At 37.0% G+C, this 57,671-nt stretch carries 48 protein-coding genes and 3 tRNA genes (2 of these 51 running past the window's edge); 26 read left to right on the forward strand and 25 right to left on the reverse strand.

Annotation, left to right across the window (positions count from 1 at the left end):
- Positions 1 to 919: the 5' portion of a lipoyl synthase gene (gene lipA / locus EV201_RS09075; RefSeq protein WP_242610469.1), read on the reverse strand. Its footprint begins 80 nt before the window's first position; only the first 919 of its 999 coding nucleotides appear in the window; it begins with the start codon at positions 917 to 919; the stop codon falls past the left edge of the window.
- A 256-nt stretch (positions 920 to 1,175) separates the two neighbouring features.
- On the opposite strand from lipA, the gene lysS reads away from it, so the two are divergent.
- From lysS to EV201_RS09090, 3 genes are all read left to right on the forward strand, one after another.
- Complete coding sequence (gene lysS, locus EV201_RS09080) at positions 1,176 to 2,897, forward strand: lysine--tRNA ligase (RefSeq protein ID WP_130307264.1); 1,722 nt, start codon at positions 1,176 to 1,178, stop codon at positions 2,895 to 2,897.
- Positions 2,898 to 3,122: 225 nt separating this feature from the next.
- Positions 3,123 to 4,118 carry an NAD(P)H-dependent glycerol-3-phosphate dehydrogenase gene (locus EV201_RS09085; protein ID WP_130307265.1) on the forward strand — a complete coding sequence of 332 codons (996 nt, stop codon included), beginning with the start codon at positions 3,123 to 3,125 and terminating at the stop codon, positions 4,116 to 4,118.
- A gap of 88 nt (positions 4,119 to 4,206) precedes the next feature.
- Entirely contained in the window at positions 4,207 to 5,547 is a 1,341-nt protein-coding gene (locus EV201_RS09090; RefSeq protein ID WP_130307266.1) for a glucose-6-phosphate isomerase, read from the forward strand.
- 59 nt (positions 5,548 to 5,606) lie between these two features.
- Here the strand turns inward: EV201_RS09090 and EV201_RS09095 are convergent, their stop codons facing one another.
- On the reverse strand, positions 5,607 to 5,879 hold the full coding sequence (locus EV201_RS09095) for a hypothetical protein (RefSeq protein WP_207224424.1): 273 nt from the start codon (positions 5,877 to 5,879) through the stop codon (positions 5,607 to 5,609).
- Positions 5,880 to 6,056: 177 nt separating this feature from the next.
- Here EV201_RS09095 and EV201_RS09100 point away from each other — a divergent pair, with 177 nt between their 5' ends.
- On the forward strand, positions 6,057 to 6,959 hold the full coding sequence (locus EV201_RS09100; protein ID WP_130307267.1) for a DMT family transporter: 903 nt from the start codon (positions 6,057 to 6,059) through the stop codon (positions 6,957 to 6,959).
- Here EV201_RS09100 and EV201_RS09105 read toward each other — a convergent pair.
- Positions 6,956 to 7,651, reverse strand: a complete 696-nt coding sequence (locus tag EV201_RS09105) for a Crp/Fnr family transcriptional regulator (protein WP_130307268.1) — start codon at positions 7,649 to 7,651, stop codon at positions 6,956 to 6,958. The two genes, EV201_RS09100 and EV201_RS09105, sit on opposite strands and share 4 nt — an antisense overlap.
- A gap of 186 nt (positions 7,652 to 7,837) precedes the next feature.
- Here EV201_RS09105 and EV201_RS09110 point away from each other — a divergent pair, with 186 nt between their 5' ends.
- The 7 genes from EV201_RS09110 (at position 7,838) to EV201_RS09140 (ending at position 14,034) form a co-directional block, all read left to right on the forward strand.
- The gene (locus tag EV201_RS09110; protein ID WP_130307269.1) at positions 7,838 to 8,896 is read left to right on the forward strand and encodes a hypothetical protein; all 1,059 of its coding nucleotides are present in this window, start codon (positions 7,838 to 7,840) and stop codon (positions 8,894 to 8,896) included.
- 209 nt (positions 8,897 to 9,105) lie between these two features.
- Positions 9,106 to 9,468 carry a hypothetical protein gene (locus tag EV201_RS09115; protein ID WP_130307270.1) on the forward strand — a complete coding sequence of 121 codons (363 nt, stop codon included), beginning with the start codon at positions 9,106 to 9,108 and terminating at the stop codon, positions 9,466 to 9,468.
- Positions 9,469 to 9,484: 16 nt separating this feature from the next.
- Positions 9,485 to 10,360, forward strand: coding sequence for a DUF5777 family beta-barrel protein (locus EV201_RS09120; RefSeq protein WP_130307271.1), 876 nt, complete (start codon positions 9,485 to 9,487; stop codon positions 10,358 to 10,360).
- A 19-nt stretch (positions 10,361 to 10,379) separates the two neighbouring features.
- A complete protein-coding gene (locus EV201_RS09125) occupies positions 10,380 to 10,799 on the forward strand; it encodes a c-type cytochrome (RefSeq protein WP_207224425.1) in 420 nt (139 codons plus the stop codon).
- A 64-nt stretch (positions 10,800 to 10,863) separates the two neighbouring features.
- Entirely contained in the window at positions 10,864 to 11,784 is a 921-nt protein-coding gene (locus EV201_RS09130; protein ID WP_130307272.1) for a cytochrome c3 family protein, read from the forward strand.
- A 5-nt stretch (positions 11,785 to 11,789) separates the two neighbouring features.
- Complete coding sequence (locus EV201_RS09135) at positions 11,790 to 12,404, forward strand: cytochrome b/b6 domain-containing protein (protein WP_130307273.1); 615 nt, start codon at positions 11,790 to 11,792, stop codon at positions 12,402 to 12,404.
- 127 nt (positions 12,405 to 12,531) lie between these two features.
- Positions 12,532 to 14,034, forward strand: coding sequence for a cytochrome c3 family protein (locus EV201_RS09140; protein WP_130307274.1), 1,503 nt, complete (start codon positions 12,532 to 12,534; stop codon positions 14,032 to 14,034).
- A 65-nt stretch (positions 14,035 to 14,099) separates the two neighbouring features.
- Here the strand turns inward: EV201_RS09140 and EV201_RS09145 are convergent, their stop codons facing one another.
- From EV201_RS09145 to EV201_RS09155, 3 genes are all read right to left on the reverse strand, one after another.
- Positions 14,100 to 14,720: an SPOR domain-containing protein gene (locus EV201_RS09145; RefSeq protein WP_130307275.1), complete on the reverse strand. Its 621-nt coding sequence runs from the start codon at positions 14,718 to 14,720 to the stop codon at positions 14,100 to 14,102.
- 196 nt (positions 14,721 to 14,916) lie between these two features.
- Positions 14,917 to 15,588, reverse strand: coding sequence for an inorganic pyrophosphatase (locus EV201_RS09150; RefSeq protein ID WP_130307276.1), 672 nt, complete (start codon positions 15,586 to 15,588; stop codon positions 14,917 to 14,919).
- Between the two features lie 269 nt (positions 15,589 to 15,857).
- On the reverse strand, positions 15,858 to 17,396 hold the full coding sequence (locus EV201_RS09155; protein ID WP_130307277.1) for a YifB family Mg chelatase-like AAA ATPase: 1,539 nt from the start codon (positions 17,394 to 17,396) through the stop codon (positions 15,858 to 15,860).
- A 249-nt stretch (positions 17,397 to 17,645) separates the two neighbouring features.
- Between EV201_RS09155 and EV201_RS09160 the strand changes: the two genes are divergently transcribed.
- Positions 17,646 to 18,440, forward strand: coding sequence for a thymidylate synthase (locus tag EV201_RS09160; protein WP_130307278.1), 795 nt, complete (start codon positions 17,646 to 17,648; stop codon positions 18,438 to 18,440).
- A gap of 47 nt (positions 18,441 to 18,487) precedes the next feature.
- Positions 18,488 to 18,973 carry a dihydrofolate reductase gene (locus EV201_RS09165; protein WP_130307279.1) on the forward strand — a complete coding sequence of 162 codons (486 nt, stop codon included), beginning with the start codon at positions 18,488 to 18,490 and terminating at the stop codon, positions 18,971 to 18,973.
- A gap of 70 nt (positions 18,974 to 19,043) precedes the next feature.
- Here the strand turns inward: EV201_RS09165 and clpX are convergent, their stop codons facing one another.
- The 8 genes from clpX to EV201_RS09205 form a co-directional block, all read right to left on the reverse strand.
- Positions 19,044 to 20,258 (reverse strand): ATP-dependent Clp protease ATP-binding subunit ClpX, encoded by a 1,215-nt coding sequence (gene clpX / locus EV201_RS09170; protein ID WP_130307280.1) that lies wholly within the window; start codon positions 20,256 to 20,258, stop codon positions 19,044 to 19,046.
- A 179-nt stretch (positions 20,259 to 20,437) separates the two neighbouring features.
- On the reverse strand, positions 20,438 to 21,118 hold the full coding sequence (gene clpP / locus EV201_RS09175; protein WP_130307281.1) for an ATP-dependent Clp endopeptidase proteolytic subunit ClpP: 681 nt from the start codon (positions 21,116 to 21,118) through the stop codon (positions 20,438 to 20,440).
- Positions 21,119 to 21,318: 200 nt separating this feature from the next.
- Positions 21,319 to 22,668, reverse strand: coding sequence for a trigger factor (gene tig / locus EV201_RS09180; RefSeq protein ID WP_130307282.1), 1,350 nt, complete (start codon positions 22,666 to 22,668; stop codon positions 21,319 to 21,321).
- A 104-nt stretch (positions 22,669 to 22,772) separates the two neighbouring features.
- A tRNA-Leu gene (locus tag EV201_RS09185) sits at positions 22,773 to 22,854 on the reverse strand.
- A 151-nt stretch (positions 22,855 to 23,005) separates the two neighbouring features.
- On the reverse strand, positions 23,006 to 23,737 hold the full coding sequence (gene lptB, locus EV201_RS09190; RefSeq protein ID WP_130307283.1) for an LPS export ABC transporter ATP-binding protein: 732 nt from the start codon (positions 23,735 to 23,737) through the stop codon (positions 23,006 to 23,008).
- Between the two features lie 126 nt (positions 23,738 to 23,863).
- The gene (locus tag EV201_RS09195; protein ID WP_130307284.1) at positions 23,864 to 26,374 is read right to left on the reverse strand and encodes a DUF5686 and carboxypeptidase-like regulatory domain-containing protein; all 2,511 of its coding nucleotides are present in this window, start codon (positions 26,372 to 26,374) and stop codon (positions 23,864 to 23,866) included.
- A gap of 138 nt (positions 26,375 to 26,512) precedes the next feature.
- Positions 26,513 to 27,325: a twin-arginine translocase subunit TatC gene (gene tatC, locus EV201_RS09200; protein WP_130307285.1), complete on the reverse strand. Its 813-nt coding sequence runs from the start codon at positions 27,323 to 27,325 to the stop codon at positions 26,513 to 26,515.
- Positions 27,326 to 27,411: 86 nt separating this feature from the next.
- Entirely contained in the window at positions 27,412 to 28,380 is a 969-nt protein-coding gene (locus EV201_RS09205) for a KpsF/GutQ family sugar-phosphate isomerase (protein WP_130307286.1), read from the reverse strand.
- Positions 28,381 to 28,738: 358 nt separating this feature from the next.
- On the opposite strand from EV201_RS09205, the gene recQ reads away from it, so the two are divergent.
- Positions 28,739 to 30,916, forward strand: coding sequence for a DNA helicase RecQ (gene recQ, locus EV201_RS09210; protein WP_130307287.1), 2,178 nt, complete (start codon positions 28,739 to 28,741; stop codon positions 30,914 to 30,916).
- 68 nt (positions 30,917 to 30,984) lie between these two features.
- On the opposite strand, the gene EV201_RS09215 is transcribed toward recQ, so the two are convergent.
- Positions 30,985 to 32,166, reverse strand: a complete 1,182-nt coding sequence (locus EV201_RS09215; protein ID WP_130307288.1) for a hypothetical protein — start codon at positions 32,164 to 32,166, stop codon at positions 30,985 to 30,987.
- A gap of 24 nt (positions 32,167 to 32,190) precedes the next feature.
- Positions 32,191 to 33,189, reverse strand: a complete 999-nt coding sequence (locus EV201_RS09220; protein ID WP_242610470.1) for a lysylphosphatidylglycerol synthase transmembrane domain-containing protein — start codon at positions 33,187 to 33,189, stop codon at positions 32,191 to 32,193.
- A 323-nt stretch (positions 33,190 to 33,512) separates the two neighbouring features.
- Here EV201_RS09220 and rsmA point away from each other — a divergent pair, with 323 nt between their 5' ends.
- The 8 genes from rsmA (at position 33,513) to rodA (ending at position 43,702) form a co-directional block, all read left to right on the forward strand.
- On the forward strand, positions 33,513 to 34,292 hold the full coding sequence (rsmA, locus tag EV201_RS09225; RefSeq protein WP_130307290.1) for a 16S rRNA (adenine(1518)-N(6)/adenine(1519)-N(6))-dimethyltransferase RsmA: 780 nt from the start codon (positions 33,513 to 33,515) through the stop codon (positions 34,290 to 34,292).
- Positions 34,293 to 34,542: 250 nt separating this feature from the next.
- Complete coding sequence (gene mgtE / locus EV201_RS09230) at positions 34,543 to 35,901, forward strand: magnesium transporter (protein WP_130307291.1); 1,359 nt, start codon at positions 34,543 to 34,545, stop codon at positions 35,899 to 35,901.
- 372 nt (positions 35,902 to 36,273) lie between these two features.
- Positions 36,274 to 37,806, forward strand: a complete 1,533-nt coding sequence (purH, locus tag EV201_RS09235) for a bifunctional phosphoribosylaminoimidazolecarboxamide formyltransferase/IMP cyclohydrolase (RefSeq protein ID WP_130307292.1) — start codon at positions 36,274 to 36,276, stop codon at positions 37,804 to 37,806.
- Between the two features lie 128 nt (positions 37,807 to 37,934).
- Positions 37,935 to 38,957 (forward strand): rod shape-determining protein, encoded by a 1,023-nt coding sequence (locus EV201_RS09240; protein WP_129255464.1) that lies wholly within the window; start codon positions 37,935 to 37,937, stop codon positions 38,955 to 38,957.
- A gap of 110 nt (positions 38,958 to 39,067) precedes the next feature.
- Complete coding sequence (gene mreC / locus EV201_RS09245) at positions 39,068 to 39,895, forward strand: rod shape-determining protein MreC (RefSeq protein ID WP_130307293.1); 828 nt, start codon at positions 39,068 to 39,070, stop codon at positions 39,893 to 39,895.
- The gene (gene mreD, locus EV201_RS09250; protein ID WP_130307294.1) at positions 39,892 to 40,395 is read left to right on the forward strand and encodes a rod shape-determining protein MreD; all 504 of its coding nucleotides are present in this window, start codon (positions 39,892 to 39,894) and stop codon (positions 40,393 to 40,395) included. The genes mreC and mreD overlap by 4 nt, the downstream gene beginning before the upstream one ends.
- Before the next feature lie 15 nt (positions 40,396 to 40,410).
- Positions 40,411 to 42,285, forward strand: coding sequence for a penicillin-binding protein 2 (gene mrdA, locus EV201_RS09255; RefSeq protein ID WP_130307295.1), 1,875 nt, complete (start codon positions 40,411 to 40,413; stop codon positions 42,283 to 42,285).
- Positions 42,278 to 43,702 carry a rod shape-determining protein RodA gene (gene rodA, locus EV201_RS09260; protein WP_130307296.1) on the forward strand — a complete coding sequence of 475 codons (1,425 nt, stop codon included), beginning with the start codon at positions 42,278 to 42,280 and terminating at the stop codon, positions 43,700 to 43,702. Before mrdA ends, rodA begins: the two co-directional genes overlap by 8 nt.
- A gap of 396 nt (positions 43,703 to 44,098) precedes the next feature.
- Here rodA and rpsT read toward each other — a convergent pair whose 3' ends face one another.
- The 4 genes from rpsT to EV201_RS09280 form a co-directional block, all read right to left on the reverse strand.
- The gene (rpsT, locus tag EV201_RS09265; protein ID WP_129255469.1) at positions 44,099 to 44,350 is read right to left on the reverse strand and encodes a 30S ribosomal protein S20; all 252 of its coding nucleotides are present in this window, start codon (positions 44,348 to 44,350) and stop codon (positions 44,099 to 44,101) included.
- Between the two features lie 30 nt (positions 44,351 to 44,380).
- A tRNA-Glu gene (locus tag EV201_RS09270) sits at positions 44,381 to 44,452 on the reverse strand.
- Between the two features lie 43 nt (positions 44,453 to 44,495).
- Positions 44,496 to 44,567 (reverse strand) — tRNA-Glu (locus tag EV201_RS09275).
- A gap of 220 nt (positions 44,568 to 44,787) precedes the next feature.
- A complete protein-coding gene (locus EV201_RS09280) occupies positions 44,788 to 45,729 on the reverse strand; it encodes a hydrogen peroxide-inducible genes activator (protein ID WP_130307297.1) in 942 nt (313 codons plus the stop codon).
- A 498-nt stretch (positions 45,730 to 46,227) separates the two neighbouring features.
- On the opposite strand from EV201_RS09280, the gene EV201_RS09285 reads away from it, so the two are divergent.
- The gene (locus EV201_RS09285; RefSeq protein WP_130307298.1) at positions 46,228 to 47,544 is read left to right on the forward strand and encodes an acetyl-CoA hydrolase/transferase family protein; all 1,317 of its coding nucleotides are present in this window, start codon (positions 46,228 to 46,230) and stop codon (positions 47,542 to 47,544) included.
- A 76-nt stretch (positions 47,545 to 47,620) separates the two neighbouring features.
- Here EV201_RS09285 and EV201_RS09290 read toward each other — a convergent pair whose 3' ends face one another.
- Complete coding sequence (locus tag EV201_RS09290) at positions 47,621 to 48,421, reverse strand: BtpA/SgcQ family protein (RefSeq protein ID WP_130307299.1); 801 nt, start codon at positions 48,419 to 48,421, stop codon at positions 47,621 to 47,623.
- An 18-nt stretch (positions 48,422 to 48,439) separates the two neighbouring features.
- Positions 48,440 to 49,444 carry an OmpA family protein gene (locus EV201_RS09295; protein WP_130307300.1) on the reverse strand — a complete coding sequence of 335 codons (1,005 nt, stop codon included), beginning with the start codon at positions 49,442 to 49,444 and terminating at the stop codon, positions 48,440 to 48,442.
- A 292-nt stretch (positions 49,445 to 49,736) separates the two neighbouring features.
- Here EV201_RS09295 and dxs point away from each other — a divergent pair, with 292 nt between their 5' ends.
- The gene (gene dxs, locus EV201_RS09300) at positions 49,737 to 51,641 is read left to right on the forward strand and encodes a 1-deoxy-D-xylulose-5-phosphate synthase (RefSeq protein ID WP_130307301.1); all 1,905 of its coding nucleotides are present in this window, start codon (positions 49,737 to 49,739) and stop codon (positions 51,639 to 51,641) included.
- Between the two features lie 96 nt (positions 51,642 to 51,737).
- Here the strand turns inward: dxs and EV201_RS09305 are convergent, their stop codons facing one another.
- Entirely contained in the window at positions 51,738 to 52,205 is a 468-nt protein-coding gene (locus tag EV201_RS09305; RefSeq protein WP_130307302.1) for a Dps family protein, read from the reverse strand.
- Between the two features lie 367 nt (positions 52,206 to 52,572).
- Between EV201_RS09305 and EV201_RS09310 the strand changes: the two genes are divergently transcribed.
- On the forward strand, positions 52,573 to 54,183 hold the full coding sequence (locus EV201_RS09310) for a SulP family inorganic anion transporter (RefSeq protein ID WP_130307303.1): 1,611 nt from the start codon (positions 52,573 to 52,575) through the stop codon (positions 54,181 to 54,183).
- 133 nt (positions 54,184 to 54,316) lie between these two features.
- Here the strand turns inward: EV201_RS09310 and EV201_RS09315 are convergent, their stop codons facing one another.
- The gene (locus EV201_RS09315) at positions 54,317 to 55,510 is read right to left on the reverse strand and encodes a C1 family peptidase (RefSeq protein WP_130307304.1); all 1,194 of its coding nucleotides are present in this window, start codon (positions 55,508 to 55,510) and stop codon (positions 54,317 to 54,319) included.
- 171 nt (positions 55,511 to 55,681) lie between these two features.
- Here EV201_RS09315 and EV201_RS09320 point away from each other — a divergent pair, with 171 nt between their 5' ends.
- On the forward strand, positions 55,682 to 57,328 hold the full coding sequence (locus EV201_RS09320) for a dipeptidyl-peptidase 3 family protein (RefSeq protein ID WP_130307305.1): 1,647 nt from the start codon (positions 55,682 to 55,684) through the stop codon (positions 57,326 to 57,328).
- 102 nt (positions 57,329 to 57,430) lie between these two features.
- Here EV201_RS09320 and EV201_RS09325 read toward each other — a convergent pair whose 3' ends face one another.
- A protein-coding gene (locus EV201_RS09325; protein ID WP_130307306.1) for a globin domain-containing protein crosses the window boundary here: on the reverse strand, positions 57,431 to 57,671 show its 3' portion. The gene runs 188 nt beyond the window's last position; 241 of the gene's 429 nt are visible here — the last part of the coding sequence; its start codon lies beyond the right edge, outside the window — the gene reads right to left on this strand; the stop codon is at positions 57,431 to 57,433.

Genomic DNA, 57,671 nt, shown 5'->3' on the forward strand with positions numbered 1-57,671 from the left:
TTTCACAGAAAGTAAAACCTTTTTCCAAACCTACTGTTTCATACTTTTTGAAGGTCTCTGGAGTTACATATTCCTCAACGGTTAAATGCTGACGCGAAGGCTGTAAGTATTGCCCTATGGTCATCACCTTAACGCCTACTGCCAACAAATCATCCATTACCTGATAAATCTCCTCTTCGGTTTCTCCCAAACCAAGCATAATACCCGATTTAGCCACAATTCCTGCATCCGCAATCTGCTTCAGAACTTGCAAACTCAAATCGTATTTAGCTCGACTACGTACCTCAGGTGTCAGTCGGCGAACCGTTTCCAGGTTGTGAGAAATCACTTCCGGCTTTTCGTCAATAACGCGTTGAATATCTTCCTTCTTACCATTAAAATCAGGAATCAAAACTTCAAGAGTTGTAGTGGGGTTATCTTTTCTGATCTCTTTAATTGTTTCAGCCCAAATACCTGATCCACCATCTTCAAGATCGTCACGATCAACCGAAGTAATTACAGCATGCTTAAGCTTCATCAGCTTAATCGACTTAGCTAAACGTCGTGGTTCTTTCCAGTCCGCCTCAAGTGGCTTACCTGTTTTAACATTACAAAACTTACAAGCTCGGGTACAAATGTTTCCCAAAATCATAAAAGTTGCCGTACCATTACCCCAACATTCTCCAACATTAGGACATTTTCCGCTTGAACAGATCGTATGCAAACCATGATCACGAACAATTCCATTCACATATGAGTAGTCATCACCCTTTGGCAATTGTATTTTTAACCAATCCGGTTTTCTCTTCATCATCATTTTTTCAATATTTTTTTCATTTCCTTTCGGGACGAACGATTGATCAGCTAGAAACAATTTCTTTTTCATTCCTCCCCAAGGATCTTTTTTATAACACCAATCATCTACAGTTTCAAAACTCAATTCCAACAACTTAGTCCGAAATACAGATTGTCTGCAAATTTATATTTTTGATGCTAAAGAATGGTTCATATTCAGAAAAATAATTAACTATCCACTAATAGATTGAAATCTTATTTTTAAAGATTCTAAATACCGTGTAATTTTCGGCAATTATAAGAAATAAATCGCTGATTTCCTCTTAACTAAAGCAGTTCCTTTTAATAGTTTGCACATATTATTATATCTTTGCATCCAAATTAATATTATTAGATTAGAGATGAATACGTTAGAACTTAGTGAGCAAGAAGTCATTAGAAGAAATTCCTTAAAAGAACTTCAAGCTTTAGGAATTGATCCATTCCCTGCTGCCGAGTACAAGGTAAACGTGTATAGCGACGAAATTCTTGCGAATTTCGATCCTGAAAAGAATAATTATCAGGAAGTAGTCCTTGCAGGTAGAATCATGAGCCGCCGAATTATGGGTAAGGCTTCTTTTATTGAACTTCAAGATGCAAATGGCCGAATTCAGGTTTATATCAGCCGCGATGACATTTGTCCGGATGAAGATAAAACTCTTTACAACACGGTATTCAAAAAACTTTTGGATATTGGTGACTTTGTAGGAATTAAGGGATACGTATTTAAAACTAAGGTGGGCGAAACTTCGGTTCACACATCTGAATTAACTGTTCTTTCAAAATCAATACGTCCGCTTCCTATTGTGAAGGAAAAGGATGGAAAAGTATACGATGCTTTTACTGATCCTGAGTTGCGTTACCGTCAGCGTTACGTTGATTTGGTTGTGAATCCTAAGGTAAAAGACACATTCATCAAACGTACAAAAATTATCAACTCAATGCGTGAGCTATTCAATAGCAAAGGCTATCTTGAAGTTGAAACGCCAATTCTACAAGCAATTCCAGGTGGAGCTTCTGCCCGTCCGTTTGAAACTCATCACAACGCATTGGATATTCCATTGTATATGCGTATTGCCAACGAACTTTACCTAAAACGTCTAATTGTAGGTGGTTTCGATGGTGTTTATGAGTTTGCTAAAGACTTCCGTAACGAAGGAATGGACCGTACGCATAATCCTGAATTTACAGTCATGGAAATCTATGTAGCCTACAAAGACTACAACTGGATGATGGACTTTACCGAAGAGATGATTGAGAAAGTTGCTCTTGATCTTCATGGAAAAACAAAAGTTACCCTTGGAGATAAAGAAATCGACTTCAAACGTCCTTTCAAACGCATTTCGATGACCGACTCGATCAAGGAGTTTACTGGTTTCGATATTACAGGAAAAACTGAAGAAGAACTTCGTGCTTTCTGTACTGAAATTGGTATTGAGGTAGATGAAACTTTCGGTAAAGGAAAATTAATCGATGAGATTTTCGGTGAAAAATGTGAAGGCAACTATATTCAACCAACATTCATTACTGACTATCCGGTTGAAATGTCGCCATTGTGTAAAAAACACCGTGAGAATCCTGAACTGACTGAACGTTTTGAACTGATGGTAAACGGTAAGGAAGTTTGTAATGCTTATTCTGAGCTGAATGATCCGATTGATCAATTGGAGCGTTTCCAGGAACAATTACAACTTGGAGCTAAAGGTGATGACGAAGCCATGTTTATCGATATGGACTTTGTGCGTGCACTTGAGTATGGTATGCCACCTACATCAGGTATGGGAATTGGTATCGACCGTTTAACCATGTTGATGACCAATTCACAATCGATTCAGGATGTCTTATTCTTCCCACAGATGCGCCCTGAAAAGAAAGCTGCTGTTGATAGCGATGAAAAGTTCATTGACTTAGGAATTTCCAGGGAATGGGTTGAAATTATTCGTAAAGCGGGTTACCAAACTGTCGCTGCCATAAAAGATATAAAACCTACAAAGTTCCATCAGGAGATTTGTGGTATCAACAAGAAAAACAAGATTGGATTAACGAATCCTAGTCAGGAAGAAGTTGCTTCTTGGTTAGCCTAATTAACCTTTCACATATGGTAAAAATCAGGGAGCTTGAATTCATTTCAGGCTCTACTGCTTTTATCAAGTCTAAAAAACAATCGTTCATTATTTTCAAGAACGATTACTCATTTTCAAGCTTTTCAATTTTAAATTGAATATCATCTGTAACCAGGATCTTGAAAATAAATTTAACGATGAATATTAATCATCAGGAAGTTACTATTGAGAACCAAAACCTATCAAATGAACGAATCTTCTAAAATAGCCATTATTGGTGGAGGAAGTTGGGCTACAGCCATTGCAAAAATCCTTCGGGAAAATGATGTAGAACTCAATTGGTATATGAGAAATGTAGATACAAGTTCTCAATTCAAAAAAATTGGACACAACCCACGCTATCTGACCGATGTTGATTTTGATATCGATAAAATTCGCTTTTATAACGACATCAATCACATTATTGAAGATTCTGATCTTATTATATTTGCCATTCCATCTGCCTTTTTAAAAAATGCCTTATCTAAATTAACGGTTAAACTTAATGATAAATTTATCGTTTCGGCCATTAAAGGAATTGTGCCTGATGAGAATATGATTATTGGAGATTTCTTCCATAATATTTACCAGGTTCCTACTGATAGCATTGGGGTTATCTCAGGACCATGTCATGCTGAGGAAGTTGCAATGGAACGCTTATCATACTTGACTATTTCTTGCCAAGATGCTGAAAAAGCCAATTTCTTAGCTGAAAAACTGGAGTGTCCTTATATCATGACGACAACTTCGGATGATATTTATGGTACAGAATACGCCGCCGTTCTTAAAAACGTTTTTGCAATTGCTGCAGGTATCTGTCATGGTTTACGCTATGGTGACAATTTCCAGTCCGTTTTAATTTCGAATGCCATTCAGGAAATCAAGCGTTTTGTTGATACCGTTCATCCTATTGACCGGGATATTAAAAGTTCTGCTTATTTAGGCGATCTTTTAGTAACTTGTTATTCCCAATTTAGTCGTAACAGAACTTTTGGAACCATGATTGGGAAGGGCTATTCAGTAAAAACAGCCCAACTTGAAATGCATATGATTGCTGAAGGTTATTATGCTGTAAAATGTATTAAAGAGATTAATGAAAAGTATAAGGTTCACATGCCTATAACAACGGCAGTTTACAACATTCTTTACGATCGTATATCTCCAGCTATAGAAATTACGCTTTTAACTGAAGAACTCAGATAAACATCAAATCAATTATTATAAATCTACTCGACCTTGTGGAATTTTGAGGGGGATGAAGCAAGTCCGAGTGAAACTTAATTTCAAGAATATGGAACACATTAAATTAAGTGTCGACAAAACCTTGAGCTTCGTAAGCAGAGAGGAAATCTTCAAATTTAAAGAAGAAAGTAAAAAGCATTTAACTGCCCTTCACGAGGGAACAGGTAAAGGCAATGATTATACAGGATGGGTAGAGCTTCCATCACAAATTACAGCAGCTGAATTAAAAGATATTCAGGAAACTGCGAACAATTTAAAAGAACGTGTTGAAGTACTTGTTGTTATTGGTATTGGCGGTTCATATTTGGGAGCAAAAGCCGTTAACGATGCTTTGGCAAACAATTTCGATATGCTTCAGGCTGATAACGAAAATCCGTTGGTATTATACGCCGGACAAAACATCAGTGAGGATTACCTATATGAGCTGATGGAGATTCTTGAGAATATCGAATTCGGAATCTGTGTCATCTCTAAATCGGGAACCACTACAGAACCTGCTCTAGCATTCCGTTTATTAAAAGAATTACTTGAAGAAGGCGTTGGCAAAGAAGAAGCCAAAGAAAGAATCGTAGCTATCACCGATGAATCTAAGGGTGCTTTACGTACTTTGGCTGATCAGGAGGGTTACAAAACCTTTATCATTCCAGACAATGTAGGTGGACGTTATTCAGTTTTAACTCCTGTTGGATTACTTCCAATTGCAGTCGCTGGTCACGATATCACAAAATTGGTTGAAGGTGCAAAATCGATGCAGGAATACACTTTTGCAACGAATTTCGAAGAAAATCCTGCCCTGTTGTACGCTGCCACTCGTAATGCGCTTTACGCAAAAGGTAAAGGGATTGAAATTCTAGCCAATTACAATCCAAAACTTCACAATATAGCCGAGTGGTGGAAACAACTATATGGCGAGAGTGAAGGTAAAGAACTCAAGGGAATTTTTCCAGCTTCAGTAGACTTAACCAGTGACTTACACTCAATGGGACAGTATATTCAAGAAGGCCAGCGAAATATTTTTGAGACTGTAATCTCCATTGCTAAAACAAAGCATAAAGTCGTTATTCCTGAAGATAAGGATAATCTTGACAAGCTTAATTTCCTAGCGGGAAAGAGAGTGGACGAAGTCAATAAAATGGCAGAGTTGGGCACTCAATTGGCACATGTTGATGGTGGGGTTCCAAATTTAAAAATTGAGCTTCCTGAGCTGAATGAATTCTATATTGGTGAATTGCTTTACTTCTTCGAGATAGCTTGTGGGGTTAGTGGTTACATTCTAAATGTAAATCCATTCGACCAACCTGGTGTTGAAGCATACAAAAGCAATATGTTTGCCTTATTGGAGAAACCCGGTTTCGAAGAGGAAACAAAGAAGATTAAAGAAAGACTTTAGGTCTCAATTTGCATAAAATGAAGAATGGCTATCTCAAAAGGATAGCCATTTTTTTTATTTTATTGAATTTTTATATCGTCCTTTTTCAGTTTATAAATACGAATTTTCTTTCCTGAAAATTGTCCCATAAAAAAAGCAAACAGCATAAATGGATAGGTGTAAATTTCATATCCCAATCCAAAAAAATGCCGAAAAAGGATAACAAAAGGGATTGGTAAATGAATGGCAACAAACCATTTAACTGAATATTTCTTAAATCCCTGACGAACGTAGCCAAAAGGTACATTTACCAGATATGTCGCAATCATTGCAAGTAATAAATTCATCTCCATAGGCTTGCAAGTTAGCAATAGATATTAAAAATGAAAATTGTCAGTTGTCAAATTGACGAAAAAACCGGATCTCAATTTTAAATAAGGGAACATATACTGCAGACTATAATTAAGACATATTTTTCATTTTACTTTCAAAAACTTAAATACATTTGTTGAAAATATGCCCCAACAATTATGACTCTATCAAAACCGGTAAAAGGCACCTTTATAGCGCTCTTGGCAACACTAACATTTTCGAATGTGTATGTTTTCAGCAAAATGGCTATGCAGGATATTAGCCTGGCAAGTTTTGGTGTTTTATGGTTTGGTCTTGCCCTACTTTGGAATACCTTATATCATTTTTACAAAAAAAAGACCGATTCCTTTAAAAAGCTGCCTAAATCATCAAAACGGACTTTAATCCTCATTTCTTGCTCAGAACTAATAGCCACATCCGCGTTTTTTGTTGCCATTCAATTGACCCCCAACCCCACAATTGTATCTTTCTTAGCTAATACAAGTCCAATTTTCGTCATTATTCTAGGCTTCTTCTTCCTGAAGGAGAGATTTTCATATCTTGATATATTGGGTATCTGTCTGAGTATTGTAGGAGTCGGGTTAATTAATTATGGCGAGTCGGGATTGCAACTTAAGGAACTTAATAGTCCTGCGAGTCTTGCGACTTTCACATTTGCTTTTTTCTACGGAATTAGCCTTATCCTTGCCAAATCAAAAGTTGGAAGTTTACCTTCATCCATGATTACCTTGTCGCGAAATATTGCTTTATTCCTGGGTTTTCTTATCTACAACCTATCTGTATTAAAATTCCCGGAATATAGTCAGAGTTCAATTATTTATATTGCCCTTGGTTCCTTATTCGGACCATTTTTAGGAACGATCCTAACCTTTTCGGCTCTCAAATATCTTCAGGCATCCAAGGTCACCATTATAATTACAAGCAGAAGTTTTTTTATAATATTAGGAACATTTATATTCTTAGGAATTCTCCCCAATCAAAATCAGTTTGTTGGCGGTTTGTTTACAATTATTGGAATTTTAGTGATTTCAATTTCCGGAATAAAAAAAGAAGAAAATTAACCATTAGCCGAAATAAGTTTCAGCTTTTCTTTATCCTTAATTGTAATTGTGGAACCATTGGTACTGATGATACCTTCGTTACAAAATTCTTTCATTATCCGAACGACATTCTCCTTTGCCATCCCCGTTAATTCACCCAATTCCTGTCTCGAAAGAATCGGATTAAATTCATCTGCACCATACACTTCATCAGCAAGCGACAAAATGCCTTCAGCCATTCGCCCAGGCATTTTTTTCTGAACAAGGCTCATCATTTTATAAAAAATTCGTAACGATTTACTACTGATATCTTTCAAATAGCCTTCAGCAAACATAGGATTTTTCCTAACATAAGACTTAATCAAATTCATATCGATAAAACAAGCCGTAACATCCGTTAGTGCTACAACGCTGTAATGATGTGTCGAATCAACATAATTGCCCGGACCAGCTAACAAATATCCGGGTTTTGCCAAGTTGAGAATAATTTTCTTCCCATCGAAACCTTCCAAATAAACTTTTGCAATACCACTGGAAAGAAATACAGCACTAGCTGTAGGAGAACCTGCTTTGAAAATTGTTTCACCAGCAGAAAAATTAGATTGAAACCTATGTTTACTCAATTCCTTTATTTCATCAGAAGACAAATTCTTAAAATTGGGCCAAGCATGAGGGCAAGAACCACAACAAACATCTAATCCTTTTCCAAACATATTTAAGTTATATTATAAGATTCAGTTTCTAATATAGTGATAAATATCAATGCAAACTACAATCAATATCGTATATTTTAAAATTAAGTATCAATATTATAGTAGATTACTGTCATAAGCCAAAATGGGATTATATTTTTTACAATCAGTAGTTTTATGGAATAAATTCTTTAATCCCCTAATCTTATGAAACGAAAACAATTTAAAATTTGGCTTCTTCTCCTATCGGTAGGAGCTATATTTGCGGCTTGTGAAGGGCCTCAAGGTCCTGCAGGGTTAAACGGTGCGGATGGTACCAATGGTATTGATGGTGTTGATGGCGCCGATGGTAATGCCACATGTATGTCATGTCATGCTGGTGATACCAGAGAAAATATTCAGGCACAATTTTCAATGTCTGTACACAGCAGTGGTATAAACGCTGTTGACTACGCTGGAGGACGAGCTTCATGTGCTAAATGTCACTCACATCAGGGCTTTGTGCAATATGCAAATAATGGTGAAGTTTATGGCGATATCACAAACCCAACTGCATGGGAATGTGCAACCTGTCATGGCTTACACAAAACAATGGAAGCAACTGATTATGCTCTAAGACTTAGCGATCCGGTTAAGCCAATTTTCAATCCTGAGATCACTATGGATTTAAAAGGCAATTCTAACTTATGTGCAAACTGCCACCAGTCAAGAAGAGCTGAACCAAATATTGACAAACCTGGTGACACTTATGAAATTACCAGTTCACATTACGGACCTCACCACGGTGCTCAGGCAAATGTGGTTGCAGGTATGGGATTTGCTGAAATTGCAGGTTCTGTTGAATATCCGGAAGCGGGTTCTGCAAAACACTTAAATCAAGCGTCATGTACAGGTTGCCATATGGCACCATTTGACACTGAAGAAGGTGAAGGTGGACACTCATGGAAACCTTCTTTATTAGCTTGTAACACTTGCCACGAGGCAAATCTTGAGGACTTCAATTATGGTGGTGTAAGAACCGATGTTATGGCAAAACTTGAAGAACTAAGAGATCAGTTAATCACTCTTGGTGTTGTTGGTGGTAATGAAGATGATGGTTATCATCCAAATGTTGGAACATATCCAATGAAACAAGCTCAGGCATTCTTTAACTGGGTTGGTTTAGAGGAAGATCGTAGTTTTGGTGCTCACAATCCAAAATATGTGAAAGCTTTATTGCAGAACACAATTGAAGCCATGGAAGCTGAAATTGCTGCATTGCCATAATTCACAACTAAGCTAAATCAAAAATAAGAGAGGAGTTGTTTGATTTTAATATTAAACAACTCCTTTACCCATAAACTTAGATGTCTTAATAATAAATAGAACATCTTTTTATTCAAGTAGAGATGGCAAGCTTATTGCTATATCTATTGTAAAAGATAGGATATACACATTAAGCAATCATCCCATTTTTCTATTAAAATCATAATCTTATGAAAAGATATATCAAAGTACTAGCTTTCCTTTTCATGATTGGATTAGTTGCCTGTGAATACGATTACATCGTTGAAAAAACACCAACTCCAGAACCAGATCCTGATAATCCGATCAGTTTTGCAACACAGGTTGAACCTATCTTTCAAACAACATGTATTGGCTGTCACGATAGCAGAAATCCAATTCTGGTAACAGGAGCTGCATATGACAACCTGATAAACGGAAACTATATCAATACGGATAATCCGGCAGAAAGCAAAGTTTATAAGAAAGCGACAGACGGACATGGTAAAAACATGGGTTCAAAAGATCGTCTTACTTTATTAACTTGGATTACTGAAGGAGCTAAGGATAACTAATCAAACACATGCAATTATGAGAAAAAATATATTTACATTATCATTCCTGCTTGTTTTTGCTTTTGGAAGCGTTCTGGCTCAGGAGACTGAAACTGAAAAAGTTATAGACAAGCCGGTTAGATCACCCTTTGAAAGCGGTTTTTTAATCGACAATCAAACAACTGTTATTCAACCGGTAAACACATTGGAATTTGCAATCCAACACAAATTTGGGACAGTTGAAAATGGACATTCTGATCTTTGGGGATTATATGCCTCAGGTGCAAACATACGTCTTGGATTAAGCTATGTGGTTGCAAATAATGTTCAGGTAGGTATCGGCGTGACAAAAAGAAATATGACAACCGATTTTAATGCCAAATGGACAATTCTTGAGCAAACCAGAAACAATACTGTTCCTCTTGCTCTTGCTCTTTATGGAAATATTGCCATTGATGGTCGGGATAAGGATCAATTTCACGAAGATTTTAAATCATCTAACCGATTGTCATCTTATGCACAGGTTATCGTTGGAAGAAAATTTTCAGATGCCATAAGTTTACAAACAGGAGTAAGCTTTTCACACTATAACTTAATTGAAATGGGTAACTATCATGATAAAGTTGCCTTACACTTCAATGGACGATTTAAAGTTTCACCACAAGGATCAATTATCTTCAATTTCGACGCTCCATTAGATCTTGATTATCTGGACTCTGCAGAAAACTATGACAACCCTAAACCAAACTTATCTTTTGGTTATGAGATTTCAACCAGTACTCACGCATTCCAAATTTATATGGGGAATTCAAGTGGTTTAATTCAACAGGATATAATAGTTAACAACCATAGCAAAATTGATATGGACAATTTTATGATTGGCTTTACAATTACAAGATTGTGGAATTTTTAATCTCTAAATTTTTAAAATTATGAAAAAATTCAAGAACATATTTTTAGGATTATCTTTAGTATTGGCTGGAGCTCTATTTATGGCTTTTGCTTTACCACAAGATAAAAAGATGGGAGGCCCCTGGGAAATCCCTGCTAAGTACAAAACAATGAAAAATACGTTTAAAGATGATGCGTCATTATTAAAAGTTGGCAAAATGCTTTATACGAAACATTGTAAATCTTGTCATGGTAGTAAAGGTGAAGGTGATGGACCTAAAGCAAGAAGTATGAAAACTGCTATCCCACCATTTAACAGTGATAAGTTTCAAGCTCAATCTGATGGAGTCATATATTACCAATCAATTATTGGGCGGGATGAAATGCCAAACTATGAAAAGAAGATAGCTGATGATGAGGACAGATGGGCACTAATCAACTATCTGAGAACTTTGAAATAAATTATCAAACCAAACAAATTCCTGAAGTCACCGCATTTCAGGAATTTTAATTTACATCTAAACTATGCGTTTTTCACAACAAAGGATCTCTTTACTGGTTTTCTTTTTAGTTTCATTTACTCTGAATCTAAAAGCTGACAATGATTGCTTGCGTTGTCATGCAAATCAAACACATACGATATATAATGATTGGACTGAGCGTAACGAAAAACGCTTAATGAATCCTTATTTCATCTTAGATTCTTTAAGAATGAAAGCAGGTGTTCACCGTTCTTTTGTATGCACAGATTGTCACTCCTCAGATTATGAAACCTACCCACATAACGGAGAGTTAAAATTAGAACCACTTTCAACATGTATTGATTGCCATGGTGGTGATGAAAATTTTGCTGATTATAAATTTGAACTCATTGAAGAAGAATTTCAAAAAAGCACACATGCAAGAGCATTAGGAGAACAATTCACATGTTCAAAATGTCACAGCCAGCATTACTATCAAGCTAAGGCTCGAACAAGTGAGAATGTTAGGGATATCGTTAAGTTTAGCAACGAAATGTGCATGTCCTGCCACGATAACACCCCGAGATATCAGTTGATGTCGGATAGTGTTAACCCAAAACTGGTTGAAACACACAATTGGCTGCCAAATCAGAAACTCCATTTCGAAAGTGTCCGTTGTATTGAGTGTCATACTCAAGTGAAAGACTCACTCATGATCTCACACAACATTTTACCCAAAGAGAAAGCGCTTAAGTTATGTGTTGAATGCCATACCGCAAATTCTCATTTAAATGCGTCTTTATACAAGTATAAAAACATACAAGCAAGAACAAAAAAGGGTAAACTCGGCATCATACTTTCAAACAAATCATATGTCATTGGTGCCTACCAAAATGATATTTTGAACCTTTTGAGCATTCTTATTTTTATGGCAATCATTGCCGGAGTTATCGTTCATAGTTTTTTCAGGATCATTAAAAAATAGATTTTATGAGTACGGAAGGAAAAATATACTTATACCCTGTTTGGTTGCGCATTTGGCATGCTTTTAATGCATTGGGAATTCTTGTTTTAATTTATACCGGCTTAAATATGCAATTTGCTAAACCTGGATTTGAATTGATTCGGTTCGATTTAGCTGTGACTCTCCACAATTATGCTGGAATAATTGTATCAATCAGTTACCTGGTCTTTTTTATTGGTAACCTTATCACAACAAACCGAAAATATTACAAAATTAAGCCAAAGGGCTTGCGAAAGCGTTTATTTAAACAAATCCGATATTATACATACGGCATGTTTAAAAATGAAGATGCACCCTATCCTATTTCAGAAAAAAGGAAATTTAATCCAATTCAAAAATACACCTACGTTGCAGTAATGTACCTATTGGTTCCGATTATTATTATTACGGGTATCGCCCTTTTATTTCCTGAGTTAATAATTGAAGAGGTCTATCAGGTTAGCGGTATTTTTCTTACCGCATTGCTTCACGCTGTTATTGGTTTCCTAATTTCAATATTTCTTATTATCCATTTATATTTTTCTACAATTGGAAAAAATCCATTAAGTAATTTTAAGAGTATTATAACAGGTTGGCATTAACGAAATACAAGTCAGTTTAATTGTTTCGGTATCATCACAACATACCGAAACAATTTAACTGCAAAAGACGATTATAGGGCGATTACCTCCCAATGAAAATCGGGAGTTTAACTTAAATCTTTATCCTATGAAACTCCCCAATTCAGCCAGAAACTGGCTATCACTTCTTGGAGCTGGAATTGCAGCAATGAATCTATTCATTATCGGATTTCTACTGGCTCTCTCCTTTTTTTATAATTTAGGTAGTTCCTACCTGGGACTATTTATCTACATTATTCTCCCCATGTTTTTTGTGGGCGGATTGATTCTGATCCCTATAGGGATGATCAGAACAAACCGAAAACTAAAAAAACACCTACTCCCCGAAGATCAGTTAAAATGGCCTAAAGTCGATTTTAACGAACAAAAAACCCGTAATGCAAGTATGGTTTTTATCTTTGGGACTATTTTTATAATGATTATATCCTCAGTAGGGAGTTATCATGCCTTCCATTATACCGAATCGGTTGAATTCTGTGGAAAACTTTGCCACAAGGTCATGGCCCCTGAATTCACAGCCTATCACCAGTCCTCACACGAACGTGTGAAATGTGTGGAATGCCATGTGGGAGAAGGTACCAGTTGGTATGTCAGAAGTAAACTATCCGGTTTATACCAGGTTTATTCTGTCATTGCAAAAAAATACCCTAAACCAATTCCTACGCCAATTGAGAATTTACGTCCAGCTCGTGAAACCTGTGAACAATGCCATTGGCCACAAAAGTTTTATGACAGTAAGTTGAAGAATAAAAAATCATACCTGGCTGACGAAACAACTACAGAGCACAACATTTCCATGAAGATGAAAACGAGTGCAAGTATTAGTGCCAAAGGGATTTCTGAAGGGATTCACTGGCATATTAATCCTAATGTGAAGATAGAATACATTGCGTCATCCAAGAACAGAGAAACATTACCATGGGTTAAATATACCAATCTTACAACAGGCCAGGTTAAACTGTATCTTGAACCCGAAAATCAACTTAGTCAAATGGAAATTGATAGCCTTGAAACCCGTACAATGGATTGCTTGGATTGTCACAACAGACCTTCACATGACTACCACAACCCACAGAACTTTATCGACGAATTAATCTCTTCGGATAAAATTTCAAAAGAACTACCTGATGTAAAAGTCGTGGCAATGGATATTCTAAATCAAGATTATCCAAGCACTGATAGTGCCATGATAGCGATTAAAGCTCAGGCTATGGAGTATTATGAATTGATGTATCCTGAGATACTAGATTCCAATAAAGCCAAAATTACAAAAGCAATTACAGCCATCCAAAACGGATATAAATCCAATATATTCCCTGAAATGGGAGTTAGTTGGAAGGCCTACCCTAACCACCTGGGCCATTTGGAAACCAATGGCTGTTTCCGTTGCCATAACGACAAACATGTAACGGCAGAAGGTGAAAAAATATCAAGAGATTGTAATCTTTGCCATGATATTATCTCGCAGGGCAAAACTGGTGAAATGGAGATATCAACACTTCAATCACCATTGGAATTTAAGCACCCTATTGATATCGATAAACAGTGGAAAACACAACTCTGTTCTGAATGTCATGCACAGCTTTATTAAAAACTTAAAGATTTAAAATAAAAAAACACCCATTCCAAATTGGAATGGGTGTTTTATATATCAATCTAATTTGACACCTCGACAATCAAATAGTCTTTAAGCTTTATTTCATTAACTAATTCTTTGGCCTGATTCGCACGTGCAAAAGGCCCCAATCTGTATTTGTACAAATTATTCTCCTGAAGTTGATGAAGGTAAACCATATTCTCGGGCAAATCGGGAATCAATTTTTTCTTGAATATACCGAACTGGATATAATACCGATAATTTGAAGAAACAGCTAACACTCTTTCTTTGCCCTTCATAGAATCAACATGAATATGAGTTTCCGGCAAATGTAATTTTTTGACTTCTTCATTAAAATCTACAGCATCCTTTTCAGAAAAGAAACGGGCTAAAGGATATTGATTTAAATTACCAAAAACCAACTGGAACGATTTGTGTTTGCTGTTGACAAGAATTCGTTCTTTCACAAGCTCCTGGTTTCCACGACTTACCTGAATCATATCTTTTGAATCAAACTCCGAACTATTACAAAATGCCGCAACAAGAATGAGAATAGCAAGCACAGTTACACTAACAAACAAACGAATTAACATCTTCTTTTTTCTGATTTCATACTGAAGTCTGTCTAATTCATTCATTAAAGCATTTATTCGAACACCTGATTTTTCAGAATCGGTCATAGAAGTTATTATTACAGAATATTATACCTAAGTCTTAAGTTGAACGCGTTCTTACAAATTGACTAACAGTCAAAAATTAACGCCTAACACACTATCACAGACCATAAAAGTACGAAAATATTCTATTCATTATAAAAAAAGAGCCCTCCGAATAATCGAAAAGCTCTAATTTATTTCTTCACTATTTAAAAATGAATCAGACGTGTTTTAAAATATCTTCCAAATTTTTAAATCGTGCTTTATAATCATTTAATGAGTGTAAGATCACTTCTTTAGCCTCATCAAGTCCATACACATGGGTGATTTCCGCTTCACTTTCCAAACCTGGCATATCCTTATAGGTTAAAAAATAATGCTTTAATCGCGTGATAATAACCTCTGGGCAATCTGAAATATCATTATAGTTCCCATAAGTAGCATCATTCTTTAAAACAGCAATAATCTTATCATCTGCTTCATTACCATCAATCATACGAAACCCACCAATCGGACGTACCTCTGCAATAATATCGCCATGTGCAATTGATTTTTCTGTCAAGACACAAATATCAAGTGGATCACCATCACCTTGAACATCCTTTTTCCCGGATTTCTCGCTACAAAATTGACCGACCAACTTTCCACAATAGGATTGAGGTAAAAAACCGTAAAGTGCTGGAATGACATTCGAATATTTTTGAGGGCGGTCAATCTTTAAATAACCACTCACCTTATCAACTTCATATTTAACGGTGTCAGTTGGCACCATTTCGATAAATGCCATAACCGAATTCGGTGCATCATCACCAACATCAATCCCGTGCCAAGGATGCGACTTATAACGTAAGCCCATCAATCGGCCAATAGGATCATTTAATTTATTTCCCATTCGTCTATATTTTTCAATTTCAATACCAAACAGTTACCTGTTTGCAAAATTTGTATAACAAAAGTAAGAAAACAATGGAAAAAACATGAATTCTCGCTTTTTAATATCATTTCAAGCCATTATAACTGAAAAGGAATCGCTTTCAGGAAAAGAAAAAAAGGGGTATAGTAATTTCGTTATTGATGTGCTCTGACTAAAATACAAGGCCCTTAACAGAAACCAGGCCCATCTGATCAATACATAGTATTAATTCATAATTATCAATTATTTCACCCTCCCCAACCGTCACGATCGAGGCTGCGATACTGAATGGCTTCGGATAAATGATCAGTTTCAATATTTTCGGAATCAGCCAAATCGGCTATTGTTCGGGAGACTTTCAGAATCCGGTCGTAGGCTCGAGCAGAAAGGCCAACTTTTTCCATAGCAACCTTTAACAAGTTCATACCTTCTTCATTGGGACGACAATATTTTCGTAAAAGTCGCGAACTCATCATCGCATTGCAATGCACCCCCTCTTCATCTGCAAAACGCTCCGATTGAATCTGCCGAGCCGCCTCTACCCTTTCTCTAATGATAGCTGATTTTTCAGCAAGACGTTCCTCCGAAATTTTATCGAAAGAAACGGGTGTTACTTCTATATGGATATCAATTCGATCGAGAAGAGGGCCTGAAATTCGACTCAAATATTTTTGAACCATCCCCGGAGGACACAAACAGTCTTTATCCGGATGATTATAAAAGCCACACGGACATGGATTCATCGAAGAGATTAGCATGGTACTTGCCGGATAATCAACCGTAAATTTAGCTCGTGAAATTGTTATCGTCCGATCTTCCAAAGGTTGTCGCATCACTTCGAGAACAGTCCGCTTAAATTCAGGTAATTCATCCAGAAAAAGCACCCCATTATGTGACAAACTAATTTCGCCGGGCTGAGGTATTGTGCCACCACCGACAAGAGCGACGTCAGAGATTGTGTGATGCGGACTCCGGAAAGGCCGCTTGGTCATCAAACCGCTTTCTTTTTCCAATGTTCCGGCTACCGAATGAATCTTAGTTGTTTCAAGAGCCTCTTGCAAACTCAGAGGTGGTAATATACCCGGAATACGTTTGGCCAACATGGTTTTACCAGACCCCGGAGGCCCTATCATGATAATATTGTGTCCACCAGCAGCAGCTATCTCTAGTGCTCGTTTAACGTTCTCCTGCCCTTTAACATCTGCAAAATCGTGTTCAAAATGATTCAGATGGGAATAAAACTCGGCGCGGGTATCAACTTCAGTAATAAGCAACTCAGCATCCCCATTAAAGAAATCAACCAGCTCCTTTATGTTTTCGATACCATAAACTTTTAAATTATTAACAACTGCCGCTTCTCTTGCATTTTCCCTGGGTAGGATTAAACCTTCAAAACCTTCTTCTCTGGCTTTAATCGCCATGGGCAAAACCCCTTTTATGGGGACCAAACTACCATCAAGCGAAAGCTCCCCCATAATGACATACTTCTGTAAATCGGGACACTTTATTTGTTCGGTAGCCGTCAGAATCCCAACAGCCAAAGGCAAATCATAAGCCGACCCTTCCTTTCGAATATCGGCAGGAGCCATATTAATAATGATTTTTTTACCCGGAATTTTGTATCCCACTTCCCGTAGAGCAGAATCAATCCGTTGCTGACTTTCTTTCACGGCATTGTCAGGTAAACCCACCAAACTAAATCGAACACCGTTAAAAACATTCACTTCTATTGTAATGGTCGTCGCATGTATGCCATACACAGCACTCCCGTAGGTTTTGATGAGCATAGAGTCTAATTTTTAATTCATTAAGTCATACATTGAGACTTCAAATTAACAATTTATGTTGAATTAAATGCTAAATAATTTGAGTAATTCATTTTTAAAAAATTCATCATGTCACTCTTATTGATAATTAAATGAAGTTTTCAACAGACATGTTAATAAGTTGGAAGTCGAAATATTTCAATCTGTAAAACGTTGTTTCGATGGAAAGTTTAACTTTAAACTAATTTTCAAGAATAAATCAGAACAACTATGCGCCAATATCTCGAATTGCTAAAAAAAGTAAGTCAAGAGGGGAACCAAAAGGGAGACCGAACCGGAACCGGAACGATCAGTATTTTCGGGCATCAAATGCGATTCGACCTTTCAGAAGGCTTTCCTGTGCTTACAACCAAAAAGCTTCATCTAAAATCAATCATTCACGAGCTTTTGTGGTTCCTGAATGGGGACACTAATGTCAAATACCTACAAGACAATGGCGTGAAAATTTGGAATGAATGGGCGGATGAAAAAGGTGATTTGGGACACGTTTACGGCTACCAATGGCGTTCATGGCCTAAAGCAAATGGCGAACATATCGATCAGATTTCTCAATTGGTAAATGATATTAAAAATAATCCAAACTCTCGCCGATTAATCGTGAGTGCCTGGAATGTTGCCGATATTGAAAATATGGCTTTGCCTCCATGTCATGCCTTATTTCAATTTTATGTGGCTGATGGAAAGCTTTCCTGTCAGTTGTATCAGCGAAGTGCCGATATCTTTTTGGGCGTTCCATTTAATATTGCGTCCTATGCTTTGCTGACTATGATGATGGCCCAGGTTTGTGATTTAGAACCGGGTGAGTTTATCCACACATTAGGCGATGCACATATTTACAACAATCATTTAGAGCAAGTTGATTTGCAATTGACTCGTAAGCCTAAAAAGCTACCACAGATGAAAATTAATCCTGAGGTTAAAAATATTTTTAATTTCAAATATGACGATTTCAGTCTTGAAAACTATGAGGCCGATCCGCACATCAAGGGAGCGATTTCCGTTTAATCTCGGATAAAGAACAACGAACTTGTATTCACTAATATATTCCTATTATGTCTCTATCTATTATCGTAGCAGCTTCTCAAAACAATGTTATTGGGAAAGACAATCAACTGATATGGCGTTTATCTGCCGATCTAAAACGATTCAAAGCTTTGACAACAGGACACCATATTATTATGGGGCGAAAAACCTTCGATTCAATAGGGAAACCACTTCCTAATCGTACTTCAATCATTATTACCCGTCAAGCGGATTATGAGGTAGAGGGGTGCATTGTGGTAAACTCGTTGGAAGATGCTCTTGCTAAAGTTCCGGCAAATCAGGAGGCCTTTATCATTGGTGGAGGAACCATTTATAAAGAAGCAATTGATAAAGCTGATAAGCTGTATCTAACACGAGTACACGGCAAATTTGAAGGGGATACATTCTTCCCTAAGATTGATACCAAGATCTGGAATAGTGTCAAGCGCGAAGATCATATGCCTGATGCTAAAAATGAATACGCCTATTCATTTATTGATTACGAGAGAAAATAATAATAAAGAATATTTCAAAAAAAAAGTCTGGTGAATCACCAGACTTTTATCTTTTATATAGAATACCAACTTAAGCTATTCTTAAGTGTTTCATATTTGTTTTTTCTAGCTTAGCCGCTGCATATTTAGCATCAATCGTCACTGATTTCTCCTCTGAAGTTGGCAATTCGAACATGGCATCAATCATGATAGCCTCACAAATTGAACGCAGACCACGAGCCCCAAGCTTGTATTCGATAGCTTTATCAACGATATATTCTAAAGCGCTTTCATCAAAAGTCAATTCAATATCATCGATTTTAAACAACTTACTGTATTGCTTAATGATAGAGTTTTTAGGCTCAGTTAAAATATTTCGAAGTGCTTCGCGATCTAGAGGCTCCAAATAAGTCAGAACAGGTAAACGACCAATAATCTCAGGTATCAGTCCGAAAGATTTTAAATCCTGAGGCGCAATATATTGTAAGAAATTTTCCTGATCAATCTTCTCTGACTCTTTACTCGCATTAAAACCAACAACAGCTGTATTTAAACGCTGAGCAATCTTACGCTGAATCCCATCAAAAGCACCCCCACAAATGAAAAGAACATTCTTCGTATTAACAGGTATCATTTTCTGATCGGGATGCTTACGACCGCCTTGTGGTGGAACATTGATAATCGATCCTTCAAGCAATTTCAACAAACCTTGCTGCACACCTTCACCCGAAACATCACGGGTAATTGAAGGATTATCACTTTTACGTGCAATCTTATCAATCTCATCGATAAATACAATCCCTTTTTCAGCTGCTTCAACATCGTAATCAGATGCTTGCAATAGTCGGGTCAGAATCGATTCAATATCCTCTCCTACATATCCAGCCTCAGTTAATACAGTTGCATCAACAATCGTGAAAGGTACATGAAGCATTTTAGCAATGGTTCTTGCCAAAAGGGTCTTTCCGGTACCGGTTTCACCCACTAAGATGATATTCGATTTTTCAATCTCAATTTCCTCGTCGTCTTCTTCCTGAAGCAATCTTTTGTAGTGATTGTATACAGCAACAGATAAGTATTTCTTAGCATCATCCTGACCAATAACATACTGATCAAGAAAGGCTTTTATCTCAGTAGGCTTCAATAACTGAACCTCTTTCAGGTTAAGGTCAGAATTAATTTTTGATTCTTCCTTAATGATCTCATGAGCTTGGTCGATACAACTATCGCAAATGTGACCACTGATTCCCGCAATTAAAAGATTGGTATCTTTTTTATCTCGCCCACAAAATGAACATTTATCCATAAGTAAAATATAGTCTTTTAGCTTGCCGATGTCAGTTCATAACATCATTAAACCATGTTTTTTACAATTAAATAGGTCTCTGTATCTTCAAAATACAATATCCTCATATATTAGAAATGCAAAGTTAAGCATTTTAAGCTTAACTCTGCATTTCTCAAACCTTTATGATTTTTCAAGCCTTATTTCTTTGGCTCTCTCAACAATACTTCGTCAATCATACCATATTCCTTAGCTTCCTGAGCGGTCATCCAATAATCACGATCTGAATTTTTCTCAACCTTATCGAAAGGCATACCTGAATGATCGGAGATAATGGTATAAAGCTCTTTCTTCAACTTCAGAATTTCGCGAGCTGTAATTTCAATATCAGAAGCCTGACCTTGTGCCCCACCCATAGGCTGATGAATCATCACACGAGAGTGTTTTAAGGCTGAACGCTTCCCTTTTTCTCCGGCAGTTAACAATACAGCTCCCATCGAAGCAGCCATACCCGTACAAATAGTCGCAATATCGCAATTGATATACTGCATGGTATCGTAAATACCTAATCCGGCATGTACAGAACCTCCCGGGGTATTGAAATAGATTTGAATATCCTTAGATGGATCTGTTGACTCAAGGAATAAAAGCTGAGCCATGATAATATTAGCCACATAATCATCGATAGGCACACCTAAAAAGATGATTCTATCCATCATCAAACGCGAAAACACATCCATAGATGCAATATTCAACTGACGCTCCTCAATAATTGTAGGAGAAATATATGAATCACTAATAGAGGTGTATCGATCTAAATTAAGACTACTAATGCCTCTGTGCTTAGTTGCAAATTTTTTAAATTCGTCTTGTGGTATCATAGGATGAATATATTTATTTGAGCCTGGTCTGGAAACATTTTCCAAAACAAAAGACTATAATGGGATATACAAATTCAACATTTAAGTTTAGCTAAAATAACGAAAAAAAATGCTTTTTGTACATCAGCGGTGCAAAATACTGAATAAAAAACAACCACGCCCTATTGAGCGTGGTCGAAATATATTTATTCTATAAATGCTTATTCAAACATTTTATTGAATTCTTCTGTAGAAACTTCTTTGTCTTCTACCTTAATTGTTTCTTTAAGGTACTCAACAACTTTGTCATCTAGTTTACGATCCCAGATTTTTCTAGCCTCGTCTTTGTTTTCCAACATTTGCTTCGCATAGTTAGTTAAGTACTCTTCAGGTACTTCCATCATACCATACTGCTGAAATTGCATTAAAGCTTGTTTCTTAGCAAACTCAACAACTTCTTCTTCGTTAACTTTAAGATCGTTGTCTTTTACTAATTTGTCTTTAATCAACTGCCATCTGATATCATCAGAATAGTTTTCAAAATCGCTATCAACTTGCTCAGCAGTCATTTCTTTGTTCGTTGCGATAATCCAACGCTTCAAGAATTCAACAGGAAGGTCAATTTTTGCTTTCTTAACTAATTTCTCTTTAGCATCGATAAGGAATTTGTAATCGCTATCGTTTACCAATTGAGCTTCGATATCCGCTTTAATTTGGTTTCTGAATTCTTCTTCAGTAGCCACTTTTCCTTCACCAAATACTTTGTCGAATAACTCCTGATTGATTTCAGCAGGTACAAACTTCGAAATATTTGTAATTGTATATTGGAAATCTGACTCAAGAGTTTCAGCCATTTCTGGAGCAATACCCAACATAGAAGCTAAATCAGTTCTGTTAGGGAATGCCTTAGCAGGGTTGAAAGTAATGATCTCATTTTTGTTAGCACCTACGAATTTTGCTTTCGACTCTTCGTCTTTCATATATTCCAATGAAATAGCTACATCTTCGCTTACGATACCACCTTCAACAAGATTTCCTTCTGCATCAAGTTGAGCGAAGTTACCCTTAAGGATTTCTTTATCTTCAACAACCTCAGCTTCTTCGTTAGAACCAAAACGACGAGCGTGCATATCTACACCATTCTGAATCATCTTCTCATCAACTGCAATTTTAAAGAAGTTGATCTTATCTCTCTTGCTTAGGTTTAGAGTATACTCAGGAGCCATAGCGATATCGAATACAAATTCGAACTCAGTATCTTTCTCCCAGTCGATATCTTTTTGCTCAGTCTCATTTGGAAGAGGCTCACCTAGGATATCTAATTTGTTCTCCTCGATATACTTGTATAGCTCACGACCCAAAATTTTATTTACTTCATCAGCTAAAACAGGAGTACCATACATTTTTTTAATCAAGCCCATTGGCACTTTACCAGGACGGAAACCATCAATACTTGCTTTTCTACGATGGTCCTTAAGCACAGAGTCAACTTGACTCGCATAATCTTCCTTTACTAACTGTAATTTAATTACAGCATTCAAATCATCAGTGTTGGTTCTTGTGATATTCATTTTTTAGCTATTAGAATGATAAACCCTTTGTAATTGCAAAAAACCGCCTCAAGCATGATGTATTCACATCTTCAGCAGGGCGGTTTAAGGTTATTTCTCTGTAGTGCGGATGAAGGGACTCGAACCCCCACGCCTTACGGCACTAGATCCTAAGTCTAGCGCGGCTACCAATTACGCCACATCCGCGGGTTAATTGCGGTGCAAATATAAATCTCTTTTTTTATTTGTGCAATAGTATTTTTGAAAAAAACGATATTTTTTCGCCCCTCTTTTTTTAAGTTGCTAAATATCAAACAGACATCTTCAAAAATATGTTTAAATTAAAGTCTGACGATGTCTATTTAGGACGCCTCAACTCAAAATTCTTTCCTAAATAAACGCGTCGAACATCTTCATCTTCTGCCAACTCTTCGGCTGTTCCTGATTTAAGAATATTTCCCTCGAATAAAAGATAAGCTCGTTCTGTTATCGACAGGGTTTCCTGCACGTTGTGATCGGTAATCAAAATACCAATATTTTTATCCTTAAGAGTTCGAACAATATCTTGAATATCCTCAACAGCAATTGGGTCTACTCCAGCAAAAGGTTCGTCCAATAAAATAAATTTAGGTTTTATCGATAAGGCTCTCGCAATTTCAGTTCTTCGTCGCTCTCCACCGGAAAGCTGAATACCTAAACTTTTACGAATTTTCTGAAGGCTGAATTCGTTCAACATTTCTTCCAAACGCTGTTCCTGATATTCTTTGGTAAAATCAGACATCTGTAAAACAGCCTTAATGTTGTCTTCAACACTCAACTTACGAAACACCGAAGCTTCCTGTGCCAAATAACCTACGCCCATCTGGGCTCTTTTGTAAACAGGTTCATTGGTAATTTCTCTCTCATCAAGATAGATTCGTCCACCATTGGGTTGAATCAAACCAACAATCATATAAAAAGATGTGGTTTTACCAGCACCGTTAGGTCCCAATAATCCAACAATCTCTCCTTGTTTCACTTCAACCGAAACGCCTTTAACAACTGTACGGCTTTTGTATTTTTTTACTAAATTTTCAGCTCTTAAAATCATAAGAATACTTTAGGTTTTGTCCCCGAATTTTGCAAATATATGAAACAACCGGGAATAGTTTTGGGCTGAGGTGTTAATATATCTTACAAGTATCTATTTTAAATCAAATATAAAGTTAAATCCGATCTAAAAAGTCATCTGAAACATGGCACGAATACCAAATTTTTCAAAATCCTGATCAGGGTTTGGCTCCAGGTGATTCAATCGCCACATGGCATCGACACGGAAAAACTTGAAAATATTCTCAACCCCAACACTAGCCTCAAAATAAGGATCTGTTACATCAGACAAGCCAACCGGAAATTTAAGAATTGCCTCACTATTGGCTAATGCACCATTATTTTCATCCGATAAAGTTCCCCATAAACCTTTTGCAGAAACAACGGTACGCCATTTCAATCGCTTAAACAAAGGAATACGATTCAGGATAAACCCCTGAAAATGATGTTCCAATGATAAACTCACATATTGGTCACTAGCAAATTCAAAATAGTTCATCATATTGAATGCATAAGGATCAAAGGCATAAGTCTCGTTTCCCTCGTGAAGAGATAATAAGGGGTAAGGCACTTTTCCGAACAACTTAGAAGCTGTTGCCAAATAACGCATCTTACCCAAAGGTGGTAAATCAAGCGTATGATCCACACTTAAATCGGCTTTAAAATACTCCTGCCCGGATCCCAACACATTTTTCAGTCCCATCGTGAGATAAAGATTAACGATTGGGACAGGACCTCCCAAATGAACCCTTTCAAATTCTCCCATAACGACCTTCTCATTCCTTGTCCATCGTGTTCTCAACTCAATTTCTGAGTTTTTAATCCCTGAGATAGGCAAATCACCATTGGGCGAAACAAATGGAACAATTGGAGTTGGAGAAATATCACGGTATCTAAATTTAATGGAATTCATAAAGCCTTGAAACCACTCTTTCTCATAATGCGCCTCAAACTGATCAAGCATGGTTAGCTTATTGTTCGGATTTCGTTTAAGCAATGAGGCTAATATATTGCCTTCAGTAAAAGCATTCGGGCTTTTTCCTAATTGATGAATATCGTGTTTCCACTGCATGCCAAAAGTCTCCCGAGGGAGTTTATTGATCATGTATAGAAAACCCAAGCCATATTTAAATCGATTATCCTTGTCGCCGTACGCGACATGGGCATTGTACATCACTTTAGTGCTAAAATCGTTCGATGTACGACCCCCAAACATAAAGCGGTTTCCTTCAATCTCATTGAACGAATAGAGCTTATAATAAGGCCCGTATTCAAAGTTCCCTTTCGTATAATAGCCCGTCACAAAAGTTTGGATAATATCGATGATGTTTTTGTAAAGTGGAACATTCTGAATGGAGTCAACCATAGAATAGATTCCCGATTCACGCTTAGAAAGCTTAAATGGACGAGCCTCATCCCAATACGATGCCTGCTTACCTAATGCATCATCATTTACAATTACATTATTCTCCAGCTTTACAATTTCTTTTCGAATTGGCGCATTCAATTTTACTTTACGATAAGAGATTGTTTTTCGTCCGAAAAACCCCATCTGTGATGTTGAATCTCTATTGGTCAACATGAAATCGACGAATAGATTTTGCTTTTTCAAAAACCAGGTTGAATCGTTTATTTTTTGAAATTCATTGGTACTAACCAAATCCTTTACCCAGTTCAGATTTACATCTTTTGTGATGCGCATTTTCATATTATCAACCGCAAAAGTTGTGTCAGCTACCCAAAAATCACCCACAAAACAGGGCTCTAATTTTCGTTTGGGTTTAAAAGACATGTGGTAACACCAATTCCCATCACGATAAGCACTATCGGTCAGGTAATATTTATAATAACTCAAACCTCCGTCTGCAATCGGACTTACAAAGTTTTTATTAAATAAATCGATAAAGTTATCGTAGATATTTATATTTTGGTGCAACTGTCCCGTAAACTGTGCCAAACTTGCATTATCCTTAATCCCCGACATTTGAGATGCTTTGATAACTTCACGCTCCAATTTTGGGGTTTTACGATAGTAGTAATCCGATAAGGATTCAGTTATAAAGACGGGCAAATAAGACTTCCCGGTAACGACAGAAGTATCAACATAATCGAAGACAAACTGAAACTGACGCATGATTTTTTTATTCTTAAAATCATCGTTAATATTGTTCAAATCCATCTCCATCTTCGTATAAGTCTCGTACTGATACGATTCCAAACGGGATGGGTTGTTTTTCTTTTTACGCGCAATAATTTTTCTCAGAAGAATATGAGCGGGATTCTCTCCCGGTAAAATTTTAATCTCCTGCAAAGCTACTGCTTCAGAATGCAATTCAATGTTTAAAGTCTGAAAAACACCCTTTTGAATAGCATATCCTCTGGCTTTATACCCCACAAAAGAAACCTGTAAAGAATCTGTTGGCGTTCGGGTTTCAATAAAATAATTCCCATCAAAATCGGTTGTAGCCCCTATAGTAGTCCCTTTAAAAGAGATATTTACAAAAGGTAAGGGTTCCTGCGTTTTTGCATCAACTACCCGACCCCTAATTTTTGTAACCTGAGAAAACACAGATTGGCTTACTCCTACCCCCATAAGAATAAACAAAAGCATTAATAATCCTTTAGATAATTTCAGCATGTATACATAAATAAGTGAACATGAATGACAATTTCTGTAATTTAAACAAAATCCCTAATATTATTAGGGATTCTAAACTAACAATAAATCCATCCTAATAGAAGAACTAATCTAAATAATTTTTATTGTACTTTAAGTTTATTCAAATTGTTTTGCCTGCTTTTTTTGGATACGCTTGGAGATACTAATCCCCACTTCGTAAAGAACCAACAATGGCAGACAAACTAAAACCTGAGAGAAGATATCCGGCGGTGTAATAATCGCTGACAAAATCAAAATCAGAACAATTGAATGCTTTCTGTATTTCCTTAAAAACTCAGGGCTAACCAAACCAATCTTACTCAAAAAGAAGATTAAAACCGGTAACTCGAAAATAATCCCACTGGCTAAAACAATTGATGTAATTGTTGAAATATATGAATCCAAATTAATTTGATTCATCACCTGAGATGAGATATTGTATGAGCCCAGAAAATGAACAGACAACGGTGTTATGATGTAATAACCGAATGCAACACCAAGTGCAAACAGGAAACTTGTATAGAAAATAGAACCTCTTGCATGTTTTTGTTCAGAAGAATATAAAGCCGGTTTCACAAATCGCCAAAATTCAAAAAACAAATAAGGGAAACCTGCAATACAACCCACTACAATAGACACAGTTATATGTGTTGCAAATTGTCCGGCCATATTAATATTAATCACTTGAAAGGGTTTGGTATTAATCTTTAAAGACTCAACCCCCGTAAAATCAGACAAAAGGGCAAACATCCTGTTCGTGAAAAAATCAACATTTTTGGGTGCTAATATTATCTTATCAAAAATAATATCGTAGAACACAAAAGCTGCAACAGCAAACACCAATACAGCTAAAGCTGAACGAATAAGGTGCCAACGTAACACTTCAAGATGTTCAAGGAAACTCATTCCATCTTCTTCTTTCTCTGACATACAATTTCAATTACAATAAACAACTCTTTAACTCTGATTTGATGGTACTATCCCACTAAATCAAACCATTTCTCTTCCGAAGAATACTACACAATGCCTTCTTTCAGGATATCATGAAGATGGACCAAACCTAAATATTCACCATCCTTACAAACGACCAACTGCGTAATGCTGTTTTTCTCCATTAAATGAAACGCATTTATAGCCAACTCATCTTCTGCAATTGTCTTAGGTGAAACCGACATGATATCTTTGGCCTTTAGTGGCTTGACATCCTCGTATTGCTGCATCATTCTACGTAAATCACCATCGGTAATAATACCTGACAATTTATTTTCATCGTTGATTACAGCTGCAGCCCCCATTCTCTTCGAAGAAATCTCAAGAATGACCGTTCGAATATCATCATTTAATTTTACTTGTGGTGCAGATTGTTTCACCAAAAGATCGCTCACACGTAAATACAACTTTTTCCCTAAAGCTCCACCCGGGTGAAATTTAGCAAAATCCTGAGAACTAAATTGACGACATTCAAGCAAGGCAACGGCCAATGCATCACCGATAACTAACTGGGCTGTCGTTGAATTTGTAGGTGCTAAATTATTAGGACAAGCTTCTTTATCAACAACCGCCTTAAGCACAAAATCCGATTGTTTCGCCAGGAAAGAATCCAAGCCAGCAACCATACTTACTAAAACATTTCCCAGATTTTTGATCAATGGAGCCAAAACTTTGATTTCTGGTGTATTTCCACTCTTCGATATACAAATAATAATATCATCAGGCCTAATCATACCTAAATCACCATGAATCGCATCAGCGGCATGCATAAACATAGATGGCGTCCCTGTCGAATTTAATGTTGCAACAATCTTATTCGCAATATTTGCACTTTTCCCAATACCAGTCACCACAACACGACCTCTGCTTTCTAAAATAAGCTCAACAACTTTAGCAAAGTCATCATCTATATAATCAGCAAGTTGTCCAATCGTTCTGGCTTCCTCTTTTATTGTATTTATTGCTATCTCTTTTATCTTATTTCTTGAATTCAAAACTTATCAGTATTAAATTATTAATGTTCTATTTGGACCTAAAATTCAGCTAAAAACACAAAAAAAGTTAAAAGCTGTTAAAAGACTATCTGGTTTTGTTTTCTTCAAATGTTTATCTAAATTTAAAATACAAAAGTATTCATTTATTGAATAAAAAAGACTGAAGAGAGGTAAAAATCACACCTTTAAAAGCTAAATCTGCAAAACATTTTTATTAGCTTCGCAGGTTCTCAGCTATACTTAAATTAGCAACTAATAATATTAAGATTATTTTTTTGACTATTCGGGCGAAGTTATCTTCTGCAAAATCAAAAAAAAGAAAATCTTACAAATATTTAATGACAACAAATTACAGAAGATGAAAACGGAGTTTGAGCTAGTTAGTCATTTAAAAAAGAATTTTGGTTTTGACACCTTCAAAGGGAGTCAGGAAGAAGTTATAAATAATGTCCTTAATGGTAATGATACATTTGTATTGATGCCTACTGGGGGCGGCAAATCGCTTTGTTACCAATTACCGGCTATGATGCTAGAGGGTACAGCAATTATCATATCCCCTCTAATTGCCCTGATGAAAAATCAGGTTGATGCGATGAGAAATTTTGGGGAAGATGATGGAGTTGCACACTTTATGAATTCATCACTATCAAAATCTGCCACATTAAAAGTTAAGGAAGATGTCATTGAGGGCAGAACCAAGCTTTTATACGTTGCCCCGGAATCTCTCACAAAGGAGAGCAATATTGAATTTCTTAAAAACATCAAGATTTCATTCTACGCGGTAGACGAGGCACATTGTATTTCTGAGTGGGGACACGATTTCCGTCCTGAATACCGAAAAATAAGACCTATAGTTGAAGAAATTGGGAAAGCACCAATTATTGCATTAACAGCAACTGCAACCCCTAAGGTGCAACACGATATACAAAAAAACCTTGGCATGCTAGAGGCCAACGTTTACAAATCATCATTCAACCGATCTAACCTTTACTATGAGGTAAAACCCAAAGTAGATGCAACCAAAGAGATTATCAAATTCATCCGAAAAAATGAAGGAAAGTCAGGTATCATCTATTGTTTGAGTCGTAAAAAGGTTGAAGAATTAGCTGAAACACTTCAAGTCAATGGAATCAATGCAGTTCCCTATCACGCCGGTATGGATTCTGCCACGCGATCTGGTAACCAGGATAAATTCCTGATGGAAGATATTGACGTTGTTGTGGCGACCATCGCATTTGGAATGGGGATTGACAAACCCGATGTGCGCTTTGTCATTCATTACGACATTCCCAAAAGCTTGGAAGGCTACTACCAGGAAACAGGACGAGCAGGTAGAGACGGTGGCGAAGGACATTGCCTGACATTCTACAGCTATAAAGACATACAAAAGCTTGAAAAATTCATGCAAGGCAAGCCTATTGCTGAACAGGAAATTGGCAAGCAACTTTTATTGGAAACGGTTTCCTATGCTGAATCTGCCGTTTGTCGACGTACCGTTCTACTCCACTACTTTGGAGAAACACACACTCAGGAAAATTGCGGAAGCTGCGACAACTGCCTTCACCCTAAGAAAGAATTTCAAGGTGAAGAATATGTAGTCAAAGCACTTAATGTAGTCAAAGCTGTTAAAGAACGATTTAAAATAGATCACCTTGTCAATATTTTAACAGGGGAATCCAATTCATCAATAAAATCATACAAACACGACGAACTTGAGATTTTTGGTTGCGGGAAAGATAAAGATCAACATTTCTGGAATATGGTTTTCCGTCGCGCCCTAATCAATATGTTTATCGAAAAAGACATTGAGCAATACGGCGTCATTAAGATTAAAAAAGAAGGCCACGCTTTCTTAGAAAATCCAACTCCCTTCATGCTTACTGACGATCATGATTTTGATGAATCCGATACTGATGCTCCAAAATCGGGAGGAACTGCGGCTGTCGATACAGTTCTGCTTAAAATGCTGAAGGAACTTCGCAAGAAAATCTCTAAAATCAAAAATACACCTCCCTACGTTATTTTCCAGGACCCTTCTCTTGAGGATATGGCTATTCAATACCCTATCAACATCGAAGAAATGTCTCACATACAAGGTGTAGGTGCTGGTAAAGCGAAACGTTTCGGTAAGGAGTTTGTGGAATTAATTGCTAAACACGTCGAAGAAAACGACATCGAGCGTCCACAAGATATGGTGGTCAAATCTATTGCTGATAAGTCAAAATTTAAGGTTTATATCATTCAAAGTGTTGACAGAAAAATGGACCTTGAAGATATTGCCGACGCCAAAGGGATGGAATTTGACGATTTGCTTAAAGAGATGGATGCCATTGTCTACTCGGGAACCAAACTCAACATCGACTATTATATCGATGAAATCATTGACGAGGACAGACAAGAAGAAGTCATGGAATACTTTAACGAAGCTGAAACAGATGACATCGAAGAAGCTCTTGATGAATTGGGAGAAGAAGACTATTCTGAAGAAGACATTCGTTTGATGCGAATAAAATTCCATACCGAAAATGGATTATAAACAAAACAAAAGCCGTCTTTTTTAAGATGGCTTTTATTTTATCTCACGAATCGGAATTCGGAATAAAATCAATTGATTATTGGGGAACGTTCGAATTTTCTCGTCTCATCAAAAAGCTTGCGGAAAGTAATGTGAGTTTTATAAATAGATGCACCAATATGTTCCATCATATGCATCATACGAGGATTAAAATCACCAATCCAGTTCATTTCCAAAGTCTTAAAAGGGAAACTTGAATTAAAACCCTCCTTAGAAAACTGGTAGATCATAGCCGCATCAATACCTTTGGATTGGAAAGCCGGCACAACCCCAAATATCAAACCTACAGCATTCTTATCTTTCTTAAAGTATTTGTAATGCAAAAACTTCAATTTAGCTAACCAGCCCAAGCGTCCATTTGCTCCATCTATAACCTCATTCATATCGGGAATCATGATAAAAAAACCTATAGGCTCATTCTTATAATAAGCAAACCAAAGTAATTTCTCGTGCAAAACAGACCTGAGGCTGTGAAAATTTTCCAAAGCTTGCTCTTCAGTCATGGCATCAACACCAGGAATGGTAGACACCCATGCTTCATTATATATATGAACAAAATCACGAATATACTTTGTCCAGTCTTTCTTATTGAAATGAACAATTGAAAAATCCGGATTACGCTCAACCCGCTTAGCTTTCCAGGCTATAATTTCACTTAAACTATCAACAGAAAAGATCGTTTTATAAGTATATTGCTCAAAGTAGGTTTTAAAACCATACGATTCAAATAGATTTCTGTAATAGGGATGGGAGTATGACATCCCATATAAAGGTTTGTGAAAACCATCAACCAACAGCCCCCACCACTGATGGCGGTCACCAAAATTAATCGGCCCATCCATGGCTTCTATCCCTTGGTTTTTCAACCAGTTTTCACAACAACTAAAAAGAGTAAATGCTGCATCTTTATCATCAATACATTCAAAAAAGCCCATTCCTCCGGTAGGAAACTCACCCAAATCACGTGTTTTATTATCAATAAAAGCAGCGACACGCCCAACGGTTAACCCCTTGGGATTTTTCAGAATCCATCGACAACAAGTCCCTCTCCGAAACATTTTATTTTTCTCCGGATCAAAAACAGCCTCAATTTCGGTATCCAATGGACGAATCCAATTCGGTTCATCCTCGTAAAGACGCACCGGTAGTTCCAAAAATTCCTGCTTTGATAGTGCACTGACTACCTCTTCTATTTGAAACTTACAATCCATACAATTCTGTTTACTAATTCTAGCCTATATTTTTTTTCTATTAACAATAGGCAAAGCAATTACCGAAAGTGCCCCAACAATAATAATCATTGCTGTTTGAGAACCGTGTACAACTAAAGCAAAACTCCTTGACAACTTCTCAATATCAGGTGTGCTTGGCAGGTAAATTAAAAGTGTGCCTATAACCATAAAATGCCAGGCTCCAATCCCACCCTGAACAGGTGCAACCATACCAAAACTTCCCATCACAAAAACAGTCAAACCTGCAAGGGCTGGTAAGTTCGAAGTAAAACCAAAACTAAAGAAACAAATATAGGTCATCAGATAATACATCACCCAAATAAAAATGGTATGAAGAACAAATGACAGCTTATTGTCTAACTTCCGAATAGCTTTAAACCCATCCATAAAATTCCCAAGCGTAAACATGATTTTCTTATAGAAGACGGTATGTTTAAACTTTTTACGGAAAATAAATATGAGAATGGCCAAAGCTGCCAACACATATAAAGTAATTGAAGAAGCAAAAACAGTTGATAATTTAGAGCTGACTTCCGGATTACGAGTCATAAAATCAGATAAAACTTCGAACTGGGTAACCATTGTCAAAAGCAAAAACAACAAAAGCATCACAATATCAAGAGCTCTCTCAAGAACAACAGTCCCAATAAGTTTTGAAAATGAAACATCTTCATATTTACTAATAACTCCACACCGCGATATTTCACCCATTCTAGGCAAAGCCAAATTCGCAAAATAACCAACCATAACTGCTAGAAAAGTATTAGCAAAACGCGGTTTACTTCCCAATGACTCGATCAACATATTCCATCGCAGTGTCCGACTAATATGACTTAAAAGCCCAAAAGTAAGTGAAGCGAGTATCCAAAAATAATTGACTTGATTTTTTAATACATCTAAAATCTCAGAAGTATCCTGTCCTCTATAAATTAACCAAAATAAAAAAGCACTTATAGTAAAGAAAATAAGGAATTTCAGGCCTTGTCTTATTGTTTTCTTCAATGTTCTATGTTTTTGTATGACATCTATCCTTAGAACTGATACCGATCTGATTCCATATTCAAACAAAACAGGCCCCATTCTGATTCAAACATCAATCAAAATGAATTTTTACCCCACAAATAATGCTGAAATAAACAAATCTGGATTTTCTTATCAATGAATTTTAAAATTTCAACAAGTAAACCCTGTTCTTATGGTATTTAGTTCTAAATTTGCCGTAATTTACGACAGGTGAAGCGCAAAAATAACGAAATGTTTGTAAAATACTTTGGTTTTAGCCTAAGAATAAAAGCTCCTGTTAAAAAAGCATTGAAGACCAGCATATGGGATACGTTAGAGCAAAGAAAAATTTAGGTCAGCATTTCTTAAAAGATTTAAACATCGCAAAGAAAATTGTTGACAGTTTAGATAGTGAGCAAACAAATAAAGTATTGGAAATAGGCCCGGGGATGGGTGTTCTCACACAATACCTGTTACCCAACAAAAATTTCGAAACACACGTTGTTGAAATTGACACCGAATCTGTAGCTTATCTAAAAGAAAATTATCCCGAACTTGAAGGTCGGATTATTGGTGAAGATTTTCTTCGATTTGATTTATCAAAATTATTCGATGAACCCTTCTCTGTAATTGGTAATTTCCCCTACAATATTTCATCACAAATCTTCTTCCGGGTTCTTGACTATCGTGATCAAATTCCCGAGGTGGTTTGTATGATTCAAAAAGAAGTTGCTGAACGTATGAGCGCTAATCCTGGCTGCAAAGCTTATGGCATTTTAAGTGTGCTGATGCAAGCGTTCTACAATATCGATTATCTTTTCACAGTCGGAGAAAAAGTTTTTGATCCACCACCAAAAGTAAAATCTGCTGTCATTCGCATGCGCAGAAACACAACCACTGATTTAAAATGCAGCGAACCCCTATTTTTCCGAGTCGTTAAAACGGGTTTTAATCAACGACGCAAAACACTCCGAAACTCTCTAAAAAGTATACTCGGCGAACTAAAACTCGAGGATGAGATAATGGGGAAAAGACCCGAACAACTTAGCGTGCAGGAATTTGTAGAATTAACGAATAAAATTGACGCTCTCTTAAATGAATAAAGTTTTTACTTCACATTAATTTACTATTCAGAAAAGAGTTTCTATTACTTTATCAACTATTTATTATATTAGAAGTTGAAGTAAATAATGGTATGATCTTATCATTTAAACAAAAGCCTATTTTCATATAACCGATACACGCATCCTTTCTCTTTTTAAATAAGCGCAGGATAATCACCAATATGTCAATAATCAAATGAGATCTATGCCTTAAAGGAAAATTCGTCACACACTCAAAAAATAAGATGTTATGCAATTTGAATTAACCCGCGAATACATCGATGATCTAAGAGAACTTATAGATCAGAAAAATGAGAATGAAGCTAAGGCTATGATCGAAGATCTGCATGCAGCAGATATTGCAGACATCCTGGACGAATTAAATACAGAAGAAGCCGTATATATTTTTTTACTTCTCGATGGTGACACTGGGGCTGATGTCCTTGCTGAAATCGAGGAGGATGATCGTAGACGTTTTATCAAAGTCCTTCCCATCGAGGTCATTGCTAAAAAGTTCATCGACCATATGGATTCTGATGATGCTGCCGATCTTATCGGTGGTCTTTCTGATGAAAAGCAGGAAGAAATCCTTTCGCATATAGATGATATTGAAACAGCGGGTGATATCGTAGATCTGTTGCATTACGCCGAAGATACTGCCGGAGGATTGATGGGGAAAGAGTTGGTTATTGTCAACGAAAACTGGACTGTTCTTACCTGCCTTCGGGAACTTAGCCGTCAGGCTGAGGATATTGATGAAATTTACTACGTTTATGTTGTCGATGACGACAATAAGTTAATTGGGACACTATCACTCAAGAAAATGATATTGAGTCCAACTTCCGCGAAAATTATCAACATCTACGAGCCCGATGTCATGTCGGTTCATACCGATGCATCGGACGAAGAAGTATCTCTTATTATGGAGAAATACGACCTGGTTGCTCTCCCTGTTGTGGATAGTATAGGGCGATTAATGGGGCGAATTACCATTGATGATGTTGTAGATGTCATCCGTGATGAAGCTGAGAAGGATTATCAAATGGCTTCAGGTATCTCCGAGGATATTGAAGCAAATGACTCAATTTGGTTGCAAACACGCGCACGACTTCCATGGCTTCTCATTGGATTAGCAGGTGGAATACTTTCTGCAATGGTTATTTCTACACATGAAAGTGGATTAATTGCGACCCCGGCTATGGCTTTTTTCATCCCACTGATTACAGCAATGGGAGGTAATGTCGGCGTTCAATCTTCAGCGATCATCGTACAAGGTTTAGCCAGCAACTCGCTTGGATTTGAAAGTACATTCAGCCGCTTACTTCGTGAATTAGGAGGCGCATGCGTAAATGGCATCACCTGCTCATCACTTTTATTCACATACAATTATTTTTTCAGCGACTCATACGCACTAACCATCAGTGTTTCAGCAGCTCTTCTTTCTGTAATCATCTTTGCATCAGCAACCGGCACATTAATACCCCTGATGCTAAATAAAATTAAGATTGACCCAGCCTTGGCTACAGGACCGTTTATTACAACACTAAATGATATTATTGGGCTTTTGATTTATCTTTCGATTGGAGCTTATTTCTATGGCGTATTTTAAAATTACGAAACGTACCATTCTAACAATTCATCCATGTAATTGATAGAATGGTTCTCCATATTCATTTTTCTTTAACACGACTATTCCCATCAAAATCCCTTCTAATTTTTGGATCACAAACAGAACGATCACACCTCTTGATTCTGCCATAAAACCCTCAAATACACGACGTTTTGTTTTTATCGGAAATTGCTTAAAAAAAGCTCTGATTCTGAGTCTTATTTTTTAGGCTTTTTCTTAACTTTGCGTGAAACTAGACCGGATTGCATAAGATGTTAAATACTAGTCTTTTACAACAACCATTCTAGTTTAAGAAATATTTTGCTGTAAAGTTAATTTTCTACACATATAAATTACCCCAAAAAACGAATCATGAAAAGAGCTCTAATCAGTGTTTTTGATAAGACAAACGTTGTTGAATTTGCAAGAGAACTTGACCAATTGGGATGGGAAATCATTTCTACTGGTGGAACTTCTGCTAAATTTAAGGCTGAAGGAATTCCTGTTATGGACATTTCAGATTTAACTCAATTCCCTGAATGTTTTGACGGCCGTGTTAAAACACTTCACCCCAATGTAGAAGGTGGAATTTTGGCTATTCGAGATAATGAGATGCACCAAAAACAAATGGAAGAATTAGGTATTGAAGCAATTGACATTGTTGTTTGCAACCTATACCCTTTCAAGCAAACTGTTCTTAATCCTGAAGCTGGTCATGAAGAGATTATCGAAAACATCGATATAGGTGGTCCAACCATGCTTAGAGCTGCTGCAAAAAACTACAAGTTTGTTTCAGTAATTACTGATCCTAAGGATTACGATACTGTTATTGCAGAACTTAAAGAAAATGGTTCAACAAGTTTTGAAACGAAAGAATATCTAGCGGCTAAAGTGTTTCAACACACTGCCCACTACGATGCTTTAATTTCAAACTATTTCAATACAAAACTGGCTATCAAGTCTCCGGATACAATCACACTAACTTACGAGAAGAAACAAGATCTAAGATATGGTGAAAATCCACATCAGCAGGCAAGTTTCTATGCTCAAATTAAAGAAACTGAGGGAACACTTACTGCTGCAAACAAGATTCATGGTAAGGAACTTTCGTACAACAATATTGGTGACACTGATGGTGCTTTAGAAACACTTAAAGAATATCAAGAACCAACAATTGTTGCGGCAAAACATGCGAATCCTTGTGGAATTGGTAGTGCTCCAACTATTTCTGAAGCATTCAAAAAAGCTTATGAAGCGGATCCAGTTTCAATCTTTGGCGGCATTGTTGCTTCTAACCGTGAAATCGATGCAGCTACAGCTGAGATCATGAGTACCATCTTCCTTGAAGTTGTGGTTGCTCCATCATACAGCGCCGAAGCACTTGAAATATTAACTAAGAAAAAGAATTTAAGATTATTGGAACTTCCTGAAATCTTAAAAACCGGATATTCAACCTTCAAAGCACGTACTGTGTTGGGAGGATTATTGATTCAGGAACAAGATCAGAAATTAATTAATGATGAATTGAACGTTGTAACAGAACGTCAACCATCAGAAAAAGAAATGGACGATCTATTATTTGCATGGAAAGCAGTGAAACACGCCAAATCGAATGGAATTGCCATTGCCAAAGACTTAACCACCACAGGAGTTGGTCCTGGACAAGTTAGTCGTATTTGGGCATTAGAAAATGCAATCCGTCAAGGAGGCGAAAATATCAAAGGAAGTGTTATGGCATCGGATGCCTTTTTCCCTTTCGGCGATTGTGTTGAAGCTGCCAACGAGGCTGGAATTACTGCAATTATCCAACCTGGAGGCTCAATTCGTGATCAGGAATCTATCGATTTAGCTAACAAGTATGGTATTGCAATGGTATTTACAGGCATGCGTCACTTTAAACATTAAAATTATAATCAGATTCTTTGTTTCGGGCTAAGCAAAAATCTTAAGAAACTTATTACCTTAGGATGCTTCTTAGCTCAGACGACAAAGTTCTGATTAAACACAGATAAAACCGAGATACACACGACTATATGGGATTTTTTTCATTCATGACACAGGAAATTGCCATCGATTTGGGTACGGCGAACACAATCATCATTTGCGATGACAAAATTGTGGTAGACGAACCTTCGATTGTGGCACTTGACCGACGCACCGAAAAAATGGTGGCTATTGGCGAGAAGGCTCGCCAGATGCAAGGTAAAACTCACGACAACCTTCGAACAATCCGTCCGTTACGCGACGGTGTAATTGCAGACTTTAACGCTGCCGAACAGATGATACGTGGGATGATCAAAATGATCAACAAAAAACCTCGTTTATTTCCTCCTTCGTTAAGAATGGTTATTTGTATCCCATCGGGTAGTACCGAGGTTGAAATGCGTGCTGTTCGTGATTCTTCGGAACATGCAGGAGGTCGAGATGTTTATATGATTTATGAACCCATGGCTGCTGCAATTGGTATTGGTATTGATGTTGAAGCCCCTGAAGGCAACATGGTTGTAGATATAGGAGGTGGCACAACTGAAATTGCAGTTATCTCACTGGGAGGTATTGTTACCAACAAATCCATACGAATAGCCGGTGATGATTTAACAGCAGATATCCAGGAATACATGCGTCATCAACACAATATTAAAATTGGTGAACGTACGGCTGAAGACATTAAAATTCATGTCGGATCTGCACTTTCTGAATTGGAAGAACCACCAACTGATTTCCGTGTTCAGGGACCTAATCAGATGACCGCTCTTCCAATTGAGATACCCGTTTCATATCAGGAAATTGCACACTGTCTTGAAAAATCAATTTCGAAAATTGAAATTGCAATTTTAAGTGCATTGGAGCAAACACCTCCTGAATTGTATGCTGATATTGTAAACCGTGGAATTTATCTTGCCGGAGGTGGTGCTCTGCTTCGTGGTCTTGATAAACGTCTAATGAATAAATTAAATATCCCATTCCATATTGCAGAAGATCCATTGAGAGCTGTTGCTAGAGGAACGGGTGTTGCACTTAAAAATGTGAACAACTACTCATTCTTAATGAGATAAAGACACCGTAAATGATCAGGTATCATTTGCAAAATATAGCTTGTTGATTAGTTGAATTTACAACTAGTCAACAAGCATCAAATTAAAACCGCTTACCCTTTTATCATTGAATGAAGAATCTACTCCAACTCATTGTCAGATTTCATTTCACAATTCTATTCCTAATAATAGAGTTGGTTTGTTTTTTACTCATTGTAAACAACAATAACTACCACAAAACAATATTTTTAAACTCGAACAATGCTCTAAGCGGAGGCATTTACAATAAGGTTACTTCTTTCTCAGACTACATTCGATTAACTGAGATAAATGATCAATTGAGTAAAGAAAACACACAACTTCACAATTTACTTTCGGAGAATTACAAACTTACTGCTGACTCATTTTTCTTTTTCGAAGATTCTCTCTTCAAACAGCAGTATGTGTATCGATCAGCAAAAGTGATCAACAACTCAATCAACAAACAACGAAATTATATCACCTTAAACAAAGGTAGAAAACACGGCATTAAACCTGAAATGGGTGTGATTGCCAACAACGGCGTAGTCGGTATTGTGAAATCTGTATCCGATAATTATTCAACCGTTTTATCTCTGCTCAACAGCAGATTGAAAATTTCAGCAAAAATAAAAAAGAACAATCATCACGGTTCCCTATACTGGGACGGAAAAGATTACCGAAGAGCAAAATTAATTGAGATTCCGTCTCATGTCAATATCAATGTGGGAGACACCATTACAACAAGTAGTTTTTCTTCCGTTTTTCCTGAAGGCATATTAATTGGGACTGCTGATAAAATCCTACCTTCAAGCGGAGGAAATTTTCGTGAAATTATCGTTTTACTTAGCAACGATTTCAATCAGCTGGCATATGTCGATGTCATTGGCGATTTATTAAAAAACGAACGATTAGAATTAGAGAAAGAGGTTGAGAAATGAATTTTATAGTTAAAAATATTATCCGGTTTATAATATTAATCTTACTTCAGGTTACTATTTTTAATAACATACAGCTAAGTGGTTTCATCAACCCTTACATGTACGTTCTCTTTATTCTATTGCTCCCTTTTGAAACGCCTCCTTGGCTTTTATTAGTTCTGTCTTTCTTTATGGGACTAAGTATCGATGTTTTCTCAAACACAATTGGCATGCATGCTTCAGCTTGTGTTTTTATGGGATTCTTACGCCCCTATGTATTGAATTACATTTCCGTTCGTGATAATTATGAATCAGATATAGAACAAGGCCTCTATGTATACGGATTTTCATGGTTTTTTAAATATGCCCTGATTTTAATTCTTGCACATCACAGTTTCCTTTTTATTGTCGAGGTTTTCTCTTTTAATAATTTTGGAGACACGTTATTACGAATCATCTTAAGCACTATTTTCTCACTGACACTTGTTGTTGCAAGTCAGTTTATCATTTCAAAAAAATAAATTGTCTGAATCCATATGAATAACTATTCAAACCGAAAATTTATTATTGGAGGCATTTTTGCCTTTGTTATTCTAATATTCATAATCAGACTTTTCAACTTACAAATCATTGATGATCAATACAAACTCTCAGCCGAGAGTAACTCTCAACGTCGAGTGACACAATATGCTGCGAGGGGTTTAATTTACGATCGGAATGGTGAGCTTTTGGTTTACAACCAGGCTGCCTACGACTTAATGATTATACCTCGACAGGTTAAAACATTTGACACGCTTGATTTTTGTTACCTTCTTGGCATCAACAAAGACGATTTGATTCATCGAATTAAAAAAGCAAAAAAACATTCACGATACCGTTCCTCAATTTTTATAAAACAACTTTCTTCAGAACGCTATGCGGTTTTACAAGAGAAGCTTTATAAATATCCGGGGTTTTTCGTTCAAACCCGTACCCTAAGAAAATACCCACACCACAATGCAGCCCACACGCTTGGCTATTTGGGCGAGGTGAATGATAGGAATATCAAAAAAGATAATTATTACACTCAAGGTGACTATATCGGGAAAAGTGGTATTGAGAATACCTACGAAGAAATCTTACGAGGTGTAAAAGGTTTGAAAGTATATTGGGTTGATGTCTACAATCGTATCAAAGGCTCCTTTCACAATGGTAAATTGGACCGAGATGCGATTGAAGGTCAGGATATCAAAACAACCTTGGATATTAACCTGCAAGAGTATGGTGAAAAACTCATGCAAAACAAAAAGGGAGGTATTGTTGCCATCGAACCTAAAACAGGTGAGATTCTTGTCAAACTTTCCAGCCCGGGTTACGACCCGGAAATGTTTGTTGGCCGTGCCATGTCACATAATTACCGTGAACTGGCAAATAATGACACGCTGAGACCCCTATTTGATCGCTCGATGATGGCCACCTATCCACCAGGATCAATCTTCAAACTTGTAAATGCACTTATCGCTCTGCAAGAAGGTATCATCACACCACAAACTCGAATAAAATGCCAAAGCGGGTATCACGCTGGGAGTTTCACAATGGGATGCCACAACCATAAGTCACCATTGGATTTAAAAGAATCTATTCAACATTCTTGCAATGCTTATTATGCCCAAACATTTCGAGATATTCTGGATGCACCACGTTGGGGATCGATTACTGAGAGCTATAGCAACTGGAGGAAACACGTAACCTCATTTGGTTTTGGAGCAAAACTGGGTACCGATTTACCTAACGAGCTGACAGGCTTAATCCCCACTGCAAACTATTACACAAAAGTATTAAGGACTCAGTATTGGAAGTCATTAAATATTGTCTCCTTAGCAATTGGACAAGGAGAACTGTCTATTACACCACTACAAATGGCAAACATGGTTTCATGTATCGCCAACAGAGGTTATTATTACACACCTCATATCGTCAAATCAATAGGTACTGGTGACACTATAAATCCAGCCTTCTTAAAAAAACATCAAACAACAATAGACCCAAAATATTTCGAACCTGTAATTGAAGGAATGGATCTTGTTGTTCACGGTGGTGAAGGAAGTACGGGACGATCTTCTGCAATAAAAGATATTCGCGTATGTGGAAAAACCGGTACGGTACAAAACCCTCATGGTGATGACCACTCGGTTTACGTCGCCTTCGCACCCAAAGACGATCCGAAAATTGCTATCGTGGTGTATGTTGAAAATGGGGTATGGGGAGCCAGGTATGCTGCTCCCATATCAGGCTTAATGATAGAAAAATACCTTAAAGGAGAAATTTCTGAAAACAAGAAATATCTGGAAAAGAAAATGCTCGAGGCAGATTTGATTGGTGAGCAAGAAGCAAAGAAGATTCAATTGAAAAATAATAACAGTCATGAATAGAAGAGTTAGCCTTATAAAAAACCTTGACTGGATGACGATTATGCTCTATGCAATACTTGTATTTTTAGGGTGGATAAATATATATGCTGCAGTATATAACGAGGATCATCAAAGTATATTTGATGCAACGCAACGTTACGGGAAACAGTTAATGTGGATTGGTGCGGCCATTTTCATTGCCATTATCGTACTCACCATCGAAAGTAAATTCTATTCTGCTTTTGCCTACCCCACCCTTATTGTGATGGTTTTACTCCTATTGGCTGTCCTCACCTTTGGAGTAAAAGTAAACGGTGCGCGTTCCTGGTTTCAGCTGGGTTCCATACGTTTCCAGCCTGCCGAATTTGCAAAATTTGCGACCAATCTGGCAATAGCCAGATATTTAAGCCAATATAATTTCAAAATACACCATTTTAAATCTCTGGCCATTACCGGATTAATACTCTTCACACCTGCGGTATTAATTCTGATGCAAAATGACACCGGCTCAGCCTTAGTCTATTCTGTCTTTATATTGGTACTTTACAGAGAAGGCTTATCGGGCTTCGTATTATTTCTTGCTTTATTGGCAGCTATTTTCTTTGTTTTCACACTCATCTACTCCAGTTTTAGTGTTTCTATTCTTATCCTGCTAATCGCAGCAATAAGTTTAAAAACAATCGGTATTCAAACCAAACAAATAGCCATTGCGATAGCAATGCTTGCAGGAAGTTTTGGGACTTTATGGCTAATTAATAAGGGAACAGATCTTCAGCTTGGCAACTTTTTGTTAGTCGTTATTTCTGTTTTAATCAACACGGTTCCCTTCCTGATATATACCTATCGACAGAAAATAAAAAAAGCTGCGCTTGTTCTTTTATTGGTAATCGGAAGTCTGCTTTATACATTCTCGGTCAGTTATATTTTCGATAGTGTTTTAGAATCTCATCAACAACAACGAATCAACGAACTTTTAGGTATAAAATCCGATCCATATGGAACCGGTTACAATGTCAACCAATCAAAAATTGCCATTGGTTCCGGAGGTTTTAGTGGGAAAGGCTTCCTTAATGGTACCCAAACAAAATTTAATTTTGTTCCTGAACAAAGTACCGACTTTATCTTCTGTACAGTTGGTGAAGAATGGGGCTTTTTAGGTTCTGCTTTGGTCCTTATTTTACACTTAAGCCTTATCCTGCGCTTGGTTTATTTATCGGAAAGACAACGCTCAAGTTTTAGTCGTATTTATGGCTATGGCGTAGCTGCTATTCTATTTTTTCATATTGCAGTAAATGTAGGGATGACAATAGGTTTAGCACCTGTTATTGGGATTCCTCTGCCCTTTTTTAGCTATGGAGGCTCTTCCCTTTGGTCATTTACCATTCTACTCTTTATCTTCCTGAGATTGGACGCAAACCGACTGGAACTACTTAGATAGAAGTTAAGATTCATTCCAAAAGAAAACATGTAACTATTCAAGATTCACCACCTCTTTTTCGAGATGGTGTATCTACCTGCTTATAGAAACTGTCTGAGACGTGAGAGATATTAATCTGTCTGTATTAAATTACACAGACAGATCATAAAAAGTCCCTGAATCTCCTTTAAAGACTAAATTCAACAGGGATTTTAAAACTCCAGATATCAAAAAATAATGATATATTGGATTTGTACATAAGAGAAAAACATATTCGAATTTATGCACCTAAAGATATTATGAGTTAAGCTCAGACTCAACTTTTGTAGGTGATCCAACTCTATCTTTAAAAATATACAAACACACAAAAGCCTACTAAAAAAATTAGTAGGCTTTCATATAAAAGTTTATTGAGTCTTACAACGCGTTAACGTGTGAAGCTAATTTCGATTTCAAGTTAGCTGCTTTGTTTTTATGAATAACGTTGATTTTAGCCAACTTATCCAACATAGCTGTAACTTTAGGTAGCAACTCAGAAGCAGCTTCCTTATCAGTAGTCGCGCGTAAATTTCTTACGGCATTTCTGGCAGTCTTAGCATAGTACTTGTTATGCACTCTTCTAGCCTCAGACTGACGAATTCTTTTAATTGCGGATTGATGATTTGCCATCTCTTTATTGTATCAAATTATTTAAAACTGTAGTCCGTACGGGAATCGAACCCGTGTTACCAGAATGAAAATCTGGCGTCCTAACCCCTAGACGAACGGACCAAAAAAAATCTCCAAAAAGCAATTAAAGAATTGCAAAACTATGTAGTCCGTACGGGAATCGAACCCGTGTTACCAGAATGAAAATCTGGCGTCCTAACCCCTAGACGAACGGACCAAACGAATTTGGAGCTGCAAAGATAATTGAAGTTTTTAATAAGACAAACACTTTGCAGTTTTTTTTTGCTTGAGAAAGAAGCTCAGAAACAAGTCTCATTTTCTCTCTTTTGCGATGCAAAGTAAATTATAATTCTTCAATCACACAAGAGCAAAATGCAAAAAAAATCAAGTTTTCTGCAACAAAAAAGCTAACCCCTTATTCCTGAGGACAATTATTTTTAATTCCACTCAACAATTGTTCCTCTATTTTTCTCCAAATAGGCTGTAGGTATCATTTTCTTTATATGTTCGCCTAATAAATTCAACAATTTATTTTTCGAATAGTGTCGGGAATAGACTAAACTAACCTCGCGTAAAGGATGTAAATTAGTAAAAGATTTCACTTGCTTCAACTTTTCAGCCGACATATACTGAGTCGCCAACTCTGGAATTAGTGTAAATCCACCTTCACGGTCTATAATCTTCATCAATGTTTCCAAAGAATTACTTTCAAATTCGAAAGGCAACTCCTGGTGTTGCATACTGTGCATCTCACAAAGATTGATAACCTGATTTCGGAAACAATGTCCATCTCCCAACATCCAAATTTCTGAAGTGGCTATATCCTTTACCTCAATCACCTCCTGTTTTAAGATTTCATGATCCTTATTGGCATAAATCATCATCTCCTCATAAAACAGAGGCACTTCTTTTATTTTATCATCCTTTAAAGGTGTAACAAAAACACCCACATCCAATAAGTCTTTTTTCAACGCCGAAACGATATCATCTGAGACCATTTCTTCAACTTCAACCTTTACATCAGGGTAATTTCTAATATAATCACCGATAAACATTGGTAATAAAAAAGGAGCCAAAGTCGGTATAATCCCAATCTTCAGACTTCCTTCAACGGTATCTCGATGATTCTTAACAATTTCATCGATTTTCTTCGACTCTCCTAAGATGATACGAGCCTGTTCGATTATCTGTATTCCTACATCAGTTGGAATTATGGGCTGCTTACTTCTATCGAAAATGGTGATATCTAAAAATTCCTCCAATTTCTTTATTTGCATACTCAAAGTAGGCTGGGTAATAAAACAGCTATCTGCCGCTGTCGCAAAATGACGATGTGTATCGACCGCTACAATATATTCCAGTTGTGTTAGTGTGACCATATTGGATTGTTTTGTTTGATATTGATTTCTGATACAAATATAAAAATAATCTATTGCTTCATATACAATATTGATTTGATTGATGTTTAGAACTATTCTATATTTGTATAAACTATAAGACAAACCAATATATCAGCTTAACAGCTTGATATTTTAACAATTAGTCAATAAGCTCTGGTCAGAACTAAAATTTAGCATTAGTTATAATATTTAACGAGCTGAAAAGAGTCTCAGTTTACAGGCTTTACTTTTTTCAATACAATTACGACTGTTTGATAGTTTTTTGTTATTTAAGTTTTATTAGATGTTTGGGTTAAACAGCCAGAGGGATATCCTTCTGGCTGTTTTTGTATGCAAAAAAAAATAACGAACCTTTAATTTACACAGCTTCAACATGTTGTTTAGCAACAATGCTAAACAGCAGATTTCAGGCTTAAAAAATATACTATTTTAGCAATCGATTTTGAAATTTATAAGCTCAATATAAACTGAATAACAATGCAACAAGGTATTAAAACAGTATCATTCGAAGAAGCTGCAAAGGTAATTAAATCAGGTGACAGAGTGCACCTACACTCGGTTGCACTAGCACCACACAAGTTTATCAACGCAATGTGTGAGCGTGGTCGTAATGGTGAAATTTATGATGTAACCATTCAACACATCCACACCGAAGGTCCGGCACCATATGCTGCGACTGAGTTCGAGGGGATATTCAATCTTGAATCTTTATTCGTTGGATCCAATGTTCGTAAACAAACTCAGGCCGGATACGCAGATTATATTCCTGTTTTCTTAAGTGAAACTCAGCAATTAATCCGTGAAGGCTATTTAAATGTAAACGTAACTGTTGTTCAGGTTAGTCCTCCAGACAAGCATGGCTATGTATCTTTGGGAACTTCTGTAGATTGTTCTCGTGCAGCTGTTGAAATGGCTGACACTGTTGTGGCAATTATCAATCCAAACGTACCTCGTGCTTTTGGTGATGCCATGATGCCATTAAAATCATTTGATGTTTTCTGTGAAGATGATTCTCCACTTATCGAACATCATAACGCACCATTATGTGACATCGATATCGCTATTGGTAAAAATGTAGCAAACCTTATTCCTGACGGAGCATGTCTTCAGATGGGTATTGGAGGGATTCCCAATGCTGTATTAGCTCAGCTTGGCAACCACAAAGATCTTGGAGTTCACACGGAGATGTTTGCTGACGGTCTTCTTCCTTTGGTTGAAAGCGGTGTAGTAAACGGTATGAACAAAAAACTGGATAAAGGTAAGATTGTTGCAGGTTTCCTAATGGGAACAAAAGAGCTTTATGATTTCGTTGATGATAACCCAGGCGTATTGATGATGGATGTTGCTTACACTAATGGTGTACACATTATCAAACAAAACCCTAAGGTTTGTGCAATCAATTCGGCTCTTTCTATCGACCTAACGGGTCAGGTTTGTGCTGATTCAATCGGAACAACTCACTACTCAGGTGTAGGTGGACAGATTGACTTCACTCGTGGAGCAGCTGCTTCAGAAGGGGGTGTGCCAATTATCGCAATGCCTTCAGTAACTGGTAAAGGTGTTTCTAAAATTACACCAACTCTTTTACAAGGATCAGGTGTTGTAACAACACGTAACAACATGCGTTGGTTTGCTACTGAGCACGGTTGTGTCAACCTATTCGGTAAAACACTTCAGCAAAGAGCGAAAGCAATCATCTCTGTTGCTCACCCAGACTTTAGAGAAGAGTTAGATAGAGCTGCTTTCGAAAGATTCGGTTCTCACTACCATTTCGTTAATTCATTGGTGAAATAATTTTTTCACTGATCACAAAATATAAAAGCTGCTCAAATCGAGCAGCTTTTTTTTATCCATTTAATATTTTAAAGATCTACTGTCTGGATCTCAAAACTTCAACCTTATTCATAAATTCAGTCAATCGCTCATCTGAAATTGGATTCATCCAATAGCCTTTTTCTTTAAAATGAGAACCCACGATAAATGCATGCGCATAATGCCAATACTCAGCAATATTATCTACGCTTATACCAGACCCAACCAAAATCGGTTGATCAACTGTATCTTTCAAGGCATCCAATTCACGAATATCAACCGCTTTCCCTGTTGATGATCCCGTAATAATAATTCCATCACTAAGGAAAAATTCTGCAGCATGAGCTGTTTCCACAATATCAACATCTGATGTTATGGCGTGAGAGCTGTGTTTCTTTTTGATATCCGTAAATACTTTCACCTTGTCTGCACCGATCATTTTTCGATATCGCATTAGTTCGCCTGCACACGAATCGATATACCCCTCATCAGCCACGTGACCAAAAACAAAACCTTCAGCTCGAATAAAATCCAAATTTGCAGCTTTTGCTACTGCTAAAGCTTCTTTATTGGCACCAGCTAAAATCTGAATCCCCAATGGCAAACTTACAGCATCACGAATAGCTTTTGCAACAAAAGTCATAGCGGCTGTAATTTCCGGTCCAACTTGTCCTTTCAGATAGGGAACATCGTGCATGTTCTCAATCATGATTGCATCCAGTTTTGCTTTTTCGTATTGTCTGGCCTCATCAACTGCCAAAGCAGCAATTTCTTCTACACTTAATTTATGATTGGGTGTTCCAGGTAAAGCCTGAACATGAATCATTCCTATTATTAACTTCTTATCCGAAAATTGCATTTCTCTATCTTAAATTTGTTACTGACCCAATATCTGAAAAAGCTCATCAAGCTTAGGCGTCAAAATAATTTCTGTACGACGGTTTTTACTTCGCCCCTCAGCTGTTGCATTGGTTTCTATTGGTAAATATTTGCTACGACCTGCAACCGTCATTCTCTGAGGATCGATTCCTTTATTCAAACTCAGAATTCTAACAATTGATGTGGCACGTTTCACACTTAAATCCCAGTTATCTTTTAAAGCCCCACTTCCTTTATAAGGCACATTATCGGTGTGGCCTTCGATAACAATATTGATATCCTTATTTTGAGATAGAACTTCGGCCAATTGATTCAAAGCCTGAGCACCTCGCACATCTACCATATAACTTCCCGATTTGAAAAGGAGTTTTTCATCCATTGAAACGTAAACTTTTCCATTCCGATTCGAAATACTCAATCCCTTATTATCAAAACCAATTAAGGCGTCCATAACCTTAGATTTGAGAGCCATTACAGCCTCATCCTTCCTGGACAACGCCCTTTCCAATTCCAACAAGCGCTTGTCACGTTGACTTATTTCATTCTGCAGAGCTTCCAATTTCTTCATTCGGCGTTTCATATCTTGCTCCAAACGCACGACTTCATCTTCGCGAAGATTTAGGTCATCTTGAGTTTTGTGAATCTGATCCAATAAAGCTTTAGTCTCTCGAGCACTTCCCTTCTGTTGTTTTGCCAACTGCCCGAGAAGATTCTCCTGATTTTCTTCACAACGCTTTAATTGTTCCTTACTCTTTAGCAAACGTTTAGAACTTTCTTGATATTCAGCATCAGCTTGTCTGTATTTATCTTCTAAGACCTCAAGTCTCCCCTCTAATTCAGCATTACTTTCAGTCAACAATCTGTTAGCATCCTTAAGCTTTTCATATTTTTCCTGATTTTCATTTGCGCGTGCTTCTAAATTCTGATATTGACGAGCAGGAACGCATGAAAGAAGCATACCACTTACTACAAGAACAATCAAAAATTGCTTATTTTTCTTCATATCTTAATTATCAATTAATTACCAAATCATTTCCTTTCAGTCATACATGAGAAAATCTCAAAAACAAATATAAAGAGTCTCAAATTAGCACACAATTAATATCCCTCTTTTGAATTTATTACTCAATCCCGAAACAAGTCTACTGTATCAAACAATAATGCACACAATTTATAAGGCATCCAGAAATGGCTTTTGCAGTCGGATTGCTCATTTTTTCCTATCTTCGTCCCCTAGACCATTTGCTTAAATCCGTAAAAAGACAAAAGAGCCATAGACCATAAACTGAGTAATAATGACAAAATCTGAAAAACCACTATTGGATCAAATAAACTTCCCATCCGACCTGAAAAAGGTATCGGAAGATGATCTAATACAAGTTTGTGCAGAACTGCGTCAGGAGATTATTGAACAAGTCTCCTGTAACCCAGGTCATTTTGGTGCGAGTCTGGGCGTTGTTGAATTGAGTGTGGCTTTACATTACGTTTTAAACACACCTTACGACAATTTAATTTGGGACGTTGGGCATCAAGCTTATGGTCATAAAATTTTGACTGGTCGTAAAGATCTTTTTCATACCAATAGAAAATACAAAGGCATCAGCGGCTTTCCCAATCGTGGCGAAAGTGAATACGATGCTTTTACCGTTGGACATTCATCAACTTCAATTTCTGCAGCTCTCGGTATGGCCGTTGCGGCACAGCTTAGTGATGATAAGGAAAGAAAAACAGTCGCCGTCATTGGAGATGGTTCTATGACAGCAGGTTTAGCATTTGAAGGTCTGAATAATGCTGCCACTAACAATGCTGATTTATTGGTGATTTTGAATGACAACAATATGGCAATCGACCCTAATGTGGGTGGTTTAAGTGAATATTTGCTGGATATTACAACATCACAAACCTATAATAAAGTAAAAAATGATGTTTGGCGATTTCTCGGAAAATTTAACCGGGTGAATCCCAATACACAAAAGCTATTTCAAAAGGTAGAACATGGTATTAAAACCATCCTTCTGAAACAAAGTAATCTATTCGAAGCCCTGAATTTCAGATATTTTGGTCCTGTTGACGGACACAATGTAAATCATATGGTTAAGGTATTGAGTGATCTTCAGAAGATTCCTGGTCCTAAGATTCTACATTGCATAACTAAAAAAGGGAAGGGATTCGAACCTGCTGAGAAAAATCAAACTTACTGGCATGCTCCGGCAAAGTTTGATGCTAACACAGGTGAAATTCTTCAAAAGAAATCCAACAATCCTCAAATTCCAAAATTTCAGGAAGTCTTTGGCCATACTCTTGTAGAATTGGCTGAGCAAAACGACAAAATTGTCGGAATCACACCAGCAATGCCAACAGGCTCTTCATTGAATATCATGATGGAGAAAATGCCGGATAGAGCTTTCGATGTGGGAATTGCTGAACAACACGCTGTTACTTTTTCAGGTGGCTTGGCGGCAAATGGAAAAATTCCTTTCTGCGCCATCTATTCGTCTTTTATGCAACGTGCCTACGATCAGGTTATACACGATGTGGCTCTACAAAATGTAGATGTTGTATTTTGTTTAGATCGTGGCGGTTTGGTTGGAGCTGACGGAGCAACGCATCATGGCGTTTACGATCTTGCCTTTTTCAGATGCATTCCAAATATGACCATTTCGTCACCTCTAAATGAAGAAGAGTTGCGAAATTTAATGTACACAGCTCAATTGGGAGGCAAAGGAGCCTTTTCAATTCGCTACCCTCGTGGAACTGGCCGTGAATTAAACTGGAAAAAACCTTTCAAAGAAATTGAAGTTGGAACGGGGCAGAAATTAAAGGATGGGAAAGACTTAGCTATACTTTCTATCGGTCCAATTGGTATGCAAGCAAGTGATACAATAGAAGAATTAGAAAAGGAAGGGCATTCCATTGCACATTACGATATGCGTTTTCTGAAACCTATCGATGAAAAAATACTTCACGAAGTCTTTAAAAATCATCAAAATATTATCACGCTTGAAGATGGTTGTATTACCGGTGGACTTGGCTCTGCTGTACTGGAATTTATGAGCGATAACGAATATACTGCAAAAATCAAACGCTTGGGTGTACCTGACAGATGGGTAGAACATGGCACCCAGGAAGAACTCTATAAAGAATGTGGATTCGACAAGGAAGGTATTAAAAATGCATCTTTAAAATTCCTTGCTAAATAGCAATTCAATAAAATTAAAAAGCACCGTACCTCATCTATAAAGTACAGTGCTTTTTCATATCACTTTAAACATTAATTAAAATCGCTATCAAGTAGACTATCGAAGGTAAGAATTCAACATCCACAAAGTTTTCTCCGTTTCTGAGATATAGTCACTCATCAAGCTCACAGTTCCCTCATCATCAGCTTCACCTGCCAGGCTCAAAATCTCTCTCTCTTTCAAAATCAAAACGGAGAAATTTTTAACGACAACTTCTACACCTTCAATTCCATTTGTAATTCCTTTGGCTTCTTTCAAGTCAGATACTTTTAAATAATCTGAAAAGGTGTGCAAGGGTTCAGCCTCAAGAGTCAAAATTCGTTCAGCAATTTCATCAACCTTAATAACGGCATCGTTATACAATTCTTCAAATTTCAAGTGCAATTCAAAAAATTCTCGCCCTTTGATATTCCAATGAAGTCCTCTCAAGTTCTGATAAAACATCTGGTAATTTGCCAATAAGTCGTTTAGTTTTGCACTTAATACTTTGGCTTTTTCCTGATCTATTCCGATTAAATTTTTCATCTTTATTTCAATTTTAAATGACAGGCAAATGCCCGATTCTGTTTATATAATCAAGCTTAACTTGATTATTTCTATTTATTTATATCAACACCACGAAGATACAAACAAAACATACATAGATCAAATTGATTGTTTTTATATTTCCATAGAATACCACTATGAGGAGTTTCAAAAAACTCTAATCAGGACATTCCTGCTTTTATTCTGAATTATAAAATCATTCTCTCATTTAATTCGTATCATTATTATCTCTTCCCGACATCGTTTCCGCTCAAATATTCATGATTTAAGTTAGAGTAGATCACAGCGATAGAATAAAAATCACTACTTTTGCGCCCTTTAAAACAAAATTTTGACAAGATAAAGTATGGTAGAATTTTTCAAGCAGAAAGCTGCTAATTCAAAAGATGATATTCTTTCAGGTTTAACAGTGGCCTTAGCACTGGTTCCGGAAGCTGTTGCTTTCGCCTTCGTTGCAGGGGTTGATCCCTTGGTTGGTCTTTACGCGGCATTCATGATCGGATTGATTACATCTGTTTTTGGTGGTCGTCCAGGAATGATTTCAGGTGCAACTGGTGCATTAGCTGTTGTAATGGTAAGCCTTGTAAGTGAAGGTAATCAAATGGGGCTTGATATGGCAGAGCCAATACAGAACATGGGCTTAAATTATTTATTTGCAACCGTCATTCTGGCTGGTATTTTTCAGTTCCTAGCAGGTGTCTTTAAGTTTGGAAAATTTGTCAGACTCATTCCGCACCCCGTAATGATGGGATTTGTAAATGGTTTGGCTATCGTGATTTTCATGTCGCAACTGGGTATGTTTACACAGAAAATCGGTGGCGAATCGGTTTGGTTAGCAGGAAGTGCCCTATATACCATGATTGGTTTGGTTGGATTAACTATGGCCATCATGTATTTTCTCCCTAAAATTACAACAAAAGTTCCTGCAGCTCTTACGGCTATTCTAACAGTATCGGCGATTGTCATCTTCGGGGGATTAGATGTAAGTACCGTTGGATCATTTATTCGTGATGGCGGTGGTGCTGGCCTAAAAGGTGGCTTACCTAACTTTCAATCACAACTGTTCACATTGGTTCCTTTGAATTTAGCCACAATCAAATTCATCTTGCCATATGCAGCTATTATTGCAGCTATCGGATTAATTGAGTCCTTAATGACACTTAATCTTCTGGACGAGATTACTGAAAGTCGAGGTAATGGTAACCGTGAGTGTATGGCACAGGGCGCAGCAAATATTGTCACCGGATTCTTCGGTGGTATGGGTGGATGTGCCATGATTGGTCAATCACTTATCAATGTCAAATCAGGCGGACGTGGTCGTCTGTCAGGAATCATTGCAGCCTTAACACTTCTTGCATTTATATTATTCGCATCTCCACTTATCGAACAAGTTCCTATTGCAGCTTTGGTTGGTGTGATGTTTATGGTGGTTATCGGAACTTTTGCATGGGCTACTTTTGGAATCATTAATAAAATTCCTCGTACTGATGCCTTCGTTATAGTTCTGGTTACAGGTCTTACCGTAATTTTCGACCTTGCAATTGCCGTATTGGCAGGCGTTATCGTATCAGCATTGGTATTTGCCTGGCAGGACGCCAAACGTATTCGTGCACGTAAATCTTTTAAAGAAGATGGCACAAAGGTGTATGAAGTTTGGGGGCCTCTTTTCTTCGGATCAATCACCACGTTTAATTCAAAATTCGATGTTCATGGCGATCCTCAAAATGTTGAGATTGATTTCATCGAATCAAGAGTTGCTGACCATTCGGGAATTGAAGCCATCAGTAATTTGGTTGATAAATATGAAAATGCAGGAAAAAGCATTAAATTGAAGCATCTAAGTGCTGACTGTATCACATTATTACAGCGTGCTGATGCCCGTTTCAATGCGGTCATCATTCGCGATATTGACGATCCACGTTACTATGTTGTAACAGATCAGGTAAAAATCAAATAAAGACTTTTTTTTCTCTGGGGTTTTTAATCGCAGAGTTTTTTTTCACCTCTCCAACGCCTGTTGGAGAGGTGTTTTATTTTTAGATAATGCAATCCGTATTTTAAAAAGCATTTTTCAGATTCTTAAAACCAAATTATTTTAAGCCCAGCTTTTTTGCAATCTCCAAAGGGATTGCATTTTTGTTAATTAAAATCGATACCGTTTTATATTGTAAGAATGGTTTCGATGCATAAAAATAGCCCTTGTACGAATTCAGATCAGTTCCCCAGGAATTTTTCACCAAATAATACTTACTCCCATTCTGATCTTTTGCAGTTCCTACAATGTGCATCATGTGATCTTCTGTTGATTCATAATTATCGAAAGCCACCTGACGCATTTCCTGAGTGATCACCTTTTCCTTAACCGGATATTCAGTACCGTAGGCTGATTTCTCATTTTTATTCATCTTTTGCCATTTTGAAATCTCAGAGTCAGCCATATTTTTCGATTCCGTTTCAGGAACAACAGCAACGCCTTTTCTAAAAGCAAAACCTTTTTCACTCACGTCACTTCCCCAGGCGATACTGTATCCATTGTCAATAGCATAATCAACAACCTGCATCATTTCATCCATAGGTACATTAAGCACCTCACCCAAAGACCAGTTATCAGCACCTTCAAAAACAAAGCTCTCATAAAAAGGGTGATGTGTATAGGATGTAATTGTGACGTAATCATCCGTATTTAAGCCCAACTCCGAGGCAAAAGATTTTGGACTGTATTCTTTCCCTTTATACATGAATGATTCAGGAATCTCTCCCAAATAGGCATCCAGTACACCATCAAAGCCCTTTCTCCAAATTGGTGTAATTTTTTTGTTCTTATTCTTAACCACCGCATCAACATATGCCTTCAGAATTTCATCCATTTCGCCGTGCACCGGAAGTGTTTCATCAAAAGTATTTCCTGTATAGGCCTCCTGAGGCATAATTCCAAACTGTTTGATCACATTCAGAACATCCCAACCTTCAGCTCCGGCTGAGAAACTCTTCATCCCATGAAAACGCACATAGTCTTTCGCTCTTAAATGGTAATTTCTATTCACAACAAACATCTCAGAAAGATCGAACTCCCCTTTACCCATTCGAATTAATTCTGATTCTAAAAAAGAACTCATTGCATAAGCCCAGCAGGTTCCCGAGCGGTGTTGATCTTTTACCTCTGTGGCTTTCAACTGCTTTTCTATAGTAAACTGATACGTTTTCTTTTCTTCCTTTTTCTTTGCAAATGACGATGAGATCGATCCCAACGTCAAAAGGATTGCAATTATGATTCTAGTATTCATTTTAAATAAAAGTTTTGGTTGTTTAAATATGCTTAAGTATTGATATTACAATTCTTTGCTTGTATTTTTGAGCATCTAAAGTACAAAACTATTGATTGTTCAAAAGAATTCGAACAGTTTATATTTTAGAATAATGCACAAGTAATAAACACTAATTAATAAATTATTCAAATGAACAAACTAGCGAGTCTGGCCTTAATCGCCATTTTTAGTTTAGGATTTACATCTTGCAAGGAAAAGCAATGTTGTAAAAAAGAAAAGGTATCTCCTCTTCAGGCAAAAGTCGATCAATACGCTGAGGTTGAATTAAAAACCGACATATCGGTTCTTACTGAAAAAGAAAAGCAAATGCTTCCTATTCTGATCGAGGTATCAGAAATTATGGAAGAAATCTTCTGGAAAGATGCTGTTGGTGACAAAACAGAATTCCTTTCAAAATTGAAAGATCCTGCAGCTGTTGCTTATGCAAAAATCAATTATGGTCCTTGGGACAGACTTGACAACCAAGCTCCTTTTATTGACTCATATGGCAAAAAACCTGCTGGTGCTAACTTTTACCCAGCTGATATGACTAAAGAAGAGTTTGATGCTATTCAGGATGAAAACAAGAGCAGTACATACTCTGTTATCCGTCGTGATGAAAACGGTAAATTAGTTGTTCTTCCTTATCACGTTGCTTACAAAGCTGAAACTGAAAAAGCATCTGCTTTATTATTAAAAGCTGCTGAACTTGCTGAAGATGCTGGTCTTAAAAAATATTTAGAATTGCGTGCTGAAGCATTATTAACTGATGACTATTTAGCTTCGGATATGGCTTGGATGGATATGCAAGACAACACAATTGACTTTGTTGTTGGTCCTATCGAAACTTACGAAGATGCGCTTTATGGCTATAAAGCTTCTCACTCTGCTCAAATCCTGGTTAAAGATAAGGTTTGGTCTAAGACTCTATCTCGTTTTGGTGCTCTTCTTCCTCGTTTACAAGAAAGTCTTCCTGTTCCTGCTAAGTACAAAGCTGAAAAAGCAAATTCTAATTCAGATATGAATGCTTATGATGTTATTTATTACGGTGGTGATTGTAACGCAGGTAGCAAGAATATCGCAATTAACCTACCAAACGACCCAAGAGTACATCTTGCAAAAGGTAGTCGTAAACTTCAGTTGAAGAATGCAATGCAGGCTAAATTCGATAAGATTTTGGTTCCAATCTCAAATTTATTGATGGACGAAAGTCAGCGTAAGCATGTTAAATTCGATGCTTTCTTTGAAAATACTATGTTCCACGAAGTGGCTCACGGTTTGGGTATCAAATACACACTTGCAGACCAAACACTAACTGTTCGTAAAGCGCTTAAGGATGCTTATACGTCTATTGAAGAAGGTAAAGCTGACATTTTAGGCCTTTATATGGTGACTAAGCTAGCAGAATGGGGCGAAATCAAAGACAAAGACCTAATGGATAACTACGTAACCTTTATGGCAAGTACATTCCGTTCAGTTCGCTTTGGTGCTTCAAGCGCACACGGTAAAGCAAATATGATTCGTTTCTATCATTTCGAAGAAGCAGGCGCTTTTACTCGTGACGAAGCTACAGGCACATACAAAGTTGATTTCGAGAAAATGAAAGAAGCTGTAATTGATATGGGAAGAATGCTTTTGACTCTTCAAGGTGATGCTAATTACGATGGCGCTAAGAAATTAATCGCAGAAAAAGGCAACATTCGCGAAGCGCTTCAAGCCGATCTTGATCGTGTAAACAATGCCGGTATTCCTAAGGATATCGTTTACAAACAAGGTATGAAAGTACTCGGTTTGTAATCTCAGAATTGAAAAGATATAAAAAGCGGCTACCTCTATTGAAGTAGCCGCTTTTTTATGAGTTGTCTCATCCTGAAATAAGTTGACGAGAAAAAGACTTATTTATGAATTTACCATCCAAATGGAAAAAATATTGAGATAATTCCAGAAAGAAACAAGCACTTCTTCCGGAGCATCAAGCTTAGGTAAAATCTCTTTATAAGCATTTAACCAAATTTCGCGAGCTTGTGCTGTAATTTTAAAGTGAACGTGACGACTCACCAACATGGGGCTTCCCTGATTCTGATTGAAATAATCGGGTCCACCCAAAACTTGAATAAAAAAATCGGAAGAACGCAATTTA

The sequence above is a fragment of the Ancylomarina subtilis genome (genome assembly GCF_004217115.1).
GTDB classification, from domain to species: Bacteria; Bacteroidota; Bacteroidia; order Bacteroidales; family Marinifilaceae; genus Ancylomarina; species Ancylomarina subtilis.

Coding starts and splice junctions, on each gene's coding strand:
- EV201_RS09155 (WP_130307277.1), bottom strand. CDS start 17,396: ATGCTCATCAAAACCTACGGGAGTGCTGTGTATGGCATACATGCGACG.
- clpP (WP_130307281.1), bottom strand. CDS start 21,118: ATGATACCACAAGACGAATTTAAAAAATTTGCAACTAAGCACAGAGGC.
- EV201_RS09130 (WP_130307272.1), top strand. CDS start 10,864: ATGCGTTTTTCACAACAAAGGATCTCTTTACTGGTTTTCTTTTTAGTT.
- mreD (WP_130307294.1), top strand. CDS start 39,892: ATGAATTTTATAGTTAAAAATATTATCCGGTTTATAATATTAATCTTA.
- EV201_RS09295 (WP_130307300.1), bottom strand. CDS start 49,444: ATGAAGAAAAATAAGCAATTTTTGATTGTTCTTGTAGTAAGTGGTATG.
- EV201_RS09240 (WP_129255464.1), top strand. CDS start 37,935: ATGGGATTTTTTTCATTCATGACACAGGAAATTGCCATCGATTTGGGT.
- EV201_RS09105 (WP_130307268.1), bottom strand. CDS start 7,651: ATGTTTGGAAAAGGATTAGATGTTTGTTGTGGTTCTTGCCCTCATGCT.
- tatC (WP_130307285.1), bottom strand. CDS start 27,325: ATGTCAGAGAAAGAAGAAGATGGAATGAGTTTCCTTGAACATCTTGAA.
- lptB (WP_130307283.1), bottom strand. CDS start 23,737: ATGATTTTAAGAGCTGAAAATTTAGTAAAAAAATACAAAAGCCGTACA.
- EV201_RS09320 (WP_130307305.1), top strand. CDS start 55,682: ATGAACAAACTAGCGAGTCTGGCCTTAATCGCCATTTTTAGTTTAGGA.
- EV201_RS09120 (WP_130307271.1), top strand. CDS start 9,485: ATGAGAAAAAATATATTTACATTATCATTCCTGCTTGTTTTTGCTTTT.
- EV201_RS09150 (WP_130307276.1), bottom strand. CDS start 15,588: ATGGGAAATAAATTAAATGATCCTATTGGCCGATTGATGGGCTTACGT.
- EV201_RS09285 (WP_130307298.1), top strand. CDS start 46,228: ATGCAACAAGGTATTAAAACAGTATCATTCGAAGAAGCTGCAAAGGTA.
- lysS (WP_130307264.1), top strand. CDS start 1,176: ATGAATACGTTAGAACTTAGTGAGCAAGAAGTCATTAGAAGAAATTCC.
- EV201_RS09315 (WP_130307304.1), bottom strand. CDS start 55,510: ATGAATACTAGAATCATAATTGCAATCCTTTTGACGTTGGGATCGATC.
- EV201_RS09215 (WP_130307288.1), bottom strand. CDS start 32,166: ATGGATTGTAAGTTTCAAATAGAAGAGGTAGTCAGTGCACTATCAAAG.
- EV201_RS09195 (WP_130307284.1), bottom strand. CDS start 26,374: ATGCTGAAATTATCTAAAGGATTATTAATGCTTTTGTTTATTCTTATG.
- dxs (WP_130307301.1), top strand. CDS start 49,737: ATGACAAAATCTGAAAAACCACTATTGGATCAAATAAACTTCCCATCC.
- EV201_RS09165 (WP_130307279.1), top strand. CDS start 18,488: ATGTCTCTATCTATTATCGTAGCAGCTTCTCAAAACAATGTTATTGGG.
- EV201_RS09290 (WP_130307299.1), bottom strand. CDS start 48,421: ATGCAATTTTCGGATAAGAAGTTAATAATAGGAATGATTCATGTTCAG.
- EV201_RS09090 (WP_130307266.1), top strand. CDS start 4,207: ATGGAACACATTAAATTAAGTGTCGACAAAACCTTGAGCTTCGTAAGC.
- EV201_RS09085 (WP_130307265.1), top strand. CDS start 3,123: ATGAACGAATCTTCTAAAATAGCCATTATTGGTGGAGGAAGTTGGGCT.
- clpX (WP_130307280.1), bottom strand. CDS start 20,258: ATGGATAAATGTTCATTTTGTGGGCGAGATAAAAAAGATACCAATCTT.
- EV201_RS09135 (WP_130307273.1), top strand. CDS start 11,790: ATGAGTACGGAAGGAAAAATATACTTATACCCTGTTTGGTTGCGCATT.
- EV201_RS09100 (WP_130307267.1), top strand. CDS start 6,057: ATGACTCTATCAAAACCGGTAAAAGGCACCTTTATAGCGCTCTTGGCA.
- rpsT (WP_129255469.1), bottom strand. CDS start 44,350: ATGGCAAATCATCAATCCGCAATTAAAAGAATTCGTCAGTCTGAGGCT.
- EV201_RS09125 (WP_207224425.1), top strand. CDS start 10,380: ATGAAAAAATTCAAGAACATATTTTTAGGATTATCTTTAGTATTGGCT.
- EV201_RS09110 (WP_130307269.1), top strand. CDS start 7,838: ATGAAACGAAAACAATTTAAAATTTGGCTTCTTCTCCTATCGGTAGGA.
- EV201_RS09145 (WP_130307275.1), bottom strand. CDS start 14,720: ATGACCGATTCTGAAAAATCAGGTGTTCGAATAAATGCTTTAATGAAT.
- EV201_RS09115 (WP_130307270.1), top strand. CDS start 9,106: ATGAAAAGATATATCAAAGTACTAGCTTTCCTTTTCATGATTGGATTA.
- rodA (WP_130307296.1), top strand. CDS start 42,278: ATGAATAGAAGAGTTAGCCTTATAAAAAACCTTGACTGGATGACGATT.
- EV201_RS09280 (WP_130307297.1), bottom strand. CDS start 45,729: ATGGTCACACTAACACAACTGGAATATATTGTAGCGGTCGATACACAT.
- mrdA (WP_130307295.1), top strand. CDS start 40,411: ATGAATAACTATTCAAACCGAAAATTTATTATTGGAGGCATTTTTGCC.
- EV201_RS09095 (WP_207224424.1), bottom strand. CDS start 5,879: ATGGAGATGAATTTATTACTTGCAATGATTGCGACATATCTGGTAAAT.
- tig (WP_130307282.1), bottom strand. CDS start 22,668: ATGAATATCACAAGAACCAACACTGATGATTTGAATGCTGTAATTAAA.
- mreC (WP_130307293.1), top strand. CDS start 39,068: ATGAAGAATCTACTCCAACTCATTGTCAGATTTCATTTCACAATTCTA.
- purH (WP_130307292.1), top strand. CDS start 36,274: ATGAAAAGAGCTCTAATCAGTGTTTTTGATAAGACAAACGTTGTTGAA.
- recQ (WP_130307287.1), top strand. CDS start 28,739: ATGAAAACGGAGTTTGAGCTAGTTAGTCATTTAAAAAAGAATTTTGGT.
- EV201_RS09160 (WP_130307278.1), top strand. CDS start 17,646: ATGCGCCAATATCTCGAATTGCTAAAAAAAGTAAGTCAAGAGGGGAAC.
- EV201_RS09310 (WP_130307303.1), top strand. CDS start 52,573: ATGGTAGAATTTTTCAAGCAGAAAGCTGCTAATTCAAAAGATGATATT.
- EV201_RS09140 (WP_130307274.1), top strand. CDS start 12,532: ATGAAACTCCCCAATTCAGCCAGAAACTGGCTATCACTTCTTGGAGCT.
- rsmA (WP_130307290.1), top strand. CDS start 33,513: ATGGGATACGTTAGAGCAAAGAAAAATTTAGGTCAGCATTTCTTAAAA.
- mgtE (WP_130307291.1), top strand. CDS start 34,543: ATGCAATTTGAATTAACCCGCGAATACATCGATGATCTAAGAGAACTT.
- EV201_RS09305 (WP_130307302.1), bottom strand. CDS start 52,205: ATGAAAAATTTAATCGGAATAGATCAGGAAAAAGCCAAAGTATTAAGT.